This window comes from Lachnoanaerobaculum saburreum DSM 3986, assembly GCF_000185385.1.
GTDB classification, from domain to species: Bacteria; Bacillota; Clostridia; order Lachnospirales; family Lachnospiraceae; genus Lachnoanaerobaculum; species Lachnoanaerobaculum saburreum.
Window position 1 is genome coordinate 503,671 of the sequence record NZ_GL622296.1, and the last position, 54,085, is coordinate 557,755.

At 38.4% G+C, this 54,085-nt stretch carries 49 protein-coding genes, 1 pseudogene and 1 CRISPR repeat array; of the genes and pseudogenes, 47 read left to right on the forward strand and 3 right to left on the reverse strand.

The features are described 5' to 3' along the window. Nucleotides 1–110: 110 nt before the first annotated feature. The 23 genes from HMPREF0381_RS02455 (at nucleotide 111) to HMPREF0381_RS02575 (ending at nucleotide 28,295) form a co-directional block, all read left to right on the forward strand. Nucleotides 111–1,298: a substrate-binding domain-containing protein gene (locus tag HMPREF0381_RS02455; RefSeq protein WP_008750282.1), complete on the forward strand. Its 1,188-nt coding sequence runs from the start codon at nucleotides 111–113 to the stop codon at nucleotides 1,296–1,298. Nucleotides 1,299–1,438: 140 nt separating this feature from the next. Continuing rightward, complete coding sequence (locus HMPREF0381_RS02460; protein ID WP_008750283.1) at nucleotides 1,439–2,974, forward strand: sugar ABC transporter ATP-binding protein; 1,536 nt, start codon at nucleotides 1,439–1,441, stop codon at nucleotides 2,972–2,974. Beyond that, nucleotides 2,974–3,945 (forward strand): ABC transporter permease, encoded by a 972-nt coding sequence (locus HMPREF0381_RS02465; RefSeq protein WP_008750284.1) that lies wholly within the window; start codon nucleotides 2,974–2,976, stop codon nucleotides 3,943–3,945. The genes HMPREF0381_RS02460 and HMPREF0381_RS02465 overlap by 1 nt, the downstream gene beginning before the upstream one ends. Nucleotides 3,946–3,953: 8 nt before the next feature. Then, nucleotides 3,954–5,174 carry an S-methyl-5-thioribose kinase gene (mtnK, locus tag HMPREF0381_RS02470; RefSeq protein ID WP_008750285.1) on the forward strand — a complete coding sequence of 407 codons (1,221 nt, stop codon included), beginning with the start codon at nucleotides 3,954–3,956 and terminating at the stop codon, nucleotides 5,172–5,174. 16 nt (nucleotides 5,175–5,190) lie between these two features. Then, entirely contained in the window at nucleotides 5,191–6,282 is a 1,092-nt protein-coding gene (gene mtnA / locus HMPREF0381_RS02475; protein ID WP_040461078.1) for an S-methyl-5-thioribose-1-phosphate isomerase, read from the forward strand. A 93-nt stretch (nucleotides 6,283–6,375) separates the two neighbouring features. Then, nucleotides 6,376–7,365 carry a dihydroxyacetone kinase subunit DhaK gene (locus HMPREF0381_RS02480; protein ID WP_008750287.1) on the forward strand — a complete coding sequence of 330 codons (990 nt, stop codon included), beginning with the start codon at nucleotides 6,376–6,378 and terminating at the stop codon, nucleotides 7,363–7,365. 9 nt (nucleotides 7,366–7,374) lie between these two features. Then, the gene (locus HMPREF0381_RS02485) at nucleotides 7,375–8,016 is read left to right on the forward strand and encodes a dihydroxyacetone kinase subunit L (protein ID WP_008750288.1); all 642 of its coding nucleotides are present in this window, start codon (nucleotides 7,375–7,377) and stop codon (nucleotides 8,014–8,016) included. After that, a complete protein-coding gene (locus HMPREF0381_RS02490; RefSeq protein ID WP_008750289.1) occupies nucleotides 8,016–8,909 on the forward strand; it encodes a ribokinase in 894 nt (297 codons plus the stop codon). Before HMPREF0381_RS02485 ends, HMPREF0381_RS02490 begins: the two co-directional genes overlap by 1 nt. Nucleotides 8,910–8,980: 71 nt before the next feature. Then, entirely contained in the window at nucleotides 8,981–9,202 is a 222-nt protein-coding gene (relB, locus tag HMPREF0381_RS02495) for a type II toxin-antitoxin system RelB family antitoxin (RefSeq protein WP_008750290.1), read from the forward strand. Next, a complete protein-coding gene (locus tag HMPREF0381_RS02500) occupies nucleotides 9,199–9,462 on the forward strand; it encodes a type II toxin-antitoxin system RelE family toxin (RefSeq protein WP_008750291.1) in 264 nt (87 codons plus the stop codon). The genes relB and HMPREF0381_RS02500 overlap by 4 nt, the downstream gene beginning before the upstream one ends. Nucleotides 9,463–9,630: 168 nt before the next feature. Further along, nucleotides 9,631–12,387, forward strand: coding sequence for a CRISPR-associated helicase/endonuclease Cas3 (locus HMPREF0381_RS02505; protein WP_008750292.1), 2,757 nt, complete (start codon nucleotides 9,631–9,633; stop codon nucleotides 12,385–12,387). Further along, nucleotides 12,387–14,048 carry a type I-E CRISPR-associated protein Cse1/CasA gene (locus tag HMPREF0381_RS02510; protein ID WP_008750293.1) on the forward strand — a complete coding sequence of 554 codons (1,662 nt, stop codon included), beginning with the start codon at nucleotides 12,387–12,389 and terminating at the stop codon, nucleotides 14,046–14,048. Before HMPREF0381_RS02505 ends, HMPREF0381_RS02510 begins: the two co-directional genes overlap by 1 nt. Before the next feature lie 9 nt (nucleotides 14,049–14,057). Continuing rightward, complete coding sequence (gene casB, locus HMPREF0381_RS02515; RefSeq protein WP_008750294.1) at nucleotides 14,058–14,636, forward strand: type I-E CRISPR-associated protein Cse2/CasB; 579 nt, start codon at nucleotides 14,058–14,060, stop codon at nucleotides 14,634–14,636. Then, nucleotides 14,626–15,732, forward strand: a complete 1,107-nt coding sequence (cas7e, locus tag HMPREF0381_RS02520; RefSeq protein WP_008750295.1) for a type I-E CRISPR-associated protein Cas7/Cse4/CasC — start codon at nucleotides 14,626–14,628, stop codon at nucleotides 15,730–15,732. The genes casB and cas7e overlap by 11 nt, the downstream gene beginning before the upstream one ends. Nucleotides 15,733–15,742: 10 nt before the next feature. Further along, on the forward strand, nucleotides 15,743–16,468 hold the full coding sequence (gene cas5e / locus HMPREF0381_RS02525; protein ID WP_008750296.1) for a type I-E CRISPR-associated protein Cas5/CasD: 726 nt from the start codon (nucleotides 15,743–15,745) through the stop codon (nucleotides 16,466–16,468). A 1-nt stretch (nucleotide 16,469) separates the two neighbouring features. Then, on the forward strand, nucleotides 16,470–17,090 hold the full coding sequence (gene cas6e, locus HMPREF0381_RS02530; protein ID WP_008750297.1) for a type I-E CRISPR-associated protein Cas6/Cse3/CasE: 621 nt from the start codon (nucleotides 16,470–16,472) through the stop codon (nucleotides 17,088–17,090). Nucleotides 17,091–17,105: 15 nt separating this feature from the next. After that, a complete protein-coding gene (cas1e, locus tag HMPREF0381_RS02535; RefSeq protein ID WP_008750298.1) occupies nucleotides 17,106–18,026 on the forward strand; it encodes a type I-E CRISPR-associated endonuclease Cas1e in 921 nt (306 codons plus the stop codon). 1 nt (nucleotide 18,027) lies between these two features. Beyond that, entirely contained in the window at nucleotides 18,028–18,927 is a 900-nt protein-coding gene (gene cas2e, locus HMPREF0381_RS02540; RefSeq protein WP_008750299.1) for a type I-E CRISPR-associated endoribonuclease Cas2e, read from the forward strand. A gap of 23 nt (nucleotides 18,928–18,950) precedes the next feature. Beyond that, nucleotides 18,951–21,053: direct repeats of the CRISPR family, unit length 28 nt; unit sequence GTGTTCCCCGCGTATGCGGGGGTGATCC. Nucleotides 21,054–21,555: 502 nt separating this feature from the next. Further along, on the forward strand, nucleotides 21,556–22,893 hold the full coding sequence (locus HMPREF0381_RS02555) for an ABC transporter substrate-binding protein (RefSeq protein ID WP_008750302.1): 1,338 nt from the start codon (nucleotides 21,556–21,558) through the stop codon (nucleotides 22,891–22,893). Nucleotides 22,894–22,899: 6 nt separating this feature from the next. After that, nucleotides 22,900–23,793, forward strand: coding sequence for a carbohydrate ABC transporter permease (locus HMPREF0381_RS02560; protein ID WP_008750303.1), 894 nt, complete (start codon nucleotides 22,900–22,902; stop codon nucleotides 23,791–23,793). A 6-nt stretch (nucleotides 23,794–23,799) separates the two neighbouring features. Further along, complete coding sequence (locus tag HMPREF0381_RS02565; protein WP_008750304.1) at nucleotides 23,800–24,639, forward strand: carbohydrate ABC transporter permease; 840 nt, start codon at nucleotides 23,800–23,802, stop codon at nucleotides 24,637–24,639. 1 nt (nucleotide 24,640) lies between these two features. Beyond that, nucleotides 24,641–26,950 carry a discoidin domain-containing protein gene (locus HMPREF0381_RS02570; RefSeq protein WP_008750305.1) on the forward strand — a complete coding sequence of 770 codons (2,310 nt, stop codon included), beginning with the start codon at nucleotides 24,641–24,643 and terminating at the stop codon, nucleotides 26,948–26,950. 1 nt (nucleotide 26,951) lies between these two features. Next, a complete protein-coding gene (locus tag HMPREF0381_RS02575; protein ID WP_008750306.1) occupies nucleotides 26,952–28,295 on the forward strand; it encodes a glycosyltransferase family 4 protein in 1,344 nt (447 codons plus the stop codon). Nucleotides 28,296–28,382: 87 nt separating this feature from the next. Here HMPREF0381_RS02575 and HMPREF0381_RS02580 read toward each other — a convergent pair whose 3' ends face one another. Together HMPREF0381_RS02580 and HMPREF0381_RS02585 are read right to left on the reverse strand one after the other, a co-directional pair. Continuing rightward, nucleotides 28,383–30,308 (reverse strand): GH25 family lysozyme, encoded by a 1,926-nt coding sequence (locus HMPREF0381_RS02580; protein WP_008750307.1) that lies wholly within the window; start codon nucleotides 30,306–30,308, stop codon nucleotides 28,383–28,385. 9 nt (nucleotides 30,309–30,317) lie between these two features. Next, nucleotides 30,318–31,619: a cell wall-binding protein gene (locus HMPREF0381_RS02585; RefSeq protein WP_008750308.1), complete on the reverse strand. Its 1,302-nt coding sequence runs from the start codon at nucleotides 31,617–31,619 to the stop codon at nucleotides 30,318–30,320. A 361-nt stretch (nucleotides 31,620–31,980) separates the two neighbouring features. On the opposite strand from HMPREF0381_RS02585, the gene HMPREF0381_RS02590 reads away from it, so the two are divergent. The 24 genes from HMPREF0381_RS02590 to HMPREF0381_RS02705 all read left to right on the forward strand — a co-directional run bounded on the left by HMPREF0381_RS02590 (nucleotide 31,981) and on the right by HMPREF0381_RS02705 (nucleotide 53,703). Beyond that, complete coding sequence (locus HMPREF0381_RS02590) at nucleotides 31,981–32,274, forward strand: AtpZ/AtpI family protein (protein ID WP_040461081.1); 294 nt, start codon at nucleotides 31,981–31,983, stop codon at nucleotides 32,272–32,274. Continuing rightward, entirely contained in the window at nucleotides 32,267–32,680 is a 414-nt protein-coding gene (locus tag HMPREF0381_RS02595; protein WP_008750310.1) for a hypothetical protein, read from the forward strand. The genes HMPREF0381_RS02590 and HMPREF0381_RS02595 overlap by 8 nt, the downstream gene beginning before the upstream one ends. Continuing rightward, the gene (atpB, locus tag HMPREF0381_RS02600) at nucleotides 32,677–33,405 is read left to right on the forward strand and encodes a F0F1 ATP synthase subunit A (protein WP_008750311.1); all 729 of its coding nucleotides are present in this window, start codon (nucleotides 32,677–32,679) and stop codon (nucleotides 33,403–33,405) included. Before HMPREF0381_RS02595 ends, atpB begins: the two co-directional genes overlap by 4 nt. Nucleotides 33,406–33,479: 74 nt before the next feature. Next, entirely contained in the window at nucleotides 33,480–33,737 is a 258-nt protein-coding gene (gene atpE / locus HMPREF0381_RS02605; protein ID WP_007594440.1) for an ATP synthase F0 subunit C, read from the forward strand. A gap of 12 nt (nucleotides 33,738–33,749) precedes the next feature. Next, complete coding sequence (gene atpF, locus HMPREF0381_RS02610) at nucleotides 33,750–34,265, forward strand: F0F1 ATP synthase subunit B (protein ID WP_008750312.1); 516 nt, start codon at nucleotides 33,750–33,752, stop codon at nucleotides 34,263–34,265. Next, on the forward strand, nucleotides 34,253–34,786 hold the full coding sequence (atpH, locus tag HMPREF0381_RS02615) for an ATP synthase F1 subunit delta (protein WP_008750313.1): 534 nt from the start codon (nucleotides 34,253–34,255) through the stop codon (nucleotides 34,784–34,786). The genes atpF and atpH overlap by 13 nt, the downstream gene beginning before the upstream one ends. A 45-nt stretch (nucleotides 34,787–34,831) precedes the next feature. Continuing rightward, nucleotides 34,832–36,331, forward strand: a complete 1,500-nt coding sequence (atpA, locus tag HMPREF0381_RS02620; protein WP_008750314.1) for a F0F1 ATP synthase subunit alpha — start codon at nucleotides 34,832–34,834, stop codon at nucleotides 36,329–36,331. Between the two features lie 12 nt (nucleotides 36,332–36,343). Next, the gene (atpG, locus tag HMPREF0381_RS02625) at nucleotides 36,344–37,210 is read left to right on the forward strand and encodes an ATP synthase F1 subunit gamma (protein ID WP_008750315.1); all 867 of its coding nucleotides are present in this window, start codon (nucleotides 36,344–36,346) and stop codon (nucleotides 37,208–37,210) included. 23 nt (nucleotides 37,211–37,233) lie between these two features. Further along, the gene (gene atpD, locus HMPREF0381_RS02630) at nucleotides 37,234–38,625 is read left to right on the forward strand and encodes a F0F1 ATP synthase subunit beta (RefSeq protein ID WP_008750316.1); all 1,392 of its coding nucleotides are present in this window, start codon (nucleotides 37,234–37,236) and stop codon (nucleotides 38,623–38,625) included. 8 nt (nucleotides 38,626–38,633) lie between these two features. After that, nucleotides 38,634–39,035, forward strand: coding sequence for an ATP synthase F1 subunit epsilon (gene atpC / locus HMPREF0381_RS02635; RefSeq protein WP_008750317.1), 402 nt, complete (start codon nucleotides 38,634–38,636; stop codon nucleotides 39,033–39,035). 156 nt (nucleotides 39,036–39,191) lie between these two features. Beyond that, nucleotides 39,192–40,085 (forward strand): glucose-1-phosphate thymidylyltransferase RfbA, encoded by an 894-nt coding sequence (rfbA, locus tag HMPREF0381_RS02640; protein ID WP_008750318.1) that lies wholly within the window; start codon nucleotides 39,192–39,194, stop codon nucleotides 40,083–40,085. Between the two features lie 21 nt (nucleotides 40,086–40,106). Beyond that, the gene (rfbB, locus tag HMPREF0381_RS02645) at nucleotides 40,107–41,129 is read left to right on the forward strand and encodes a dTDP-glucose 4,6-dehydratase (protein ID WP_008750319.1); all 1,023 of its coding nucleotides are present in this window, start codon (nucleotides 40,107–40,109) and stop codon (nucleotides 41,127–41,129) included. Beyond that, nucleotides 41,129–41,989: a dTDP-4-dehydrorhamnose reductase gene (gene rfbD, locus HMPREF0381_RS02650; RefSeq protein ID WP_008750320.1), complete on the forward strand. Its 861-nt coding sequence runs from the start codon at nucleotides 41,129–41,131 to the stop codon at nucleotides 41,987–41,989. Before rfbB ends, rfbD begins: the two co-directional genes overlap by 1 nt. Then, on the forward strand, nucleotides 41,989–43,335 hold the full coding sequence (glmM, locus tag HMPREF0381_RS02655; protein ID WP_008750321.1) for a phosphoglucosamine mutase: 1,347 nt from the start codon (nucleotides 41,989–41,991) through the stop codon (nucleotides 43,333–43,335). Before rfbD ends, glmM begins: the two co-directional genes overlap by 1 nt. A 60-nt stretch (nucleotides 43,336–43,395) precedes the next feature. Beyond that, nucleotides 43,396–45,060: a 2-isopropylmalate synthase gene (leuA, locus tag HMPREF0381_RS02660; RefSeq protein ID WP_008750322.1), complete on the forward strand. Its 1,665-nt coding sequence runs from the start codon at nucleotides 43,396–43,398 to the stop codon at nucleotides 45,058–45,060. Nucleotides 45,061–45,136: 76 nt separating this feature from the next. Then, the gene (locus tag HMPREF0381_RS02665) at nucleotides 45,137–46,129 is read left to right on the forward strand and encodes a glycosyltransferase family 8 protein (RefSeq protein WP_008750323.1); all 993 of its coding nucleotides are present in this window, start codon (nucleotides 45,137–45,139) and stop codon (nucleotides 46,127–46,129) included. Continuing rightward, nucleotides 46,126–47,004, forward strand: coding sequence for a glycosyltransferase (locus tag HMPREF0381_RS02670; RefSeq protein ID WP_008750324.1), 879 nt, complete (start codon nucleotides 46,126–46,128; stop codon nucleotides 47,002–47,004). The genes HMPREF0381_RS02665 and HMPREF0381_RS02670 overlap by 4 nt, the downstream gene beginning before the upstream one ends. Nucleotides 47,005–47,012: 8 nt before the next feature. Then, nucleotides 47,013–47,993, forward strand: a complete 981-nt coding sequence (locus tag HMPREF0381_RS02675; protein WP_008750325.1) for a glycosyltransferase family 2 protein — start codon at nucleotides 47,013–47,015, stop codon at nucleotides 47,991–47,993. Further along, on the forward strand, nucleotides 47,993–49,426 hold the full coding sequence (locus HMPREF0381_RS02680; protein WP_008750326.1) for a lipopolysaccharide biosynthesis protein: 1,434 nt from the start codon (nucleotides 47,993–47,995) through the stop codon (nucleotides 49,424–49,426). Before HMPREF0381_RS02675 ends, HMPREF0381_RS02680 begins: the two co-directional genes overlap by 1 nt. Nucleotides 49,427–49,485: 59 nt before the next feature. Beyond that, on the forward strand, nucleotides 49,486–50,493 hold the full coding sequence (locus HMPREF0381_RS02685; protein WP_040461085.1) for an ATP-grasp domain-containing protein: 1,008 nt from the start codon (nucleotides 49,486–49,488) through the stop codon (nucleotides 50,491–50,493). Nucleotides 50,494–50,505: 12 nt separating this feature from the next. Then, nucleotides 50,506–51,738: a lipopolysaccharide biosynthesis protein gene (locus tag HMPREF0381_RS02690; protein WP_008750328.1), complete on the forward strand. Its 1,233-nt coding sequence runs from the start codon at nucleotides 50,506–50,508 to the stop codon at nucleotides 51,736–51,738. Beyond that, entirely contained in the window at nucleotides 51,735–52,670 is a 936-nt protein-coding gene (locus HMPREF0381_RS02695; protein WP_008750329.1) for a glycosyltransferase family 2 protein, read from the forward strand. Before HMPREF0381_RS02690 ends, HMPREF0381_RS02695 begins: the two co-directional genes overlap by 4 nt. A gap of 2 nt (nucleotides 52,671–52,672) precedes the next feature. Next, nucleotides 52,673–53,365, forward strand: a complete 693-nt coding sequence (locus tag HMPREF0381_RS02700; protein WP_008750330.1) for a glycosyltransferase family 2 protein — start codon at nucleotides 52,673–52,675, stop codon at nucleotides 53,363–53,365. Further along, a complete protein-coding gene (locus tag HMPREF0381_RS02705; RefSeq protein WP_008750331.1) occupies nucleotides 53,362–53,703 on the forward strand; it encodes a DUF2304 domain-containing protein in 342 nt (113 codons plus the stop codon). Before HMPREF0381_RS02700 ends, HMPREF0381_RS02705 begins: the two co-directional genes overlap by 4 nt. Before the next feature lie 39 nt (nucleotides 53,704–53,742). Here HMPREF0381_RS02705 and HMPREF0381_RS02710 read toward each other — a convergent pair. Then, nucleotides 53,743–54,085 (reverse strand): annotated as a pseudogene (locus HMPREF0381_RS02710) (GNAT family acetyltransferase); the annotation flags it as partial.

Genomic DNA, 54,085 nt, shown 5'->3' on the forward strand with positions numbered 1-54,085 from the left:
CAATAAGTAGAAAGATATATATTGTATTGACTTTTATACATATACATATTATTGTTTATATAAACGATAGTTCTTGATGTAATTAAATTTTAGTAAACAAAGGAGGATATATGAGAAAGATCAAGAAATTAGTCAGTACTTTATTAGTCGGTGCAATGGTAAGTGTTTCTTTAATGGGATGTGGAGGTTCCGGCAGTGAAAAAAGCACGACTCCTACCGTAGCGGAGTCTAAGAGTGATGGCGGCAAGGCTGCAAATGCAAGTAATCCTGTGGCCGGTAAGAAGGTGGCATATATTATGATTATGCCTTCAGCTACCATTTTCCAGATGTGGAAGGATTCATGTAAGAAGCTTTGTGACGCTTTGGATGTACAGTTTGACTTTTTCTTCTGTGACGGTGATTTCAATAAGTGGCAGGATACTATAAGAACATGTGCTTCCGCCGGATATGACGGACTTATAGTAAGCCATGGCAATCAGGACGGTTCATATGTGTTCTTAAAGGGAATACTGGATGAGTACAAGAATTTAAAGATAGTAACATTTGATACACAGTTCTATGCTGACGGTGAGTATAAGAAGCTTGACGGTGTTACACAGATGTTCCAGCAGGATAAGTCTTTGGTAACTGTTTTACTTGATGAGATGGTGGCAAAGTACGGTGAGGGCGTAAGGCTTATTAAGGTTTGGAGAGGACCCAACTACAACAGTCCGTTTGACAGAAGGGAAGAGGGATGGAAAGAGTATGAGAAAGCCGGAAAGATTGTAACTGTGGGTGAGGTACAGCCTTTACAGGATTCTGTAGACTCCGCAAATACTGTGACTGCGGCATATCTGCAAAGTATAAAGAGAGAAGATGTGGACGGAGTTATTGCATATTATGACATGTACGGTCAGGGTGTATATAATGCACTTATTGAAAATGACAATATGAACGGTAAAAACGGAGAGGCTCTTCCTATGGCATCTGTAGATATCGACCCCGTAGATATCACAAATATGCAGACAAGACCGGATGTCTGGACGGCTGCCGGAACAACAGACTGGACTTTAAACGGTGAAATCGCTATGAGACTTCTGTTCCTTGAGATGGCGGGAGAGTATGACAAGATTTATGACCCTGCAACGGGAGAGACGGGAGTTGATGTGGTAGAGGTTCCGGGTACGGCTATAAAGGCTTCAAACCTGAAGGCTGATTCAAATGTTGAGAATCTTGGAAATGTAGCAGGTGAGACCTACGGCAATTTGAATTATCTTTCAGAAGCGGATTGGATGCCTAAGGATTTAATACATAAATAGATAGCGGCTGTTTAAAGATTTATCAAAGGCTTACAGGTCTTGATACCGAAATATCATAGAAAAGGTGAGTTTATCAGATACATTTGATTTTGTGAAAGTCATTGAGGTTTTGATGGCTCACCTATTTAGATAGGATAGATATGGACAGAATAAAATTAAGCACAAAGAATGTGTCAATAGAGTTTCCGGGAGTGAAGGCGCTTGAAGATATAAACTTTGAGGTAAGCACCGGAGAGATAAGAGCTGTAGTAGGGGCAAACGGAGCTGGAAAATCCACTCTTATGAAGGTATTGTCAGGTGCCAATCCCGACTACACCGGGGCAGTATTTTTGGATGAAAAGGAAGTGGAACTTAGAACGCCTGTGGATGCAAAAAAATGCGGTGTTCAGATAGTTTATCAGGAGGTGGATACGGCGCTGTTTCCAAACCTTACAGTAGCGGAAAATATTATTCAAAGTGATCTGGTTATGGACAAGGGCAATGCTTTACTTAATTGGAATAATGTATATAAAGAGGGCAGAAAGGCACTTGACAGACTTCATATAAGCAGGGAAAGAATCAATGAAAGAGATCTTGTTTCAAAGCTTTCTTTGGCGGATAAGCAGATGGTACTTATAGCAAAGGCAATCAGAAGGAAGTGTAATTTCCTTATTTTGGATGAGCCTACAGCACCTCTAAGCAATCAGGAAACAAAGGAGCTTTTTGAAGTTGTAAATCATCTGCATAAAACGGAGAATATAGCAATACTTTTTATCTCTCACAGACTGAATGAGATACTTGAAATATGTGAAAGCTATACAGTGATGAGAAACGGAAAGTTGATAGGAACATACAAAATAGAAGAATCCACCACTACAAAGGAGATAGTGGAACTTATGCTTGGAAGAACCTTTGAGGAAGCTTACAAAAGAGAGGAAATTCCTGTGGGTGATACCGTATTTGAAACTAAGCATCTTAGTGAGATAGACGGAAAGGTAAATGATATAAATTTATATGTGAAAAAGGGTGAGATACTTGGAATAGCGGGTCTTGTCGGAGCCGGTAAGTCCGAACTTTGTAAAACGCTTTTCGGAGCATATAGGAGTACAGGAAAGATAGTATTAAACGGTAAGGAATTAAATCTTAAAAATCCTGCAAGTGCGGTAAAAAATAAACTGGCACTTGTACCTGAAGAAAGAAGAAAAGAAGGAGTGTTGGTGGAAGAGAGTGTGAGTTTTAATCTTTCCGCCGCATCTCTTGAGAAGTTTTGCAATTTCTCTTTTATAGATAAGAAAAAGGTAAAAGAGAATGCAAAGAACTATATAAAAAGTTTGAATGTTTCAACTCCAAGTATAAATCAGCTTGTAAAGAAGCTTTCAGGCGGAAATCAACAAAAGGTCGCTGTCGGGAAGTGGCTGGCGGCAGACTGTGAGGTATATATTTTTGATGAGCCTACAAAGGGTGTGGATGTCGGTGCAAAGCAGGATATATTTAATCTTATACATGAGATAGCCAAAAGGGGCAATGCTGTAATATATGCAACATGTGAGAATCAGGAGCTTTTGGCACTTACGGACAGGATTTATGTAATGTACAATGGCGGTATTGATGCGGAATTGGTCACAAAGGATACAAATGAAGATGAGATTATGTATTACAGTGTAGGCGGTAAGCAGACACAAGGGGAGGTAGTTTGATGGAACGCAAAAGAATAATTAAGTTCGGTATAGACTGGGCCGCTATTTTGGCTTTGATTCTATGTTTTATAGTTTTTACGGCAGTCAAGGGCGGTGCTTTCATGTCACAGAGCAATATGGTAAATATTCTTAGAGCCATGGCAATAACTACAGTCTTCGGTATTGCAGCCACCATCACTATGGCTCCGGACGGCTTTGATATGTCGGCAGGTACTTTGGGAAGCTGTTCGGCTTATGCATTTGTATCATCATATTTGTGGTTCGGTCAGTCACTTTTTATGTCAATAGTGATAACCATAGTGACTACTCTGATACTGTATCAGCTTACAATGTTTCTTATTTTGGTATGTAAGATACCTGATATGCTTGCAACATGTGCTTTGATGTTTGTGCATCAGGGACTTGGACAGTGGTATATTGGCGGAGGTGCGGTTTCTACAGGTATGAGAACACCATGGAATGCGGAGCCGCTTAGGATAGCTCTTTCAGATTCATTCTCGGCAATCGGAAGAGCGCCATGGATAATAATTATTATGCTTGGTTGTGTGCTGGCTGCATATATTTTCCTTGATTTTACGAAGTTCGGCAGATATCTGTATGCTATGGGAGGCAATAAGGAGGCTGCAAAGCTTTCAGGTATTGATATAAAGAAGTACAGATATGTGGCAGGTATGATAACTGCCGTATTTATAGCAATCGGCGGTATTTTGGTTTCATCAAGAGGAAGTTCGGCACAGGTTATGTGTTGTGACAATTATTTGATGCCTTCACTTGCGGCTGTCTTTGTAGGCAGAACCGTAGGCGGTGCGGAAAAGCCGAATGCACTTGGAACTATGATAGGTTCAATGCTTGTATCTACACTTGAAAACGGACTTACAATCTGTGCAGTACCTTTCTTTGTACTGCCGGCGGTAAAGGGTGCGGTATTGGCACTTGCACTTATAGCGGCATATGCATATAAGAGAGAATAGGAGGGGAAATGAGCAGATTTGATACATATTTCCAAATGGAAGAAAAGGATATAATTGAGTATACATTACTGAAAGCGACCGCTATAGACTGGGACAGGGCAAGTATGAAGGTGGTCATACCGAAAGAACATGGAAATCTCAATTATGTATACAGGGTAACGGACGGTAAGGGAAATTCAATATATATAAAGCAGGCAGGTACTGAAACCAGAATTTCAAAGGATATGAAGCCTTCAAGAGACAGAAACAGGCTTGAATCTGAAATTTTGATGTTGCAGGATTCTTATGCAAAGGGAATGGTGCCTTATATTTATTTTTATGATACGGTGATGTGTGCCTGCGGTATGGAGGACTGTTCAGACTTTTTAGTAATGCGTCAGGCAATGCTTGAGCATAGGATATATCCGCATTTTGCAAACAAGATAACGGATTTCCTTATTGATACTTTATTAAAGAGCAGTGACGTGGTTATAGATCACAAGGAGAAAAAGAAGATTGGCGGAAAGCTTGTATCACCTGATCTTTGTGATATAACCGAAAAACTTGTTTTTATGGAGCCTTACAATGATATACATCACAGAAACAATGTGTATCCTCCAAATGCGGATTTTGTAAAAAAGGAGCTTTATGAGGATAAGGCTTTGCACCTTGAGGTGGCAAAGTTAAAGTTTAATTTTATGACCAATGCACAGGCACTGATACATGGTGACTTGCATACAGGTTCTATATTCATCAAGGAAGATGCACTGAAAGTATTTGACCCGGAGTTCGGTATATTGGGACCTTGCGGATATGATATCGGAAATGTTATTGCAAACCTTATTTTTGCCTATGACAACGGACTGGCTTATAAGAAAGATGAGTTTAATGCATGGGTATTAAAGTCTATAGAGGATGTGACAGACTTATTCATTGAAAAGTATAATAAGTATTTTGATAAGTGGGTAACTGAACCTATGGCAAGGGTGGAAGGATTTAAGGAGTATTATCTTGACAGTATACTTAATGACACAGCCGGATTTACAGGAACAGAGCTACATAGAAGGACTGTGGGAATGGCAAATGTTGCGGATGTGACTACTATTACGGATGAGAGAAAAAGACTATTGGCCGAGAGAATAAATATTCTGGCAGGCAAGGAGTTTATACTGAATGCAAAATCCTTTAAATGCGGTAAGGATTATGTGGATACCGTCTTAAGGTGTAAGGATTTGGCTATGAAGGCATAAATGAATGGAGGTGCAAATGAATATTGAAGAATTTTTTGACAGGATAATTTCTGTAAAGACGGATGAAGACGGCAATCTCAATATTATTGACCAGACACTTTTGCCGGGTGAGATAAAGAGAATAAATCTGAATACAAAGGAAGATATTTGGGAGGCGATAAAGAAGCTTAGAGTTCGCGGTGCTCCTGCAATAGGAGTTTGTGCAGCCCTAGGTATTGCAAAGACGGCTTCACAGGTACAGGCTGATAACTATGCGGATTTTGAAAGAGAATTTTTGGAGCTTAAGGATTACTTTGCTTCTTCAAGACCTACTGCGGTAAATCTTTTCTGGGCATTAAACAGAATGGAGGATACTTTAAAAGCAAATAGAACAAAAAATATTGATGAAATAAAAGAAATTTTATTTAAAGAGGCTGATAATATCAGAAGTGAAGATATTGCTATAAGCCGTGGTATTGGAGAACTTGGATTTAAACTTTTAAAGAAATTAAAGAGAAACGGCAAAGAGATAGGCATTATGACACATTGTAATGCAGGTACTTTGGCTACCGCAAAGTACGGTACCGCTACCGCACCTATGTATATGGCATTGGAAAACGGGTTTTTAGGAAGTGATATGCATGTGTACTGTGATGAGACCAGACCGCTTTTGCAGGGTGCAAGACTTACCGCTTTTGAACTTAGCAATGCAGGTGTTACCACCACTCTACAGTGTGACAATATGGCATCCGTTTTGATGAAATCGGGTAAGATAGATATTATATTTGTGGGATGTGACAGAGTGGCAAGAAACGGTGATGCCGCCAATAAGATCGGTACTTCAGGTCTTGCAATCATAGCAAAGCACTATGGTATACCATTTTATGTATGTGCGCCTACATCTACCATTGATATGAATACGGCTACAGGTGATGATATTCCTATAGAGATAAGAGACTCTGATGAGGTGACAGATATGTGGTATAAGGAGAGAATGGCACCTGAAAATATAGATGTGTATAATCCCGCATTTGATGTGACAGATCACAGTCTTATTACAGGTATCATTACAGAAAAAGGTATCTGTAAATATCCTTTTGATAAGGCGTTTGACAAACTGGGATTGTAGTGTAAAGCTTGGAAGGTATTTTATAAACTGTGATATTTTAGTTAATAAAATTGTTCACTATAGTATTTGCATAATAATTAGATTGGAGAATATATGAAGAAGATAATCAATGTTCCTGAAAATTATACAGATGATATGTTAAAGGGTATTTATCTTGCAAACAAGCAGGTAAAGTATGTTGCAAACGACCTTAGATGCTATTGTATAGCGGATAAGAAACCGGGTAAGGTGGCAATAGTAACAGGTGGAGGTACCGGACATTTACCTCTTTTCCTTGGATATGTAGGTGAAAATCTGCTTGACGGCTGTGGTGTGGGAAGTGTTTTTCAGTCGCCCTCGGCAGAGCAGATTTATGAAATATCAAAGGAAGTGGAGGCAGGCAGCGGTGTATTATTCCTGTATGGGAATTATACAGGCGATATAATGAACTTTGATATGGCTGCCGAAATGCTTGATATGGATGATATCAAGACAAGAAGCATTGTCGGTGCGGATGATGTGCTGTCAAACAAGCTTCCCGAGACCAGAAGAGGTGTTGCAGGTATTTTCTTTATGTACAAATATGCAGGTGCGGCGGCAGCAAATATGTGCAACCTTAACGAAGTATATGAGGCTGCAAATACAGCAAAGCAAAACACAAGAACTGTAGGTTTTGCACTTACACCATGTGTTATTCCTGAACTTGGACATTCCAATTTTACTTTGGAAGAAAATGAGATGGCATTCGGTATGGGAATACATGGCGAGCCGGGAGTTTGGAACGGTGAGGTAAAGACTGCAAAGGAACTTGCAGATGAAGCTGTAGGGGAGATACTTGCCGATATAGATATTGCAAAAGATGATGAGGTGGCGGTTCTTATAAACGGTCTCGGTGCCAGCAGTATTGAAGAACTTTATATACTTTCGGGAGAGGTCGGTGAGATATTGTCAGCAAAGGGAATCAAAATCTACAGAACTTTTGTAGGTGAGTACGCTACAAGTATGGAGATGGCAGGTGCATCAATATCTATTTGTAAATTAAATTCCAATAAGGAGAAGGCTTGGCTTGATATGGAAGTAAAGACTCCATTTATAAGATTATAAGGAGTATATATGACAGAGATTAGAATTGAGGATTTGCCGGAACTTTTTTCATGTATAGCAAAGATTTTTGTTGAGAAAAAGGATGAGCTTTGTGCTATGGATGCAAATATGGGAGACGGCGACCTTGGACTGACTATGAGTAAAGGCTATAGTGCAATGCCTGATATTATAAGGGAGAATACTGTGGAAAATAATATCGGCAAGACTTTGTTTAAAGCCGGTATGAAGATGGCATCCATAGTGCCTTCCACTATGGGAACTTTGACGGCAAGCGGTATCATGGAAGCAGGCAAGTCGTTAAATGGGAAGGATAAAATACAAGCCGCAGATTTAGCAGTGTTTTTTGAAAGTTTTGCAGCAGGGATAAAGAAAAGAGGCAAGTGTGAAGCAGGTGACAGAACAATATATGATGCACTTTTTCCGGCGGGGAAAGAGGCAAAGAAGGTATCAGACGGTAGTATATTAGAGGTAGCTATGGCAGCACTACAGGGAGCCGAGGCGGGTGTTGAGGCTACAAAGGATATGTTGCCGAAGTTCGGAAAGGCGGCAGTGTTTGCATCTAAAGCCAAGGGGGTTGCCGACCAGGGTGCGGTGGCAGGATATTTGATGGTAAAGGGAGTATATTTATTTTTAGAAAGTAAGAGTGAATAATGAAAGTATTGAATTTCGGTTCGCTAAACCTTGACTATGTATATGATGTGGATCATTTTGTAAGGGAGGGTGAGACCTTATCTTCTACTGATATGAATGTATTTTGTGGCGGAAAGGGACTGAATCAGTCTGTGGCACTTGCCAAAGCAGGTGTAAAGGTATACCATGCCGGTGCGGTCGGCAGTGCGGACGGAGAGATGTTGACAGATGCACTCTCAAGTGTAGGTGTTGATATATCATATATAAGAAGATATGATATGCCTTCAGGTCATGCGATTATTCAAAAAAATAAATCGGGCAATAATTGTATACTCTTATATGGCGGAGCAAACCAAAATATAGATAAGGAATTTATCAAAGATGTATTAAAGGACTTTGATAAGGGCGATATACTTTTGCTTCAAAATGAGATAAGCAATCTTTCATTTATTGTAGATGAAGCATTTGCAAAGGGGATAAGAATTGTATTAAATCCCTCACCTATAAATGAGAGTATATTTGAATGTGATTTAAAAAAGATTTCATACCTTATTTTAAATGAGATAGAGGCGGCTGATATATTGTCTGTTGAATATAAGAGTAAGGATGATTTGATAGAGAAGTTAACAAAAAGTTTTCCTGATACCGGACTTGTGTTGACATTGGGAGAGGAAGGCTCGGTATATGTGGATAAGAACTGCAAGATATATCAGGGAATTTACCCCACCAAGGTAGTGGATACTACAGCGGCAGGTGATACCTTTACAGGGTATTTTATTGCCGGATTGGTGGAAGGTATGGATATAAAAAGTGCCTTAAGGCAGGCAAGTAAGGCGGCAAGCATCACTGTAAGCAAAAAGGGGGCTTCACCAAGTATACCTTTTGTAAAAGAGGTGTTCACAGTTGATGATTAGCGGCACTTGATTTAAGTTGACATGTATTTCTTTATGTAATACAATGTATTACACAAAGAAAGGAGATTTCTATGACGATATCTTTAAGGCTGAATGATGAAGATACTGTGTTGTTTAAAAAATATGCCGAGCTGAACGGTATTACAGTATCAGAACTGTTAAGACAATCTGTTATTCACCGAATAGAAGATGAGTATGATTTAAATGCATATAAGGAGGCAATGGCAGAGTTTAAGAAAAATCCGGTAACATATTCACTTGATGAAGTAGAGAAAGAGCTGGGTCTGAAATGAGTTTTAGAATTGTTTTTTCAGAAAAGGCATTAAAACAACTGAAAAAACTTGACAGGTCAACTGCATCTCTTATTACAGGATGGTTAAGAAAAAATATTGAGGGCTGCTCAAATCCAAGGCAACATGGTAAAGGTCTTACGGCTGACAGAAGTGGACAATGGAGATACAGAGTAGGAAGCTACAGAATAATTGTTGATATAAATGATGAAAAAGTGTTAGTGCTTGTTTTAGAAATAGGTCACAGAAAAAATATCTGCTAAGAGCGGTTCTATATTAAGTGTTGTGGCGGGTTGATTTTCAACCCGCTTTTTTTTGCTGTTTTAAATATAATATAAAAAAATATACGCAGGTATTTTTAACGGACAGCTTATATAGTAGAATAAAATATAAAGAAATTGATTAGAAAATATCTGATTTGAGGAGGATATATGTTGGAAGCTCTTTGGGCAAAAAAAGAAGAAAAAGATGGAGTATTTTTTTGGCTGCCGTTGCCGGTACATTTAGAAGATACGAAAAGGATAACGGGACTTTTATGGGAACACTGGTTAAGTGACGGGCAAAAGGCTGTTGTGGCAAAAGACTTTGATGCCGGCAAGCAGATTGCCATGTTTACGGCAGGTATACATGATATAGGCAAGGCAACACCTGCATTCCAACTTAAGAAGGGCTTTTCAAATTCAAAAGACTTAGATAATGAGTTGACAGATAAGCTGATAAAAGCAGGCCTTACAGATATTGATAAACTGATTTTAGCCGCACCTGAAAAAACACCGCATGGACTTGCAGGAGAGGTAATACTGAGTATACTGGATGAGAGATTTTGCACTGATAATGATATCGGCTCCATTGTAGGAGGTCACCATGGCAGACCTATAGATGATATCGGAAAAATATCTGAGGTGAAAAAATCATATAAGAAAAATATTTTTCAGAGTGAAGATGAGAACAGTGATATTTATAAAAAATGGTTGATGTTTCATAGGGAGATTTTAAATACAGCTTTAAAAAACAGCGGTTTTGAAAAATGCAGCGATATTCCCATACTCTCACAGCCGGCACAGGCAATCCTTTTGGGACTTTTGACCATGGCGGATTGGATTGCCAGCAATACTTACTTTTTTCCGCTTATAGGGCTTGATGAAAGTACGGATATAGATATGGATAAAAGATGTAAGACCGGATTTAACAAGTGGAAGAAATCAAACAGCAGTGATATATGGAATCCTGAATATTCGGGTGACAGTAATACTTTATTTAAAGACAGATTCGGATTTGAGCCCAGAGATGTACAATCAAAGTTTGCAAAGACTGTTACTGATGCAAAGAATCCCGGACTTGTAATACTTGAGGCACCTATGGGACTTGGCAAAACGGAAGCTGCACTTATCGGTGTGGAAGAGCTGGCTGTCAAGTCAAATAGAAGCGGACTTTTTTTCGGACTTCCTACACAGGCAACTTCTAACGGTATTTTCCCAAGGATAGCGGATTGGCTTAAGGGAATCAGTGAGGATTTAGGTGAAAAGCATGGACTGAGGCTTGTACATGGTAAGGCATATTTGAATGATTTTTATACAAATTTAACTAAGTCTTCCAATATAGATATTGACAGTGGAAAAGCAAAAGAAGAAAGCTTTGTAATAAACCAGTGGTTTTGCGGCAAAAAGACTGCGATAATGGATGATTTTGTGGTGGGTACTGTTGATCAGCTTTTGATGATGGCATTAAGGCAAAAGCATCTGGCACTTAGGCATCTTGGTCTTAGCAAAAAGATTGTAGTTATTGATGAGGTGCATGCCTATGATGCATATATGGATCAATACTTAAATATGGCACTTGAGTGGCTTGGAGCCTATAATGTGCCGGTAATACTGCTGTCGGCAACATTGCCTAAGAAAAGCAGAGCAGACTTTATAAATCACTATTTGATGGGAAAGGGAGTTAAAAAGATTGATAAAGAAAGCCTTATGGCGGATGATTATCCTCTGATTACCTATACCGATAATGATAAGGCATTAATTATAAAGGATTTTGCACCGATAGAAGATAAGAGTATTGAGATAAAATATACCGACAGTGAGAATTTATTAAAGTTGCTTGATTTTTTGACGGTCGGTGGTGGCAATGTAGGTATTATTGTAAATACAGTGAAAAAAGCACAGGATATTGCAAAGTCGGTTTTATCAAAATTCGGTGATATAAGTGTCAAATTGTTGCATTCATCATTTATTGCTACAGACAGAGTAAAAAATGAGAAGGAGCTGACGGATCTCCTGGGAAAAACAGGAGACAGACCGGAAAAGATGATTGTAGTAGGTACACAGGTAATAGAGCAGTCGCTTGATATTGACTTTGATGTAATGATAAGTGATATTGCACCTGTGGACTTATTAATCCAGAGAATGGGAAGGCTTCACAGACATAAAAGAGATAACAGACCTGATAAGCATAAAAAACCTGTACTGTATGTGCTTGGAAACAGTAAAGAGCTGGAGTTTGAAAGCGGCTCTAAGGCGGTATACGGAGGATACCTTTTAGCCAGAACAGGATATTTTCTTAAAGACAGTATAGATCTGCCGGGTGATATATCAAAGCTGGTACAAGAAGTCTATGATGAAAATATTGATTTAGATTTGTCTGATGATTTGAGAGTAAAGTATGATAATTATAAAAAGGACTATGAAGGCATTGTAAACAGCAAAAAGGACAGGGCAACAAGCTACAGACTTGAGAGTCCGAGGCTGAAAAAACGTATAGGCAAGGGAACGGATTTGATAGGCTGGCTAAAAAATGAAAGTCTAACCTCAAGTGAGGAAGAGGGCAATTCTCAGGTAAGAGATACACAGGATACTGTAGAAGTAATCGCTCTAAAGAGATGCACAGGCGGCTACACCACATTTGACAGTAATGAAGATATGTCACAATATATTGATAGTGAGGCTGTTGCAAAAAAGCTTGCAAGTTCTACAATAAAACTTCCAAATAAGTTGTCAAAGTCCTATAATATAGACAAGACTATAAAAGAATTAGAAGACTTCTATATTAAAAATTTAAAAAGTTGGGATAATTCGGTGTGGTTAAAGGGCAGTTTATGTGCAATGTTTGATGAGGACAACAGATGCAGGATAAACGGAGTGGATATGGTCTATGATAAAAAATATGGTTTGGATATTGAAGGGAGAAAGTGATGCCAAGGTATAATTTGCTTGACGAAAAATGGATTATGGTAGCAGATGACAAGGCTGTTACAAAGGTTTCTATAAAAGAGCTTTTTAATAATGCCGGTCGGTACAAAGAGTTTGCAGGGGATATGAAGACACAGGACTTTGCAATAATGAGAGTGATGCTTGCAATACTTCATACTGTGTTTTCAAGATTTAATGCAGAGGGAGAAGCTTATGAGTTCTTTGATGTGGACAGTGAGAGCTTTTTGCAGACAACTGAGATTGCAGAAGAGGATATAGAGGACTATGAAGAGGAACTGTACCAAACATGGATTGATATTTGGAAAGCTAAAAAATTCCCTGATATAGTGTCAGAATATCTGGAGAAATGGAGAGACAAATTTTTCCTATATGATGATAAGTTCCCGTTTTTTCAGGTGACGAAAGAGGTGATAGAAAAGGATGCAAAGGGCGGAGGTGAGTTTTACGGTAAGAACATAAACAGGCTTGTATCAGAGAGTAATAATAAGCAGGCATATTTTTCACCAAGAGATGACTCCTATAAAGAATATATGAGAGATGATGAGTCGGCAAGATGGCTTATAACTTTGCAAGGCTATATGGGCACAGCTGATAAGAAAAAAGTCGGCAATGCTAAGACCTACTCAAAAGGCTGGATATATGATTTGGGTGGAATATACCTTGTGGGAAGTAATCTTTTTGAAACTTTGATGCTCAACCTTACAATTGTAAATAATGAAAGCAATAATTTGCTGAAAATACAAAGACCATGTTGGGAAACTGATACCATAGAAAGAAATGTGGAAGCATATTTTTATAGCGGTATTGATAATATTTCTGCACTTTATACTGCATGGAGCAGAGAAATATTCATAGACCCGAACCATGCCGAGTCAGATAAGTTTGTATGTTCTATAGCTAAATTACCTGAAATTGAACATTCAGATAATTTTTTAGAGCCGATGACAGTCTGGAAGTATAATAAAGATGGTGAATATAAGGATAAATACAGACCGAAAAAACATGATGCGAATCAGTCTATGTGGAGAAATTTCGGACTGCTTACCGGAGTAGGTGAAACTGTCAGAAAACCCGGAGTTATAGAGTGGCTGAATAAATTGGATAATATATCAGATTCAATGAAATTAGAATTGGATAAGGAAAATATTACACTGTCTGCTGTAAGTATGATTGATGACGGCAATGCCACTTCATGGGCTCCGATAGATGAAATATCAGATACTCTTACTATGAAAGAGAGGGTACTGGCGGATATAGGAGACGGCGGATGGGTAGACAGGATAAATAAGACGGTTACAGATACAAAAAGTACAATTGACAATGTACTTAGGATATTTTTACTTGGTTTATTTGAAATAAGAAATATGGATAAATCAGGTATTCCAAAGTATATTGAGCAGTTTTATTTCAGAATAGATCTGTCTTTCAGACAGTGGATGGAAAGTGTCGATATAGGAGATGATAAGGATGAAAAAGAAATTGAGTGGCATAATATTCTGAAAACGGCTATGAAAAATTATGTTGATGAACTGGTATCAAACGCTACATTAAGAGATTATAAAGGAATAGAAGGAAGCGGTTCGGTAAAAAATATTGCAACTATATATAATTCTTTCCTATATAGATTAAATCAAAAAAAATAAGGAGGTTAGATGGACAGTATAAGAAGTGTTAGTGGGAGAATTCTAAATGAGCTGTATGTCAGGCAGGAAGACTCCACAGGAAAGGCTGTGCTTTCAAGGCTGAGGAATTCTATCGGAAGAGACTATATTGATATGGCAGATATAATGCCCTTTGTCTTTGATAAATTGCCTGAGAGCTTTCTTGGAAACAGCAAGAGGATGACTGATGAGGAGATTTGCATACTGACTTGTTTACAGTTGTATGCTATACATCAGCAGGGAGATGACAGTAATGTATATGAGAGAGGTGAGAACTACGGCAATATAGGGACAAGTCTGAAAGTCCTTAGAGCAGGTGATGATACCACGGCAGTGGACAGAAGATTTAATGCTATGATCACTTCAACAGAGTTTGATGAGCTTATAGTACATTTAAGACATTTAATCAGGCTTTTAAAGTCAAAGCAAAAAGGTACAAAAGTGGATTATGCCGGACTTTCGGAAGATTTATATTGGATAAGAAAAAATAAAAACAAAGACAATATAATTCTGAATTGGGCAAGAGAATACTATAAAGTTAATTATAAAGGAGAATCAAATGAAAAGTAGATTATTTTTAGATATGCATATTATACAGACATTGCCACCGTCAAATATCAACAGAGACGATACAGGCAGCCCGAAGACATCTATGTATGGCGGAGTAAGGAGGGCAAGAGTAAGCTCACAGTCATGGAAGGCCGCTATGAGGAATTATTTCAAGGAAAGTGGAGAAGTGGCTGATGTAGGTGTAAGAACAAAGGATATTGTCAGCTATGTTGCAAAGAAGATCAGAGATATAAATAATACAATTCTTGAAAAAGAAGCACTTGACAGAGCGGCACAGGCTATTGAACTTGTAGGTATAAAGCTGAAGGATAATAAAGACAAGAGCGGCAAAGAAGCCAAGGCACTGTTTTTCCTTGGAGACAGACAGGCAACAGATATTGCAAAAATGGCGGCGGAAGCTGATGAAGACGGCAAGGGTAAACTTATGCTTGATAAAAAAGACTTGCAGAGAGTTTTAAAGGATAATGTAGCTATAGATATTGCACTGTTTGGAAGAATGGTGGCTGATGATCCGAGTTTAAATGAAGATGCTTCATCTCAGGTGGCACATGCGATTTCCACACATGCTGTGCAGACAGAGTTTGACTACTTTACTGCGGCAGATGACCTTTCACCTGAAGATAATGCAGGTGCCGGAATGATTGGAAATGTCGAATACAATTCTTCGACATTATATAGATATGCAAATATTGCACTTCATGAATTTTTGCATCAGCTTAAAGACAAGGAAAGTATGATAAATGCTGTTAAACTTTTTGTAGAAGCTTTTGCAAAGTCATTACCTACAGGAAAGGTAAATACATTTGCAAATCAGACCTTACCCGGCATATTGGTGGTTAATCTAAGAGAAGACAGGCCGGTAAGTCTTGTAAGTGCGTTTGAAACACCTGTAAAATCAGAAGACGGATATATTGCAGGCTCTATAAAAAAACTTTCAGACGAAATGGATAATGTACAGAAGTTTGTAGAGAAGCCGGTAAAGACATTGTACCTTGCCATAAACAATGTGAATATATCAGACGGTGAAGGAACAGATTCACTTAATGAATTACTGACAAAGCTTGGAGAAGAAATAAATCGGTATCAGTTCAACTAAGGGGGCAAATGTGAAGACTATATTATTGAAGTTTGCAGGACCTATGCAGTCATGGGGAACCGACTCACATTTTGAAACCAGACATACAGATCTTTATCCTTCTAAAAGTGCCGTTATCGGACTGATAGGAGCGGCACTTGGAATAAGAAGAGATGATAAGTCCATAAGCGAGTTAGATGTCCTTAAGTTTGCAGTAAGGGTTGACAGAGAGGGTAGTCTTTTGAAAGATTATCATATAGCAAGAAAATATAAACCTACCGGAGAGCTTGAGAGAAACTATGTTACAGAGAGGTATTATCTTGAAGATGCTGTATTTGTAGTCGCTATATCACATGAGGATGATAACTTTATAGAGAAAATATATGAAGCTTTAAAGAGACCGTATTTTCAAATGTTTCTGGGCAGAAGATCGGTTCCTGTTTCAGCAGATTTTATACTGGGTATTTTTGATGCGGGTATTAAGGATACCTTGGAGAAATGTGAGTGGCAGGCGGCAGATTATTATAAGAAAAGATATAGAGATAAGTTCAAAAAGTCACTGGATGTATATGGAGATAAGGGTATTTTTGATAATGTATATAGGGAGATACTAAGGCAGGACAGGGTCATATCTTTTTCGAAAAGTAACAGGCAGTTTAGTTTCAGATATGAAGAACATACAAAAGTAGCGGTTGAAAATAATATGTTTGAAGTTAAAGATACTGACCACAATATTTTTGATTTGGTAGGTGAGTGATATGTATATTTCAAGAGTTGAAGTAGATATATATAACAGACAAAAGATAAGGGATTTGACACATTTGGGAGCTTACCACAACTGGGTTGAACAAAGTTTTAAAGAAGCGGGAGTGAGGAGCAGAAAGCTTTGGAGGATTGATAAAATCAATAATAAAAAATATTTATTGTTGGTAAGCGGTGAAAAACCTGATGTGAAATTATTGGAAAAGTATGGTGTAGCCGGAAGTGCAATTACTAAGGATTATACGGCATATATAAGCAAGATAAAAAAAGGTATGAAGCTGCGTTTCAGGCTTGTAACAAATCCGGTACATGCAGTGATGGAAGACGGTAAGCGGGGTAGCGAAAAGCCGCATATTACAGCAGAGTTTCAAAAGAAATTTTTTATGGACAGAACTTTAAAAAACGGATTTGAAGTAATCGAAGATGAGGTCAATATAGTAGAAAGAGGTTTTGAAGTTTTAAGAAAGTCAGGTGCAAAGCCGGTAAAAGTGGTAAAAGCCACATTTGAAGGTGTTTTAACTGTAGTTGACGAGGATAAATTCAAATCGTTATTGGAGAACGGCTTCGGTAAGAAAAAGGCTTACGGATTTGGACTTATGACAGTTATTCCTATGTAATACCGGGTGGCAAGTATGGAAAAAGCTGAAATAAATGAATTGCCAAGGATAAGTGATAGAGTTACCTTTATTTATATTGAGCATGCAAAGGTAAACAGACAGGACGGAGCAATAGTGGTATCTGACAGTAGAGGGACGGTAAAGATTCCTGTAGCTATGATTGGTGCATTATTGCTTGGTCCCGGTACAGATATTACACATAGAGCAATGGAACTTATAGGTGATATGGGTACCTCTGTAGTCTGGGTAGGCGAAAAGGGTGTAAGACAGTATGCACATGGCAGAGCTTTGACACATTCCACAAAGTTTTTAGAAAGTCAGGCAAGACTTGTGACAAATGTCCGCAGCAGAGTTGATGTAGCAAGAAAAATGTACAGTATGAGGTTTGCCGGTGAAGATGTATCGTCATATACAATGCAGCAACTTCGAGGACATGAGGGCACAAGAGTAAAAAGACTTTATAATGAGCTTTCAAAAAAGCATGGAGTAGAGTGGACCGGTAGAGATTATAAGGTGGAAGACTTTGCAAACAGTGATGTTGTAAATCAGGCACTGTCTGCCGGAAATGTATCTTTATATGGGCTTGTATATAGTGTGATGTCTGCACTGGGTATATCTCCCGGACTTGGCTTTGTGCATACAGGTCATGATTTGTCCTTTGTATATGATATTGCGGATTTGTATAAGGCTGATATTACCATCCCTTTAGCTTTTGAGATAGCAAGTGAATTCGGTAAGGAAGATGATATTGGAAGTATAACCAGAAAGAAAGCCAGAGATATCTTTGAAGAAAAGAAACTTGTAAAACAGATAGTAGAAGATTTACAGTATCTGCTTGAAGTGAGCGATGATGAAAAGCTTGAAGGAGAATTTCTTGGACTTTGGGACAATAAGTTGCAACTTGTAAGTTATGGTGTGAATTACACAGAGGTGTGATATGCCGTTTACTGTGATTACATTAAAAAGGGTTCCACAAGCATTAAGAGGAGATCTTACAAAGTGGATGCAGGAAATAACTACAGGTGTGTATATAGGTAATTTTAATACAAAGGTAAGAGAAAAGCTTTGGAAAAGGGTAAGGGATAATGTAAAAGATGGAGAAGCTACAATAAGTTTTGCATATAGAAATGAACTTGGATATCAATTTGACACTCATAATACAGGTTTTTCAAATATTGATATGGACGGTATTCCGCTTGTATTTATTCCTAATGTCGGTACAGATGAACATAAAGAGGTAAAGTACGGATTCAGTAATGCCGCAAAGTTTAGAAATGCAAGAAGGTATGCTTCGTCACCTAAGAAAAATTTGACTTCAAAGGACTTTGTTATTGTAGATATTGAGACTGACGGATTGGATAATGAAAAAAATGTTATTATTGAGGTAGGGGCAATAAAATCTGTAAGCGGAGTACTTAGTGAGTTTCAAAGTTTGGTAAATTATGAAGGCACTTTGCCGAAGCATATAGTTTCATTAACCGGCATTACAACTGATATGTTAAAAAAAGACGGCAGTGATATAGTTGTAGTTTTAAAAGACTTTGTGGATTTTCTGGGTGACTTGGATATTATCGGATATAATATAGGATTTGATATTGACTTTATCAATATTGCTTTATTAAAATCAGGGCTTGAAAATTTAAACAATAAAAGATATGATTTAATGAGGTTTGTAAAGAATGAGAAATTATTTCTGGAAAATTATAAATTACAAACCGTGATTAAGGAATATGGAGTAGGAGATAAAGTGCCACATAGAGCATTGGAAGATGCCAAAATGATATATAAACTTGCGATGAAAGTAAATAAATTCAGGGACTTATATAGTCTGGTATAGCCTTTCTACGGGATCTTTTTACTGTGTTCCCCGCGTATGCGGGGGTGATCCCTATACATTCAGAGAAAACGGCATGGCTGTAGCAGTGTTCCCCGCGTATGCGGGGGTGATCCCAGGATAAAAAAGAAATTCCCAAGCCAAGTGATGTGTTCCCCGCGTATGCGGGGGTGATCCCTTAACGCCTTGTACTGAAGTTGCAGTTTGTCCGTGTTCCCCGCGTATGCGGGGGTGATCCTACCGCTACATTGAACACCTCAATTTTTAAGCAGTGTTCCCCGCGTATGCGGGGGTGATCCCGAATTGCAGTTAGGCAAAGTATATATATTTGTGTGTTCCCCGCGTATGCGGGGGTGATCCTACTTCATCAAGCTTATTGAATGTATAAGGCAAGTGTTCCCCGCGTATGCGGGGGTGATCCCTTGCAGATGATGATGCGCCGCTTGCGACTCCGGTGTTCCCCGCGTATGCGGGGGTGATCCCCTGTAAGCTTTCTAGCTATAGAACTAAGACAGGTGTTCCCCGCGTATGCGGGGGTGATCCCAAAACTTGCAAGACCTTTCGCACCATCGATTAGTGTTCCCCGCGTATGCGGGGGTGATCCTGAGAAGCTACAGCCTTTAGCACTATTTGCAAGGTGTTCCCCGCGTATGCGGGGGTGATCCCCCTTGCCATCTCCATTCCCTCCGCAAGGCCTAGTGTTCCCCGCGTATGCGGGGGTGATCCTAGAATGTATGTATTATTTAAAAACGGCTGGTAGTGTTCCCCGCGTATGCGGGGGTGATCCCCCGAAACGCTGGGAATTTGAAATTGTGGATAAGTGTTCCCCGCGTATGCGGGGGTGATCCCTGCTAACAAATAATCCTTTATTGTTGCCTTACGTGTTCCCCGCGTATGCGGGGGTGATCCCGACTTTGTCAACGCCTTTTTGTCGTTTTTACGGTGTTCCCCGCGTATGCGGGGGTGATCCCATACATACATTTGTATACCATCTGAGGCTTGAGTGTTCCCCGCGTATGCGGGGGTGATCCTCGACCAGTTTAACCTTAAATCTCTTCAAGCACGTGTTCCCCGCGTATGCGGGGGTGATCCCAGGCGCCTGCAGTGCCAAAGTCTGCAAAGCCTGTGTTCCCCGCGTATGCGGGGGTGATCCCATCTATGCGTAAAGTATATGGTGCATTGCCCGGTGTTCCCCGCGTAAGCGGGGGTGATCCTATCCTCTTCGGCAAGCCACTTTGTAAGTACAGGTGTTCCCCGCGTAAGCGGGGGTGATCCCGCTTCTTAAAAGTATTGGAAGTATCCCACTGTGTGTTCCCCGCGTAAGCGGGGGTGATCCCTCGGCAAATTTGATTGACTGGAAGGCAAATTTGTGTTCCCCGCGTAAGCGGGGGTGATCCCTTAACAGGATTCTGGCCACTATGGATGAAAGTGTGTTCCCCGCGTAAGCGGGGGTGATCCCTTAACAGGATTCTGGCCACTATGGATGAAAGTGTGTTCCCCGCGTAAGCGGGGGTGATCCCAATCCTGACTTTATGATAGCAGCATTTAAAGCGTGTTCCCCGCGTAAGCGGGGGTGATCCCTTAACAGGATTCTGGCCACTATGGATGAAAGTGTGTTCCCCGCGTAAGCGGGGGTGATCCTCTATCATCCACTGATACTTATAAGTCATTTTAGTGTTCCCCGCGTAAGCGGGGGTGATCCTGGCAAGTGATGAAGCGAGTGTTTGGTATTTATGTGTTCCCCGCGTAAGCGGGGGTGATCCCTTTGCTACAGAAAACGGGGGTAACAGCACAGGGTGTTCCCCGCGTAAGCGGGGGTGATCCTAGAATGAACTCTGTGCAAATGCATTATTCTTAGTGTTCCCCGCGTAAGCGGGGGTGATCCTTGATACAGAGGATTTTGTAAAAGAGCTGATAAGTGTTCCCCGCGTAAGCGGGGGTGATCCTGGCAAATAAGGATATTATACCGGATACAGTTAGTGTTCCCCGCGTAAGCGGGGGTGATCCCAAACAGCAGAACAATAGATAGAAAAAGGAGGCGTGTTCCCCGCGTATGCGGGGGTACTTCTTGTTTTTTAATCCCGAAATTGAATACAATTTAGTGTTCCCCGCGTATGCGGGGGTACTTCATTATCCGAATGCAGGACAATATGCTCATATATCTTTTTTTGATAATATATTGAGCATAATATAATATTGATTTATTACATTACTATAATATATTTAATCAATATATTATAAAAGAGTCTATCAGGAACCGGACAGGCTTAAGGTAGGAAGTGTATGTATATAGTCAGAGAAACTATTGGAGAATATTTCTAAGAACCACATTATAGAGATTGTAACTGTTTTGCACTTGAAATATTGAAGTTCAAAAAATCTTAGAATATTAGTAAAATTTGAAAATATAAGTAATAATTATTATTTATAAAAACAATTGTAATAATTATATACCTTGTACAAATATAAAATTATATAAAATTTTAAGTGTATACATATTGAAAATATAATGAAAAATAATTATAATAGGATTAGATAGTTTTAAAACAATTGTGCGTGTTTTAGTTTTATGCATAAACAATAAGCAGTTTGTCATTATATGACATTACTAAGATATTTCAGGGGGTATTTATGAAGAGAGGTTTTTTAAAGACTGTTTTAATGGTTACGTTGTCAACTGTATTTTTAGCAAGTTGTTCAGGGGGAGCGTCAAAGAGTGATGATTCTAAGGCAAATGGTGAATCAAAACAATCTGAGTCAAGTAAAGAGGCTGATAATGGAGAAAATGTCACATTAAAACTTTATGCGAATTATTCTGATGATCAGGAAAAGGATACTCTTGACCGGGCAATTGAGGAAATGAAGAAGGAAATGCCGAATGTAACCGTAGAGATTGAACCTGCATCACAGGATGACGGGCAGAAGTTAAAGACTTATGCCGCATCAGGCAATCTACCTGATATTTTCAAGTCTGACGGAGTGGATATCGAGATATTAAATAAATCGGGTACTTTATTACAACTGGATGAATATGCCAAGGAGGCGGGGATTATAGATGACATAGCGGATGCATATAAGGATGCTTTGTATATGTCCGACGGTCATATATATGCTGTACCATGGCAGTCACCTTGGGTAAACTCTTTTTATGCCAATAAAAAGGTATTTGAGGAGAATGGTGTAAAGATTCCACAAAATTATGATGAGTTTTTGACTGCTGTTAAGACCTTCAATGAAAAGGGGGTTTTACCTTATGCACTGTTTGGCAAGGAGAAACAGTGGTGCTTACATCTGTATGATATCATGGTTACCAGAAAAGCACCTGACGGCATAAAAGGACTTGATGAAAATACAGCCAAGGCAGGTGATGTAGATTATCTTGAGGCTGCAAATAAGCTTATCGAGCTTGTAAATGCGGGTATGCTTTCAAAAGATGTGTTTAATACAACTTATGATCAGGCAAAAGCACTGTTTACATCTGATAAATGTGCTATGTTTATGACAGGTACATGGGCACTTAACGGACTTGAGCAGGAGATGGGGGACAATCTTGTACTGATGTATTATCCTTTGGCGGATGCAGGAAGCGAAGAAGAGGCAAAATGGAATATGAGCGGAGGCTACAGTCAGGGAGGCTTTTCGGTTCCGGAGTACAGCAAAAATAAAGAAATAGCGGCAAAGTATGCAGTACTTCTTTCAAGAAAGGTAAATGATGCTTTTGTAGCCCTTGAGGGCGGAACTTCCATATATAAAGATTCACCTAAGTCTGAGAAGAAACTTGGACCTGTGATGAGTCAGTATATTGAGGATACAAAAAACTTTAAATCTATGTCAAAGTTTGACTGGAATCTTTCAAATCAGGAACTTAAGACAGTCATGGAAGATAAGGCACAGGAACTTTTGACAGGAACCATAACAGCAGAAGATTTTGCAAAGGAAATTGATGCGGCAATAGAAGAGACCAATTAGAGTTAAATGAAAAATATATTTAAAAATAAAATCGCCATATTTGTTTTTATTTTCCCCACATTGTTAATATATACAGTGGTGGTATTCTATCCGATTGTACAGACCTTGGTCAAGAGTCTGTACAATTGGGATGGAATAAATCTTGGTAAATTTGTGGGATTAAAGCATTATATAAAGCTTTTTACAAGGGATTCGACATTTAGAGTTTCCATTATAAACGGCATTATCTATCCTACAATTACAGTACTTTATCAGATAGGGCTTGGAACAGTTATAGCATTGGTGCTTTCGTCAAAAAAGATAAAGGGTTCAAGGATATTCAGATCAATATATTTTATACCGAGTACCTTATCTACGGTAATAGTGTGTAAGTTGTGGCTGGCTATGCTTGCAAGTGATCAGAGCAATGTAGGTCTTATAAACAGGATTTTTGGCTTATTAGGTATAAATTACTCACAGAACTGGCTTTCAAGCGGATTATCCGCAATTATAGTTATGGCATTTCTTACAGCATGGCAGGGTATCGGAAATACTATATTGCTTATATATACGGCGATAAAGAGTATACCGCAGGCATATTATGAAGCGGCTATGCTTGACGGAGCTACAAGCTTTAAAGCGCATATACATATTACGATACCGCTTTTATCAGAGACATATAAGCTTCTTTTGATATTGATTATATCGGGAGGACTCAGAGCATTTGATCATATGTATATAATGACGGGCGGAGGTCCGGGAAATGCCACTTCCACATTGACATATATGATGTATAAGAGCGCCTATATGAACGGAAATTTCGGATATGCCTGTGCGATAGCGGTGACTCTGGTTTTGGAATGTTTACTGTGCACATTGATTATAAACAGATTTGTGGCAAGAGAGAGAATAAATTTTTAATCTTATATGAAAAAGATATTTAATATAATAAAAACTTCAATAATATATATATTATTGATTTTATATTCGATTTTTGCCGCCTATCCGCTTGCCTGGATGGCATTTAATTCACTAAAAAACAATGAGGAGATTTTTTCAACAAATCCTTTCGGCTTCCCGAAAGTATTAAGATTTGGAAATTATGTGAAAGCATGGCTGGAGTATGATGTAGTAAGATACTTTACCAACAGTATTATTGTAGCGGCTTTTGTTATCTTCTTTACGATATTTTTTGCGATGATGTTTGCTTATGCGATATCGAGAATGGATTTTAGAGGCAGCAAATTTATAAAAAATTATGTAAGTCTGGGTATGTTTATACCGGTACAGATAGTGCTTATACCCTTAGTAATACTTGTAAGGGATTTGCATGCAGGTGATACCTTGATTTCACTTATATTGCCCTATGTGGCATTTGAACTGCCCTTTATTATCACTATTTTTTACGGGTATTTAAGAAGTATTCCTTTTGAGATGGAGGAGTCGGCAGCTATTGACGGAGCAAGTGTTTATACTACATTTTTTAAAATAATAGTACCTCTTATGAAGCCTGTAATAGTTACCTGCGGTTTGTTTGTGTTGCTGTTTTCATGGAATGAATTTATTATTGCACTTGTTGTTATAGGAAAACAGTCGCTCAATACATTGCCTATCGGACTTGTAAAGTTTCAAGGACAATTTTCTACGGACTGGGGCGCAATGGCTGCATCTTTGATGATTTCAAGTCTGCCAACATTGATACTATATGTGATATTCAGTAAGGAGATAGAAAAGGCAGTCAGTTATGGTGCCGGAATAAAGGGATGATATGAAGGATGATTTAAGTAAGGCAGGAGTAATAGGCTGGGACGGCGATAATGAGAGTGTAATTTGTTATTTAGAGGGCGGCTTCTTTATAAGAGACGGCAGAAATATTCTTGCAGAGTTTGAAATAGGCAAAAAGGCAAAACATATTGAATGGTACAATGAAGAAGGTTTTTTACCATGCCTTGTTACCGGATTTGAATATGATGAATGTGATATCAAAATAAAGCATTTTGCAGATAAAATCTCTGTAAATAACAGAGATTATGTGGCGGTATACAGCAGGGTGGAAATAAAAAATAATTCTGATATTTTAAAGCATATAGATATAGGAGCACCAAAGGAGCTTATTGCTTTGAATAATGTATCAAAGTCTGTTTTGCCAAATGAAAGTGCAGCTCATGATTTTGTGATAATATCGGACAGATTTGGAAATCTGTATGGATTGCCAAGTGATGAAGAACTTATCAGCCTTGGGGGATTTGATATTCACTTCAATCATATGAGAGAATATTGGCTGAATGAGCTTTCAAATATTGCAGATATTGAATTGCCGGATACAGAACTTATAGAGAGCTATAGGGCAAATTTTATTTATACTCAGATTATAAAAAATAAATATGATTTATATGTCGGTGCCAATGGATATGAAGAGGTTTTTGATCATGATGCTATAGGGATTTTGGTGAATCTGTTTACACAGGGGTATTTTAAAGATGCAGGTGTTTTACTTTCAAATTTGAAATCTCAGATTCAATATGATGATGCAAAGTTTAAAATTTCATGGCCGTTTGCGCTGTATTATCTAAAAACAGGTGATAAAGATATTTTACTTGAAAATTTTGATAAATTAAAATATTTTGCCCATGAGATAGAAAAGGATATTGATGAAAAGGGAATTATAAAAAAGACTTGGGATATTGACAGGAACGGGTACTGGACTGTGGATAACTGGTCTGCACTTTTAGGGCTTTGTGCATATATGTATATATCAAAGGTACTAAAAGAAGAAGAGGAGTTTGATTTTGCAAACAGTCTTTATGAATTATTGCTTTTAAATGCCGACAGGACAATAAGTGAAACGGTAAAAAAATATAAGCTTAATTATATCCCCGCATCAATGACTGAGAGCAATGATAATAATATTTGCAGGAAACCTCGAAATACAAATTGGGCATCTATGTTTCTGTTTGGAAGATGGGCATGGGACGGCTATCTTTTTGATGCAAAACAGTATGGATATATGATTGATATGATTGATGCCACCTATGATTATGGATTAAAAAGAGGAAGGGAAGCGGGATTATTTCCACATTCCTTTGGCGGCGGAAGCTTTTCAGACAGTATAGGCTCTTATAATGCAGGTCTTGCGGCTACAGGTCTTAGGGGCAGAGAATACAGATGTGAGGGAATATATGCATATCAGGCGATGTTAAGCTATGGGCAAAGCGGACCGTATAGTTTTTGGGAAAGTGCGGGAGAACCTGTAAAAGAAAAATGGAGGGGATATCATCCTGTAAGCGGTGACGGAAGTTGCCCGCATATGTGGGGGCAAAATCTGGCATCAAAGGTGCTTTTAGAAAGTCTTATCGCACAAAAATATGATAAAAGCTTGCTGATAGGCGGAGGTATACCTGAGGAATGGCTTTATCCGGGTAAGAAAATAAGAGTGGATAATTTTCCGATACAGGATAATAAAAGATTCGGCTTTGAAATGGAGGCATTAAATAATAATATACTATGCTTTAAGTTTAGAGGTGAGCATGAAGGAATTATTATAGATATACCATGTTTTTTGGAAAATATTGATTATGTAAGCGAAGGTGTAAAAGATAACGGCAGCGGCAGAATCATTTTAGATAAAAATACAACCGGGTTAAAGGTAAGGCTTGTCAATATAAACTTTTCCAAAAATCTTTTGTATAGGAAGGGCGTAAGGTCGAATATGAGACCTTCAGATGACGGTAATTTTTTGAACTGTACAAATGGAAGTTTAGCTGATTTTACAATGTCCGATTCACCGGGGAATCATTATATTTTGGTGGATATAGGTAAGCCAGTGAAAGTTAATAGAATATGTGTATTTACAGATGATTATAAATATGCCAAAAAATTTCATATTGATTTTTCGGTAGACGGGAAGGAATATATTACTTATATCAAGGAAAATAAAAATAACGGAAAGCCGAAATCATATATATTTGAAACTGCAATAACCAGATATATAAGATATACGCCGGTGGAGAGCGTAGGAGAGGATGAAAAGGGCGGACATAGATTAAGATCTATAGAATGTTATTATGATGAGGTGTAGTATGAGAATTGCTTTTTTACATAATGCACTCGGGAAAACGGACGGTGTTTCCCTTGAAGTGGACAAATGGAGAGAGGTATTAAGAAGGCGGGGGCATGAAGTCTTTTATATTGCCGGTAATGAGAGAGATGATATTTTATGTATTCCGGAATTATCCTTTTATCATCCTCAGACAAAGAAGGAAATAGAAAATGCTACTGTAGCCTTAAGAGATTATAAGGATGGCAAAGAGCTTTTAGAGGATATAAATAAAAGTGCGGATATTATAAAAACTCAATTATTTAATATAATAAATGAGAATAAAATTGAGCTTATTATTCCGAATAATCTGATGAGCGTGGGATATCATATAGCCGCATTAAAGGCGATATACGAGTTTATAGAAAAAACAGGTATAAAAACAATATGTCATAATCATGATTTTTATTTTGAGGACAGCGGAGAGGTAGAGCCGACTTGTAAGGAAATTGAAGAGATTTTAGAAAGAATGGCACCTCCGGATTTGCCAAATGTAAAAAATATTGTTATAAATGAAATTGCAAAAGATGCTCTGCTGGCTAAAAAGAATATTTGTGCAAAAGTAGTTCCGAATGTATTTGATTTTGATATGAAGGCATGGACTGAAGATGAGTACAATCAAGGATTCTTAGAAGATTTCGGTATTGCCAAGAATGATATTGTATTTTTGCAGGCCACCAGAGTTATGGATAGAAAAGCAATAGAGCTGGCAATAGATCTTATTGGAGAGTTGAATAAAAACAAAGAAAAATTTATCGGTAAATGTTTGTACAATGGTAAAAAAACAGATAACAGAAGTAATATAATATTACTTTGTGCCGGAATAGTTGAAAACTTCGGAATTTCATCGAGTTATGTGGATAATTTAAAGAAAAAAGCTTTGGATTGTAATGTGGATATACGATTTATCGGAGATAGAGTATCACATTCAAGAGGTATGAGAGATGGAAGAAAGGTGTATTCAATTTGGGACAGCTATGTCTATGCCGATTTTGTGACATATCCAAGTATATGGGAAGGCTTTGGAAATCAGCTTATAGAGGCTGTTTTTGCAAAGTTGCCGATAGTAGCTTTTGAGTATCCGGTATATGTGTCAGATTTGAAGGGAAAGGGATTTGATATAGTAAGCCTTGGAGATACTTATAAAAAGAACAATGATTTGGTGTATATTGACAGAAGTATTTTGAAATGTGCTTGTAGTAGGGTAATGGAGCTGCTTACCGATAAAGAATTAACAGTGAAAGCGGTTGAATCAAACTACAATATAGCAAAGGAAAATTTTTCTTTCAAAGCTTTAGAAGGTATTTTGAAAGGACTTGGACTGTAAGTAGAAAGGGGGATATGGCTAATTTTCAGTCATATCCCCCTTACAGCATATTACAGTTACTATTAAAGGATCCACTTAATATATCTGTTATTTTGCCCTTGGACCTATGCTTGACTGTGTAGGAGCTGTTGATGATGTTTCCCGGTTGTCGACGGATTCTGCAACACTTTCCTTGACAGCAGGGGTCATAGCACCTGAGGCATCAATATTATATACATTACCATTGATATTTACTGTGGTATTTGCAAGCATCTTACCTGAATCATCAAGGTAATAAGAAACATTATTTACATTTATCATACCCTTTGACATAGCACCTGAGTTGTTTAAGTAGTACCATGTGTTATTATCGTTGATCCAGCCGGTTTTCATAGCACCGCTTGCAGATAAGAAGTATCTGTTATTGCCGGAGTCAATCCAGCCGGTTTGCATCTTTCCTGAACCGTCAAGATAGTACCAAGTACCGCCATCATTTAGCCAACCCGTTCTGATTGAGCCTGAACCGTCAATGTAGTACCAGTCATTGTCCTGTTTTAGCCAACCTGTCTTCATAGCACCGGAATCAGTCATAAAGTATTTGTTTCTGCCGTCATTAATCCAGCCGGTTTGCATCTTACCGGTGTTGTCCATATAGTACCAGGTACCGCGGTCATTGACCCAACCTGTCTGCATTCTACCGCTGTTATCCATGTAGTACCAAGTATTATTTTCATTTATCCAGCCCTTTGATACGGCACCGCTTGGAGCAAGGAAATATCTTGCATTACCTACATCCGTCCAACCTGTCAGCATCTTACCGGTATTGTCTAAGTAATATCTTTGATTACCCGAGTCTACCCAACCGGTTTGCATTTTACCTGAGTTGTCCATAAAATACCAGGTATCGCCGTCATTAACCCAGCCTGTAACCGCAGAACCTGACGGGCTTAAGAAATAAGTATCTCTGTCGTCTACCAGCCAGCCTGTCTGCATCTTACCGTCCTTATCACAGTAGTATCTTTTATTGCCGTCACTAACCCAACCTGTCTGCATCTTACCGTCATTATTGTCAAGATAGTACCAGGCACTGTTTTCTTTATACCAGCCTTTTTTGGCAGCACCGCTATTTTGTGGATCAAGGTAATAAGTTGCATTGTTTTCACTGTACCAACCGGTCTTAGCCACACCGTCAGAACCCATGTAGTAAGAGTTTTTGTTGTCATGAACCCAAGCGTTCTTTACCATGTTATAGTCTTTGTAATAATATTTTTTGCCCGCGATGGTTCTCCATGTGGTTGAAGGAATCTTATCATTGAAGGACTTATACTGGAAGTCAATATCAACATTGCCGTTTATTCCATTTACCTTGCCGGTACTGGTAGCCTGCCACATAACAGGATTCGGATAGGAATGCTTTACATTGTATCTGGCAACCCAAATATCATATTTTTTCAGAGCATTCATATCAAGCTTATTTGCAATCCAGTAATCATTGGCATATACAATAGGGTAGTAGCCGGCAGCTTCCACTTTGTCACAGAATTTCTTAATGATAGCGGTAAGTTGATCCTTTGGCAATTTACCCTGAGTATTGGCATCTTCCACATCAAATGCTACAGGATATGAAATCGGATAGTCCTTGATAATGTCAAGTACAAAGTCGGCTTCAGCTTCAGCCTGTTCAACACTCATTGCATATGAGTAGATATATACACCAAGCTTAATACCTCTTTTATTCGCTTCAGATAGATTTCTTCTTATAACAGGGTCAATCTGCCCCTTATATCTGGTTCCATGTAAGATGAATTGAACATCATCTGCCGCAACCTTGTCCCAGTCTACATCACCTTGATAATGTGACAAATCAATACCTCTTGCAACTACACCTGAAAGTGAGGAGCCGTCAAGCATTTGATAGACTCCGGGACTTTGCATTGTCCACTCATTTGCTGCAAGTGCAGACATAGGAGTGAGTAAAGACATGGCAAGTGAAATAACGGGTATAACAGCCTTTGAAAATTTATTTAAATACATTTTTTACCTCTATTTCGGTCCTGATGTTTCGCCGGGCTTTAATCCTACCTCGTCCTTGCCTGTAGAACCGTTACCCTTTTGTGTTTCATCAGAAGGAGATTTTGGCTTAGCCTCTCCGGAAGGAGCATCTGATTTATTATCTTTGCCTTGCTGAGACTTGGATTCATCTGTAGGTGCAGCCGGAACAGTAGGTTCTTTACTTGAACTACTGTCCTTTTTGCTTTCGCCGGATTTTGACTCATCAGTTTTATTGCCGGACTTTGACTCACCCGGTTTACTTTCACTCGGCTTACTTTCACTAGGTTTACTTTCACCCGCTTTGCTTTCACCGGGCTTGTTGTCGTTAGGAGCGGGAACTACACCGGCTTGGTCGGAGGAACCGCTCTTAGAAGGATTGTTTGAATTTTTTTTATCTCTTGATTCACTCTTCAGTATTCCGGGTATAGCATTAGTGACACTACTAGGAGTGCCACTAAGATTTGTACATACACCATGCTCATCAAATGTGTATTCTTTTCCCTCTATGGTAATAGACTTACCGGCCACTATCTTACCTTCTTCATCAAAGTAATAATATTTGTCATTAGACTTTAGCCAACCTTTAACCATATGTCCCTGTTCGTTGAAGAAGTAGGTTTTGCCGCTGATTTTTTTGAAACCGAAGCTCATCTTGCCATGGTTTTCACCGGCAGCTTCTTCCATATAGTACTTGTTGGTTCCGTCACTGACCCAACCTGTCTTCATAGAACCGTCAGAATTGAAGTAATAGAAGATATCATCAATTTTATTCCATGAGGTACACATTTTTGCCGCAGATGTGAAATAATATGTCTTGTCACCGACCTTGGTCCAACCAAATGCGGCTCTACCGTCTGGTTTGAAATAGTACCAGGCACCGTCCATCTGTCTCCAGCCGGTAGCCATAGCACCTGAACCTCTTAAGTAGTAGTAGTTTGAATCATGTTTAAGCCATGAACCTTGTACAAGAGTACCGTTGCCAAGTGTGTAATACCATTCATTTCCAACCTTAAACCAACCGGTGGCCATAATTCCGTTTGATTTGAAATAATACCACTTTGAATCAATATTTTTCCAACCTGTAGTCATAACACCATTAGACAAATCCATGTAATAATAGCCGTTAGAAGCCTGTAGCCATCCCTTATGAACCTGACCGTTATCATTAAGATAGGTCCAAGTGCCGTTAGCAGATTTCCAACCGTTAGATGCATACACAACAGAAGCAACAGAAAGTGAAAGCAGTCCGCTGATTGCACCTGTAACCAACATTTTTTTGATAGTTCGCTTCATATTTCCTCCTTATATTGTTAATTGGGTATAAGTCTAAAATAGCTTCAAAGTAAGCCCTACATGCAGACTTACATTTTGTATTTGACCTAGTCTCAACTCATTATAACATTTTCCTTAACAATAGAATAGTATATATTATAACAAATATTTACGATTTGCATAATATTGATTTACATTCTTTTGAAAAGAAAAGTAGATATTTTTGCATTCAATTTTTGAATTTAATATTGATAAAAAAAACACTATATAGACAAGGCAAGAATATATAGGTATAATGATAAAACCGGAAAAAAGTAAATTCAAATATTGAAATATATTGAAAGTTTTTATGGTTTTAGAGTATAGTAGGAGGTGGAATATTGTGGAAGCTTTAAGATATTTGTCGTTAATTTCACAGGTTGGTTTTACCATGGTTACACCGGTTTTACTCTGCACATTTATAGGAATTAAGTTGGAGGAAAAGTTTCATTTTCCGTTTACCTTGACATTTCTGTTACTTGGAGTAATAAGCGGATGTATGTCGGGGTATAGACTTATTATGAACTCTATAAAAAAGATGGAGAAGGATAAGGTGAAAAGAGAAATACAGATACAAAAAAACAGTTTTGTTTTACCGAAGAAAGAAAGTAGGATTTTTAATAAAAAGGATGAGTAAGGACACAAGGAGAACATGTCTGTATATGGGCATGGGGGTTTTACTTTATGAGCTTATTTTAAGTCTTGCAGCTATTTTTTTTGCAAGATTTATAAAGTATTCAATCACTTCTATAGAACTTGGTATACTGGTGGGGACTGTTTTAGTATTGGCCATGGTTATTGATATGGGAATATCGACTGAGGACAGTTTATATGGTGGAACTCCTTCTTATGCACAGAGAAAGATTATGATACATTCTTTACTGAGAAAGGTAGTGTTATTCATTGTTGTTGCAATATTTTGGAACAGTAGATACATAAATGCATTTATGATTGTCATATCTGTTTTCGGATTGAAGTCAGGTGCATATATGTATCCATTGTTTAAAAAAATATTTGAAAAAAGAAGAAAGGAGGAGACATGAGCTTAAATATTTTAGCTGAAAGTGCAGGTGGAGCCAAAAATTTGGATTTCATGATTCATGGCCTATATAAGTATAAGCTGTTCGGACAGGAACTCTATTTGACTACGACTACAGTTTCCTTAATTATTGTCGTTGTACTGATTACTCTATTTGCTGTTTTTGCAAACAGAGCAATAAAGGCATCAGACCCATACAAAGCTCCAAGCGGTTTTGTGAATTTTTTGGAATGCGGTATTGAAGCCTTGGAGTCTATGACGGATACTATTCTTGGCGGAAACAAGGACAGATTCTTAAATTATATAGGAACAATCTTTATCTTTATTTTTGTTTCGAACTTCAGCGGTTTGCTGGGACTTAGAAATCCTACAGCAGATTATGGTGTTACATTCTTGCTTGGATTATTTACATTCCTTATAGTAAACTTCCAGGGTATAAAGAACAGAAAATTAAAACACTTTACATCACTGTTTGAGCCTATCCCGCTGCTTTTCCCAATCAATGTTATTGGTGAGATAGCAAACCCGATATCCATTTCATTGCGTCTTTTTGCAAATGTGCTTTCAGGCGTTCTGATTATGGGGCTTTGGTATGGTATGATGCCGATCTTTTTAAAGATAGGTATACCGTCATTCTTACATCTATATACAGATGTGTTCTCAGGAGCATTACAGACCTATGTTTTCTGTATGCTTAGTATGGTTTATATCAATGACAAATTAGAATAGTTCATTAGATAAAATATTTTCAGGATTTAAGTAGGTTTAAGCCTACTTGATATCATATATTTTGGAGGTTATTTATGAATATGACAGGACAGGATTTTATATTTGGTTGCTCTGCTATAGGTGCAGGACTTGCTATGATAGCAGGTATCGGACCCGGTGTAGGACAGGGTATTGCAGCAGGACATGGTGCGGCGGCTGTAGGTAGAAACCCGGGAGCAAGAGCGGATATCACATCAACAATGCTTCTCGGACAGGCGGTTGCCGAGACAACAGGTCTTTACGGACTCGTTGTTGCTATGATTCTTATGTTTGTTAAGCCTTTCGGTGCTTAATTTGGAGGTTTTATGGAAAGACTGATAGGATTTGACCCTCAGCTTTTGGCTGATTCAGCCATTACAGGCTTAGCGGTCCTTTTCTTGTTCTTTATTCTTTCCTATTTGCTTTTTAACCCAGCTAAGGATATGCTCGCAAAAAGAAGAGAGCGTGTGGCGGGAGATTTGGAAAGCGCAAAAGAGGCAAAGGCAAAGGCTGAAGCTCTGAAGGCGGAATACGAGGAAAAATTAGCTACTTTTAAAAAGCAGGCTGATTCTATCTTGGAGGACGCCAGAAAAAGGGCAAAGGATAGAGAAAATGAAATCATAGAAGAAGCAAGAGCCGAAGCTATGAGAATTACTGACAGGGCTAACAATGAGATAGAGCTGGCAAAGAAAAAAGCCATGGAAGAAGTAAAATCAAATATAGTTGATGTGGCTTCGATTATTGCAAGCAAGGCGGTCAATTCTGCAATGAATATAGAAGTGCAGGATAGACTTGTTGAAGAGACTTTAAAAGAAATCGGAGATGGTACATGGCAAAATTAGTGTCCAAAGTATATGGAGATGCTTATGTGTCGGTAGTATCTGAGAAAAATAATTTAAATGTTGCACTTGATGAGATAAAGGCGATAAAAGATATTTTTGTAAAAAATGATGAAATTGTATTGCTCCTTGATTCTCCGAAGATGGATGATGAGGAGAAGGTATCATTTTTAAAGGGAATATTTGAGCATCACATCAGTGATGACTCTATGGGACTTTTACTTACCGTTATCGAGAAAAAAAGACAGGCGGAGCTTTTATCTATACTTGACTATGTGACAGATTGTATAAAAGAGCTGTTGCTTATAGGAAAGGCAACAATTACCACCGCATTACCGCTTGATGATGCAAAGAAAGAAAGAATAGTGGAGGAACTTATAAAGTCTTCTCACTATAAATCTCTTGAAGCAAAGTTTATAGTGGATGAGAGTATTTTGGGCGGTATTGTTATCAGAATCGGTGACAGAGTTGTAGATTCAAGTGTAAAAACCAGAATTGAAAAGATGCGAAAAATGCTATCATAAGCCGTATTACCGGCAAAAAGTTTAAAGAAAAGAGGTACGAGTCTAGTGAATCTAAGACCTGAAGAGATCAGCTCGGTTATAAAAGAGCAGATAAATAAGTATTCAACTAAACTCGAGGTATCGGATGTAGGTACTGTTATCCAGGTAGCGGACGGTATTGCAAGAATACATGGTCTTGCAAAGGCTATGCAGGGAGAACTTCTGGAATTTCCGGGAGATGTTTACGGCATGGTGCTTAACTTGGAGGAGGACAATGTCGGTGCTGTATTACTTGGTGATAAGAAAAATATCAGTGAAGGTGATACAGTAAAGACCACAGGCAGAGTTGTAGAGGTTCCTGTAGGTGATGCACTTACAGGAAGAGTAGTAAACGCCCTCGGTCAGCCGATAGACGGAAAAGGACCTATAACTACAGATACCTTTAGAAGAATAGAGAGAGTTGCACATGGTGTTATCGAAAGAAAATCGGTAGATACACCGCTTCAAACAGGAATAAAGGCTATTGATGCTATGATTCCTATAGGAAGAGGACAAAGAGAGCTTATAATCGGTGACAGACAGACAGGAAAGACTTCTATCGCAGTAGATACCATAATCAATCAAAAGGGACAGAATGTTCATTGTATCTATGTTGCTATAGGACAGAAAGCTTCCACTGTTGCATCAATTGTAAAGACTTTTGAGGATTACGGTGCTATGGACTATACTACAGTAGTAGTTTCTACCGCAAGTGACCTTGCACCGCTTCAATATATCGCACCTTACTCAGGTTGTGCTATAGGTGAAGAATGGATGGAAAGAGGAGAGGATGTACTGGTAGTATATGATGATCTTACAAAGCATGCTGCCGCATATCGTACACTTTCACTTCTTCTTAAGAGACCGCCGGGCCGTGAGGCATATCCGGGTGATGTATTCTACCTTCACTCAAGACTTCTTGAGAGAGCTTCAAGACTCTCAGATGACTTGGGAGGCGGTTCGCTTACCGCATTGCCGATAATAGAGACACAGGCAGGTGATGTTTCGGCATATATTCCTACCAATGTTATATCTATTACAGACGGTCAGATATATCTTGAAACGGAGATGTTCAATGCGGGATTCAGACCTGCCATAAATGCCGGACTTTCAGTATCAAGAGTAGGAGGTTCCGCACAGATAAAGGCTATGAAGAAGATTGCAGGACCTATAAGAGTGGAACTTGCACAGTATAGAGAGCTTGCATCCTTTGCACAGTTCGGTTCCGAGCTTGATGAGGCTACCAAGAATCAGCTGGCACAGGGTGAGAGAATAAGAGAAATACTTAAGCAACCTAATTACAAGCCTATGGCGGTTGAATATCAGATAATTATTATCTTTGCCGCTACAAAGAAACTCTTACTTGATGTGCCTACAGATAAGGTATTTGAGTTCCAGGATAAGCTGTTCAGATTTGTTGAGAGTAAGCATCCTGAGATAGCAGCTGAAATAAGAGACAAAAAAGAGATTTCTGAGGATCTTGCAAAGAGACTTACAGATGTTATCAATGAATGTAAGAAAGCATAGTGCAGGTGTATTATGGCTTCAATGAAGGAAATAAAGCGCAGGCGTGCGGCTATACAAAGCACTGCTCAGATTACCAAAGCCATGAAACTTGTAGCAACGGTTAAGCTTCAAAAAGCAAGGGCAAAAGCGGATGCTTCAAAGCCTTATTTTACCGTGATGTATCAGACTATCGCATCTATGCTTGAGAAAAGTGAGAATATAGCTCATAAATATCTAAAGAAGAATGATGCCGGTAAGACAGGAGTATTGGTTGTTACAGGTAACAGAGGTCTTGCAGGAGGCTATAACAATGTTGTAAGCAGGCAGGTAATAAGCGAATTCAAAAGCAATGAAACACTTATATATGCAGTGGGTAAAAAAGGTAGAGATGCACTCTTACATAAAGGCTTTGAAGTAGAGGGAGACTTTTCAGAGATTGTGGAAGAGCCGCTGTATAAGGATGCCGCAGATATTACAAAGGTATTGCTTGACGACTATGAAAGCGGAAAGCTCTCAGAGATTTATGTGATATATACCAATTTTAAAAATACGGTGGTACATGACCCTGTACTTTTGAAATTGCTTCCGCTCAGCAAGGAAGATTTATTGCAGCCTGAGACTGTTGAGAATGACGGACCGAAAGCCCTTATGAATTATTCTCCCAATGAAGATGAAGTATTGGATGCGATAATTCCAAAATACATTTCTTCTGTTATTTATGGCGGCTTGATGCAGTCTGTCGCTTCAGAAAACGGAGCGAGAATGACTGCTATGGATTCTGCAACATCAAATGCGGAAGAACTTATAGACAAGCTTGGCTTACAGTACAACAGAGCTCGTCAGGGTGCTATTACTCAAGAGCTTACAGAGATTGTGGCAGGAGCCAATGCCATAGAATAGGAGAAGAGGAAGGAGAAAAGTTGATGGCAGAGCCAAATATTGGCAAAATAACCCAGATTATAGGTGCCGTTTTGGATATTCAGTTTTCAAGAGGACATTTGCCGCAGATCAATGAGGCAATACAGATAGATACCGCTGACGGCGTACTTACTGTTGAGGTTGCACAGCATCTGGGAGACGATATAGTAAGAACCATTGCCATGGGAAGTACTGACGGGCTTGTTCGTGGAATGGAAGCAAAAGCTACAGGTGCACCTATTTCAGTACCTGTCGGTGAAAATACTCTGGGTAGAATTTTTAATGTACTTGGAGAAGTAATTGATAAGAAAGAACCTCCAAAGGTAGAGGAGTATCTTCCTATACATAGAAAAGCTCCAAGCTTTGAAGAGCAGTCTACACAGACTGAGATTTTGGAGACGGGAATCAAAGTAGTTGATCTTCTCTGCCCATATCAAAAGGGCGGAAAGATAGGTCTGTTCGGAGGTGCGGGTGTTGGTAAGACTGTACTTATCCAGGAACTTATCAGAAATATAGCAACAGAGCATGGCGGATATTCAGTATTTACAGGCGTAGGTGAGAGAACCAGAGAGGGTAACGACTTATACCATGAGATGACTGAGTCAGGTGTTATCAATAAGACCACCATGGTATTCGGTCAGATGAACGAGCCGCCGGGTGCAAGAATGAGAGTAGGACTTACAGGACTTACTATGGCGGAGTATTTTAGAGATAAGGGTGGAAAGGATGTGCTTCTTTTCATTGACAATATCTTCAGATTTACACAGGCAGGTTCGGAGGTTTCAGCACTTCTTGGACGTATGCCTTCCGCAGTAGGTTATCAGCCTACACTTCAAACAGAGATGGGTGCTTTGCAGGAGAGAATCACTTCTACAAAGAACGGTTCTATCACATCTGTTCAGGCGGTATATGTGCCTGCGGATGACCTTACAGACCCGGCTCCTGCAAATACATTTGCTCACCTTGACGCTACCACAGTTCTTGACCGTTCTATAGTTGAGATGGGTATTTATCCTGCGGTAGATCCTCTGGGTTCAACTTCAAGAATACTTTCACCTCATGTAGTGGGTGAAGAGCATTATGAGGTGGCTCAAAGAGTACAAGAGGTATTGCAAAAGTATAAAGAGTTGCAGGATATTATTGCCATGCTAGGTATGGATGAGCTTTCAGAGGATGATAAGCTTACTGTAGCAAGAGCAAGAAAGATCCAAAGATTTTTGTCACAGCCTTTCTTTGTGGCAACACAGTTTACAGGTCTTGACGGAAAGTATGTACCTTTGTCAGAGACTATCAGAGGATTTAAAGAGATTCTTGACGGTAAGCATGATGATATACCTGAGCAGTATTTCCTCAATGCGGGAACTATTGATGAGGTCGTAGAGCGTGCCTCTAAATAGGAGGTGGTATGGACAAGTTTTCATTAAAGATAATGTGCCCCGATCATGTTTTTTTTGAGGGGGATGCTACTATGGTCGAGTTTACCACTACACAGGGAGATGTCGGTATATATGCCAAGCATATCCCTATGGTAAATGTAATAGCACCGGGTAAGCTGACTATACATTGTGAAGACGGCAGTGTTAAAAACTGTGCACTTCACTCAGGCTTCTCTGAGATATTGCAGGATAAAGTTACCATACTTGCAGACTCATGTGAGCATAGTGATGAGATAGATATAGCCAGAGCCAAAGAGGCAAAGGAGAGAGCCGAAAAGAGGCTTTCACAAAGGGACGGTGTAGATATTGCAAGAGCCGAACTGGCACTTAGAAGAGCATTGGTTCGACTGAATGTAGCAGGAAATAAATAAATAATAAGGATTGTATGCGGATGTTAAGGATAATGCATACAGTCCTTTTTTTATTTCTTCACAGTTTTATTAAATTATGGTATTATAAAAGTTATTGACAGTTACACATATAAAGGCTTTGAGGGTAGAAAGCCCCGGCGAAAGTGAGGACACAAGATGAAGGGTATTATACTGGCAGGCGGTAGCGGTACAAGATTATATCCGCTGACAAAGGTTACATCAAAACAGCTGCTTCCTATCTATGACAAACCGATGATTTATTATCCTATTTCAGTACTGATGGAGGCAGGTATCAGAGAGATACTTATTATCTCTACACCTGATGATACGGGAAGATTCAAGGAGTTGCTTGGTGACGGTTCACAATTCGGGCTTAACTTGGAATATGCAATTCAGCCAAGTCCGGACGGACTGGCACAGGCATTTATCATAGGAGAAAAGTTTATTGGAGACGAACCGGTGGCAATGATACTTGGTGACAATATTTTCCATGGACATGGACTTAAGAATCATTTAAAATCGGCAGCTTCAAAAACAAAGGGAGCCACGGTTTTCGGTTACTATGTAGATGATCCTGAGAGATTCGGTATAGTAGAGTTTGATAAAACCGGTAAGGCGGTTTCTATAGAAGAAAAACCGGAAAAGCCCAAGAGCAACTACTGTGTTACAGGACTTTATTTCTATGACAATGATGTAGTAAAATTTGCCAAAGAATTAAAGCCCTCTGCAAGAGGTGAGCTTGAAATTACAGATCTGAACAGAATCTACCTAAAAAAAGGTGAGCTTGATGTAAAGGTACTCGGACAGGGCTTTACATGGCTTGATACCGGAACACATGAGAGTTTGGTAGAGGCCACCAATTTTGTCTACACAATGGAGACACATCAGCACAGAAAGATAGCCTGCTTGGAGGAGATTGCATATCTGAACGGATGGATAAGTAAAGAAGAGCTTCTAAAAGCATATGAGATATTTAAGAAAAACCAGTACGGTAAATATCTAAAGGATGTATATGACGGCAAGTATATCGACCATATACATCAAGCGTAAAATAAGATAAATGAGGTTAGTATGAAAATTATTGTTACAGGCGGTGCCGGATTTATCGGCGGAAATTTTGTTCACTATATGGTAAATAAGTATCCACAGGATATGATAATAAACTTGGATCTGCTTACATATGCGGGAAACTTGGAGACATTAAAACCGGTAGAGAATGCACCGAACTATAAGTTTGTAAAGGGTGATATTGCAGACAGAGCTTTTATATTTAAGCTGTTTGAAGAAGAAAAACCGGATGTGGTTATAAACTTTGCGGCGGAAAGCCATGTTGACAGATCAATCACAGATCCTGAGAGCTTTGTAAGAACAAATGTAATGGGAACCACAACATTACTTGATGCTTGCAGAACCTATGGAATAAAGAGATATCATCAGGTATCCACAGATGAGGTATACGGAGATCTTCCTCTTGACAGACCTGATTTATTCTTTACCGAGGAAACACCTCTGCATACCTCAAGCCCATATTCATCATCAAAGGCAGGTGCGGATCTTTTTGTACTTGCATACCACAGAACCTATGGACTTCCTGTGACCGTGTCAAGATGTTCCAACAACTACGGACCGTATCATTTCCCTGAGAAGCTTATTCCGCTTATTATAAGCAGAGCATTAAATAATGAGGAACTTCCGGTATACGGCAAGGGGGAGAATGTAAGAGACTGGCTCTATGTTACAGACCACTGTAAGGCTATCGATCTTATAGTAAGAAAGGGTAAAGTCGGTGAAATCTACAATATCGGCGGACACAATGAAAGAACCAATCTTGAAGTGGTAAAGACAATACTTAAGGCACTTAATAAACCGGAGAGCCTTATAAAATTTGTAACGGACAGACCGGGACATGACAGAAGATATGCTATAGATCCGACCAAGATAGAGACAGAACTTGGATGGAAGCCTGAATACACCTTTGATACGGGAATTGTAAAGACAATTGACTGGTATCTGAACAATAAAGAGTGGTGGGAACATATCATAAGCGGTGAATACACAAAGTATTTTGAAAATATGTATGGAGAAAGACTTTAATGAGAGTATTGGTAACAGGTGCAAAGGGGCAGCTTGGCAGCGACCTGCTTTGTGAACTTTCAAAAAGAAATATAGAATCTGTAGGTATAGATATAGAGGATCTTGATATTACAGATGCCGCCGCCACAAAGAAACTAATTGAGGACATTAACAATAAAACTAAATTAGATGCTATAATTCACTGTGCGGCATATACGGCAGTGGATGCGGCAGAGGACAATGAAGCCCTTGTCACAAAGATAAATGCGGAAGGTACAAAAAATATAGCCGAGGTTGCAAAAACACTTGATATCGCTATGATGTATATTTCTACAGATTATGTATTTGACGGAGAGGGGAAGCGTCCTTGGGAGCCTGATGATAAGAGAGCGCCGCTAAATGTCTACGGTATGGCAAAGTATAAGGGCGAGCTGTATGTTGAGGAGTTGGTTAAGAAGTACTTTATAGTAAGAATTTCATGGGTATTCGGACTTCATGGAAATAACTTTATAAAAACAATGCTAAGGCTTGGAAAAGAAAGAGGAGCTGTAAGTGTGGTCAATGATCAGATCGGTTCTCCTACATATACACCTGACCTTTCAAGACTTTTGGCAGATATGATTGTAACTGACAAATACGGCAGATATCATGCAACCAATGAGGGACTTTGCTCATGGTATGATTTTGCGGTTGAGATATTTAAGCAGGCAAAGCTTGATGTAGCGGTGACACCGGTATCTTCAGATGCATTCCCGGTAAAGGCAAAGAGGCCGCATAACTCAAGGATGGACAAGTCCAAACTCACAGAAAACGGCTTTAAACTTTTGCCGACTTGGCAGGACGCACTTGGAAGATATTTGCTTGAACTGGGGGAAAAATAATGGGAAAATATTTCGGAACAGACGGTTTTAGAGGAGAGGCAAATATAGACCTCACTGTTGAACACGCATATAAGGTCGGCAGATTTTTGGGAAGCTATTATTCTAAAGACGGCAAAAAATGTAGAGTTGTTATAGGTAAGGACACCAGAAGATCAAGCTATATGTTTGAATATTCCTTGGTTGCAGGGCTTACAGCTTCAGGAGCGGATGTATATTTGCTTCATGTCACTACAACTCCAAGTGTATCCTATGTGGTAAGAAGTGATGATTTTGACTGCGGTATAATGATTTCAGCCAGCCATAATCCGTACTATGACAACGGTATCAAGGTAATAAACGGCAACGGTGAAAAGCTTGAGGAAGAGGTAATAGAAAAGATTGAAGGCTATATTGACGGACCTGATGATGCAATTGCCTTTGCCACTAAGGAAAATATAGGAAGGACTGTAGACTATGCGGCAGGCAGAAACAGATATATAGGCTATCTTATCTCAATAGCCACAAGATCCTTTAAAGGAAAGAAGGTGGCACTTGACCTTGCAAACGGTTCCGCTTCAAGTATTGCAAAAAATGTATTTGATGCTTTGGGTGCGGATACATTTGTTATACACAACAATCCGGACGGACTTAATATAAATACAGACTGCGGTTCCACACATATAGAGAGTTTGCAAAAATGTGTGCTTGAAAACGGTTGTGATATAGGCTTTGCCTATGACGGAGATGCCGACAGATGCCTATGTGTGGATGAAAACGGCAATGTAGTTGACGGTGACCTGATTCTTTATATTTGCGGCAAGTATATGAAGGAGAGAGGCGAACTTTTCAACAATACCGTAGTTACAACCGTTATGTCAAACTTCGGTCTTTATAAGGCATTTGAAAGAGAAGGAATAAACTACGAAAAGACGGCGGTAGGCGACAAGTATGTATATGAAAATATGCAAAATAACGGGCATTGCCTTGGCGGTGAGCAGTCGGGTCATATCATATTTGCAAAGCATGCCACTACAGGTGACGGTATACTTACTTCACTTAAGGTAATGGAGGTGGTTTTGGAGACAAAGCAACCACTTTCAAAACTTGCAAGTGAGGTGGAGATTTTTCCGCAGGTGCTGAAAAATGTCAGAGTAACGGATAAAAAAATTGCAGGTGAAAATAAGGCGGTTTTGGAAGCTGTAGATAAGGTTTCAAAGGCACTTGGAGGTGACGGCAGGATACTTCTTCGTCCAAGCGGTACGGAGCCTCTTATCAGAGTGATGGTGGAAGCAAAGAGTATGGATGACTGTGAAAAGTATACTGATGAGGTCATCAAAGTGATGGAAAAAGAGGGACTTTTAATATAGGGGACAAACACAGGGAATGAGACAAAGCTTAAACTTAGAATAGAAAAAAGGAGAGATTGAATGTATCATATTGAAAGATATAAGAGAAATCCCATAGTGGATTTTAAAGAGAGAACATGGCCGGATAAGCAAATAGAGAAGGCACCGATATGGTGTTCATCAGACTTAAGAGACGGCAATCAGGCATTGGTAGAGCCGATGGTGGTGGAAGAAAAGATAGAGATGTTTAATCTGCTTGTAAAGTTGGGCTTTAAGGAAATAGAGATCGGTTTCCCTGCCGCATCTCAGATAGAATTTGATTTTTTACGTCAGTTGGTAGACAGAAAGCTTATTCCTGATGATGTAGTGGTACAGATACTTTGTCAATGCAGAGAGCATCTTATAAAGAGGAGCTTTGAAGCTATAAGAGGAATTAAAAAATGCATAATGCATATCTATAATTCCACAGATACATTACAAAGAGATGTGGTATACGGCCTTGACAGAGAAGGAATAAAAAATATTGCACTTGAAGGTGTGGCTCTTGTAAAGAAATATATGAAAGACCATGACGGTGAGATTATATTGGAGTATTCACCTGAGAGCTTTATGGGAACGGAACTTGATTTTGCACTTGATGTATGTGATGCAGTTGTAGAGGCTTGGGGTGCTAACAAAGAAAATAAAATAATAATCAATCTGCCCAATACCGTGGAGATGACAACACCGAATGTATTTGCAGACAGAATAGAGTGGATTAGTACACATCTAAAAAACAGAGAGGCAATTATACTTTCCACACATCCGCACAATGACAGAGGTACCGGTACAGCCGTTGCGGAGCTTGCACTTTTGGCAGGGGCGCAGAGAATGGAGGGTACACTGTTTGGAAACGGTGAGAGAACAGGAAATGTGGATATACTTAATATTGCCTACAATATGTACTCACAGGGTATTGAGCCGAACCTTAATATCAGCAATATCAAAGAAATTATAGATGTATATGAGAGAACTACAAAGATGTGCATTGACCCAAGACACCCTTATGCAGGCAAGCTTGTATTTACCGCATTTTCAGGTTCACATCAGGATGCTATCAACAAGGGCGTTCAGGCAATGAAACAGAGAAACAATCCGTACTGGGAAGTTCCGTATCTGCCTATTGACCCTGCTGATATCGGTCGTGAGTATGAGCCTGTAGTCAGAATCAATTCTCAGTCAGGCAAAGGCGGTGTTGCATTTGTTATGGACACCTTCTACGGATTCAAGTTGCCAAAAGGTATGCACAAGGAGTTTGCGGATATTATCCAAAGAATTTCAGAAATGCAGGGTGAGGTTTCGCCTGAGGAAATCTATAAAGAGTTTGAGAAGAACTACATTGAGAAGAAAGAGCCTCTGCATTTTGTAAAATGTGTCATAACGGATGCCGATGAAGACGGTGATTTCTCTACATTTGTTAAGGTTACATATAGACAAAACGGAGAAGAGAAGGTATTTGAAAGCAGCGGAAACGGTCCTATAGATGCTGTCAAGAGAGGACTTGAGAAAGTTGTCGGCAAGGAGATGAAGGTTCTTGATTATAATGAGCATGCACTTACTTCTGGTTCAAATGCAAAGGCCGCTTCATATATCCACATGCTTGATGTTGAAACCGGTAATACCACCTACGGCGTGGGTATTTCAGGAAATATCACAAGATCATCTATCAGAGGTCTGTTCTCTGCGGTAAACAGATTGTTCTACTAAAAATATATTTCAGATAGCATGCAAGCGTGCTGTCTGAGTTTATATATTCATTATAGTGAAATAAATTGAGGTAAATATGAATATAGTTTATATAGCAAATGAAAAGTTTGCCCTGCATCTTGGCGTAAGCCTATATTCGTTATATGAGAGAAACAGACATGAGAAAGATATTAGAGTCTTCATCATTTCCACAGGAATTGGTGAGGACTCTTTGGGCAAATTGAAAAGTATTGCAAAGAAGTTTGACAGAGTACTAAGTGTAATTGAACTTGATAATGCATCAAAGTACTTTGATGTCGGATTACAGGATGCTTCTTTTGATATAAGCAAGATGGGCAGACTGCTTGTAGGTGAGCTTTTGCCGGATGATGTTAAAAGAGTGCTGTATCTTGACTGTGATATGGTGATATTACATTCTATAAGAGAACTTTATTATACAAAGCTTGGTAAGAATGTAGCAGCCGCCATAGAAGAGCCTACAGTACTTGAAAGAGTAAGATATGAAATAAGACTTGACTGTGAGGCTTCATATATAAATGCAGGACTTTTACTGATAGACCTTAAAAAATGGAGAGAAGAAAATCTTGGAGAAAAGATAATCAGTTACAGCAAAAGCATTTGGGATAAGAGTCTTTTCGGTGAGCAGGATGCTATAAACGGTGTACTCAGGTGGAGAATAAAAAAGTTGCCGCCTAAGTTTAACTTCTTTTCAAACTATAAATATTTTTCATATAGGGCATTTGTTAAAGTGTACGGTGCCGTACTTTCATATAATAAAAAGGACTTAAAAGAGGCAAAGAAAAGACCTGTAGTGCTGCATTTTGCAGGTGATGAGAGGCCATGGTGTATCGGCAGTTTTAATCCATATAGGAGGGCATATTTTTATTTTAAGGAAAAGACACCGTTTAGAGATGTTCCGCTTGAAAAGGGTAAGAGGCTGTATATGCTTATATATCATATGATGGATTTGATAACAGTGATTTGTCCAAGGATTAGAAAGCTGATATCCGAGTATTATATAAACAAAGCTTATAAGAGACTGTTGGAGAGGAATAAGGAGAGAAAATGAAATTAGCCTTAGTAGTGTTAAATTATAATGATGCCGATAATACATTAAAACTCTTAGGCAATGTGGCGGATTATACTGTCTTTGATAAGGTAATAGTGGTAGACAATGCTTCAAATGATGATTCAAAAGTCAGGCTGAAAAGTTTTTGCGAGTGTAATGAAAAGATTTATTTTGTAGTTAATCATGAGAATAAGGGTTATGGTGCAGGCAATAATGTAGGTATAAAGGTTGCAAAAAATCTTGGAATGAATCTTGCGCTTATAGCAAATCCGGATACAGACTTTGAGGAGAATGTAATAAGAGTCTTAAAGTCCGCTATGGTTAAGAATAAAAATATCGGCATACTTGCTCCGCTTGTAGAGACTCAAGATGCTTACGGCAGCAGGGAAAATGTATTAAAGGGTGCCACATGTTGGCCGGTGAGAGATTTTTATCATTCACTGGCGGAGAACGGTCCTATAAGCAGAAGGATATTTTCAAAAGCCCTGCACTATGATGAAAACTTCTACAATGCAAAGATAAGAAAAGTAGGTGCCGTACTTGGTGCATTACTTATGGTCAGAGTGGATGCTTTTATAAAAGTGGGCGGTTATGATGAAAAGATGTTTTTATACGGAGAAGAAGATTTAATTTCAAAAAAAATGGCGGATATCGGGCTGAAAACGGCCGTCATCACAGGTTATAAATACAAACATATACATTCCGCAAGTATCAAAAAGAGTTTAAAGAGCCTGTACTCACGCCAGAAGATAAGAGAAGAATCTACAATGTATTTTTATAAAAAGTATTTGAAGATAAATCCTCTTCAGCAGATTTTTGCAAAGATATTTTTTGCAGCGGTCAGACTTGAAGTACTTATTTTCGGATTACTGTAGGAAAGCATATGACAGAAATTTTACTGGCTACCTTTAACGGTGAGAGGTTTTTGCCTGAGCAGATAGAAAGTATAATAAACCAAAGCTATACGGACTATAAAATACTTGCAAGTGACGATAATTCAAGCGACTGTACATTTGAAATATTAAGAAGCTATGAAAGTGTGTTAAAAGAAAAAATAAAGGTCATTCAAAGTGATACTCACAGTGCAAAAGAAAACTTCTATAATCTGCTTGACAGGGCTGATGCCGAGTATATTGCACTCTGTGATCAGGATGATTTTTGGGAAACTGATAAGCTTAAAAAAAGTGTAAAAGCCATAAAAATACTTGAAAAAAATTATGGGAAAGATACACCGATCTTGGTGCACTCCGATTTACAGATAGCGGATGAGAACCTGAACACAGGGGGCAGGAGAATGTCCGATATCACAGGTATAAGACGGATATTAAAGCATGCCGTCAAAGAGTCGGAAAATCTCTATACAATAAACACTAAACAAAGCTTTTCAAGATATTTGGTGGAAAATAATATCACGGGGAATACGGTGATTATAAATAAAGCATTGCTTAATATATACAAAAGGCCTAAGGTTTCCTTTATGCATGATTGGTGGCTTGGAATACTTGCTTTTACATTCGGCAAGGTGGGTTTTCTGGATGAATGTCTTATAAAGTATCGCCAGCATGAAAATAATGAACTTGGGGCAAAAAATCCGCTTGAACCCGGCAATATAAAAAATAGAAACAAAGAGAAAATCAGAGAAAACTACGATTACATGTTTTCACAGGTAGAGGAGTTTTTAAGATTGTATAAAAATGAACTTGGCAACAGCAAATTAAGTGATACCATATTTGCATATACTACCTTAAAGGCATTTGCAGATATGAAATCTAAAAACAGAATATCAAAGATAAGAGATATCTTGAAATATTCATTTTTTAAAAGTTCAAAAATACTTACAATAGGAGAGATGTTGAATATCTGATGAATAATAAAAATAGAAGTGAGATTTCCACATCTCTTTTTTGGAAAATACTTGAAAACGGCGGTTCACAGGGTGTTCAGTTTATAGTGTCCGTACTTCTTGCAAGGCTTTTAAGTCCTTCAGAGTACGGAACAGTTGCAATAGTTTTGATATTTACAACAATAGCCAATGTTCTGGTACAAAACGGCTTTGCTTCAGCACTGATACAAAAGTTTAAAGCAGATGATTTGGACTTTTCATCTGTGCTGATTTTTAATGTATTACTGTCTTTAGCAATATATATGTTGTTATTTATAGGCTCACCTTTTATAGCGGATATATATAAAAACCCTGAACTTATTACTATACTTAGAGTTATGGGAATCATAATATTGCCGGGAAGTATTATCTCGATAGAAAACTCATATGTCGCAAGAAATATGAAGTTTAAAACTCTTTTTATTGCGACATTTCTTTCATCTGTAATTTCAGGAAGTGTGAGTGTAATTATGGCATTTGAAGGTGCCAAAGTATGGGCTTTGGTGTTCCAACAGATAGTTTATTATTTTACACTGCTTATAATACTTGGAATAGGTATAAAGTATTTTCCGGGGCTTAAGTTTGACTTTGAGAGATTAAAGACTATGTTTGCCTATGGCTCAAAGCTTTTGGCGGCATCACTGATAGATACAATATTTACAAATATACATGGACTTGTTATAGGTAAGGCATACAGCGAAGATATGCTCGGCTCATTCAACAGAGGTGAGCAGTTCCCGAAGCTTGTAGTAAGTAATCTTTCATCCGCAATACAGTCTGTACTGCTTCCCGCCATGTCAAAAAAACAGGAAAGCAAGGAAGATGTAAGATTACTTTTAAAGTCCTCGGTAAGGCTCTCAACTTTTGTGGTGGCTCCTATGATGTGCGGACTGGCGGCAGTCAGTAACAATCTGATACTTTTACTTCTTGGAGAAAAGTGGAGGATTGCAATACCGTTCTTACAGATGATGTGTTTTTCATATGTATTTTGGCCGATTCATGTATCAAACCTTGAGGCACTGAATGCTATGGGCAGGAGTGATATATTCCTAAAGCTTGAGATTATAAAGAAACTTCTTGGAATTATCATATTGCTGATAGGAATAAGATATAATGTATTTATTTTTGTAGGGCTTAAGGCATTTTCAGATTTGATATGTGCATATATCAATGCGGCACCTAACGGAAGACTTTTAGGCTATACATTAAGAGAGCAGAGTATGGATGCTTTGAACAACTTTATACCTGCGATATTTATGGGAGTATGTATATATATAGCAGGCGGATATATAGGAACAGGTGTTATCAGTCTGCTTGTTCAGATAGTGCTTGGAGTAATTATCTATATAGCTTTGGCTTTTGTTATGAAAAATGAGAACTTTAAGATGATAGTAAGTAAGGTAATGAATAAGTAGCTTATTCAGATTTTATTGTACAAGTCTGAATGAGTATTATAAACGGTAGGGAGAGAATAATGAATATACTTTTGACCAGTGTGGGCAGGAGAGCATATATAATCGAATATCTGAAAGAGGTATATAAAAAGCTCGGTTTAGCCGGAAGCATTATAGCTACAAACTCGGATAAGTATACTACAGCAATGAGTATTGCAGATAAGGCTTTTACCTCTCCGCTTATATATGATGAAGATTATATTCCCTTTCTTTTGGATATATGCAAGAGAGAAAGAATAGATATACTTATTTCACTTTTTGATATTGACCTGATGATACTTGCAAAAAATAAGCTTAAATTTGAAGCCTTAGGTGTAAAGGTAATTGTTTCAGATGAAAATATTATAAATATTTGTAATGACAAATATGAAATGTTAAAATATCTAAAAAGCATGGATATGCCTGTACCTGACAGTTATATAGACCTTGATGTGGCAATGGAGAATGTAAGCTTTGAAAATAAAACCTATATCTTAAAGCCTAGATGGGGCATGGGTTCTTTAAGTATATTTGAGGCGGAAAACAAAAAAGAACTTGAAGTTTTCTATGAAAAGGCAAAGAAAGATATACAAAAATCCTATCTAAGGTTTGAGTCAAAGGCGGATATAAAAAAAGCGATACTTATACAGGAAAAGATAAGCGGAGTGGAGTATGGTCTTGATATATTTAATGACCTTAACGGAGAGTATATCAAAACCACTGTAAAGAGAAAGCTTGCAATGCGTTCAGGTGAGACGGATATCGCAAAGGTAACGGATGATGAAAGGTTACAAACCATAGGTAAAAGGATAGGTCAAAACCTGTGCCATATCGGAAATCTTGATATGGATGTGATTTTATCAGGTGAGACGGGATATATAATAGATATGAACGCCAGATTTGGCGGAGGCTACCCTTTCACACATAGTGCAGGTGTCAATGAACTTGAGGCGATTATCAGACTTTGCAGCGGCAAAAAGCTTAATGATTTAAGTGTTAAAAAATACGGTCTTTTTGCAAAAGAAATAACCATGCTTAGGATAGAATAGATTTGGGATATTATGGATAAAAAAGAGAGAAGTGCATATTTTTGGAATATGCTTGGAAGTCTTATATATGCTGTTACAAGTATGTTGCTTGGAGTGGCGGTCACAAAGCTTTCAGGAGCCTATGCAGGCGGAATATTTTTCTTCGGATTTTCCACATTAGGCCAGCAACTTTATATAATTTCATACTTCGGCATGAGGCCTATACAGGTTACCGATATAGCAAATGAATATACATTCTGTGACTACTTAAGATTCCGTGTGATAACTTCACTTTTGGCTGTCTTGGCAGGGTTTGTGTATATAGTATTTATGGCAAAGGACAGATATGTATTTGAAGTATATATGATTTTGTCACTGTATAAGATACTTGACGGATTCTGCGATATATTTGAGTCTGAGATGCAAAGACAGGACAGGCTTGATATGACAGGAAAGGCTACACTTTTCAGAACATTATTCTGTGTAGGCATATTTTTGGGAATTTTGGGAATTACAGGTGATTTAAAACTCAGCTCTTTGGCACTGCTGCCGGGCGTAGCGGTTGCGGCGGTTGTCTTTGATATTATACCTCTTCGTAGGTTAAAGGTGGATTTTGCTATAAAAAAATTATCATATATCTCTTTATTAAATAAGAGTAAGTGGCTGTTTTTGGGAGCATTCATTGATTTATATATCTTTGCGGCAGCCAAGTATGCAGTGAACTACAGGCTTGGTGAGGAGTTTAACGGTTACTTCAGCATAATATTTATACCGACTTCCATTATAAATCTTATGGCAGGCTTTGTGATAAGGCCGATACTTACAAAGCTTTCACTGTTATTTAAAACAGGTAATACAAAGAGCTTTGTATCCACCATATCAAAGATTGCAGTCTTTATAATTGCGACTACAATCTTTGGGATGCTTGCGGCATATATATTCGGAATACCTGTATTAAAGCTTGTGCTTGGTGATGTGGGAAGTGCCATAGAACCGTATAAAACCGCATTGGTACTTGTAATACTCGGTGGCGGACTTTATGCCGTAGTGAATTTGGGATACTATTGTCTGGTTATCTTTGAGATGACCGGAGTGATATTTTTTATATATGTGATCGGTGCGGTTTTTGCATATTTTTTCAGCGACTTTATGGTAAAAATCTTTGCTATGGACGGAGCTGCAATTGCATATATGATTACTATGTTATTATTGACTGTATTTTTCCTTGCAGCAGTGATTTTCGGACTCAGAAAGGTTAAAAAATGAATTTAGTAGATGTGATAATACCTACATATAAGCCGGATAACAGATTTTTGACATCAATAAAGAGGCTTTTGGCTCAAAGTGTGAAGCCCGGCAAGATTATCATTATAAATACGGATAAGAGTATTTGGGATAAGTCGGGAATTGAAGAAAATATCAGAGAGCTGTTTTATGGCAGTGAAGTAAATCTTTATATTGAACATATTTTAAAGAGTGATTTTGACCATGGTGCTACAAGAAATCTCGGAGTATCAAAATCAGATGCAAAGTATTTTATATGTATGACACAGGATGCGGTCTGCTTTGATAAAGAGACTGTAAAATATCTGCTTCGAGGAATGGATAATTCTATAAAGCTTGCATATGCAAGACAGGTACCTGACAAAAGGGCAAATAAGATTGAGAAGTTTACAAGAGAGTTCAATTATCCCATAGAGTCAATGATAAAGTCTTTTAATGAGAGGCAGACTCTTGGAATAAAGACTTACTTTGCTTCAAATGTATGTGCAGCCTATGAAAGAGAGACCTTTGATGCACTGGGCGGCTTTGATACCGGAGAGATTTTGAATGAGGATATGCTTTTTGCCTATAAACTTATTGAGCATGGATATTTTATAAAATATGAAGCATGGGCAAAGGTTATACATTCTCACAACTACAGCGGCATCACGCAGTTTAAAAGAAATTTTGATATCGGAGTGTCACAGGCAAGCAATCCCAAGATCTTTAAGAATATAAAGAGTGAGAGTGAGGGCAAAAAACTGGTTTTAAAGACTTTGAAATATCTTTTAGCCACTCATTCATATATCAGTATAATAAGACTTATATATATAAGCGGTTGTAAGTATATAGGATTTTTTATGGGCAGGAATTTTAAAAAATTGCCAAAGGGCATGGTAAGAGCTTTCAGTATGAATAAAGGGTTTTGGAGATAGATATGTCTGATACATTGGTGATAATACCGGCATTTAATGAAGAAAAGAATATTGCAAATGTTATAGAGCGACTTACAAATACATTAAATGATGTGGACTATATTATTGTAAATGACGGCTCTGTTGATGATACATCAAGGATTTGCAAAGAAAATAATTTTAATATTATAGATCTTCCGGTAAACCTTGGGCTTGCAGGGGCTTTTCAGACAGGAATGAAGTATGCCTACAAGCATGGCTACAAGTATGCGGTCCAGTTTGACGGTGACGGACAGCACAGACCTGAGTACATTCCTACAATGAGAAAAAAATGTGAGGAATGTGATATAGTCATAGTTTCAAGGTTTATCACTAAGAAAAAGCCCTTTACACTGAGGATGATAGGTTCAAGACTTATAAGCCTTGCAATAAACTTAAGCACCGGTGTGACAATACATGATCCGACCTCAGGTATGAGAATGTACAATGAAAAGCTGATTGCGGAGTTTGCACTCAGACTGAACTATGCACCTGAGCCTGATACCGTATCCTATCTGATAAAGCAGGGAATGAAAGTCTGTGAAATACAGGGCGAGATGGATGAGAGAGCGGCAGGTATAAGCTACCTCACTCCTATAAATGCCATCAAGTATATGTTTAGGATGCTGACTTCCATTATCATTATTCAAAGTTTTAGAGAGAAGAAAAAAATATGACGGCTGTACTAAGAATAGGGCTTATCCTGATATCCATAATGTCATTCTTTATCATTGTAAGAAAGATAAGAAAATCAAAAATAAGAATAGAAGACGGACTGTTTTGGGTGGTCTTTGCCATCATACTGATAGTCTTTGCAGTATTCCCCGGAGTTATTTATTTTATATCCGACCTTGTGGGTGCCAAGTCCCCCGCCAATATAGTCTATCTTATAATAATAGGCATGCTCCTTATCAAACTCTTCTTTATGAGCATACAGATATCACTTCTTGAAAACAAGGTGGTGAATCTGGCTCAGGAGATGGCATTGAAGGAGAAAGAGGATGGGGAAGAATAAATAAGAAAAGAATCAAGGTCACAAAAATATGGCCTTGATTCAAATAAATTTTAAAAGTTGATGTAATACATATGGTTCATTATATTGTAAATTTGCTATTCTCGTATTAAATCGTTTGAAATGATTTCTTTCATAAAAATCCAACAGAAATTTGCTATCTGCACATTCAAGAAACTCCATGACACCGCCAATAGAATATTTCAGACTACTTATAGTTTCCAAAGCAAAACCTAAAAGCACATTACCTGAAATTTGTTTTTTTCTTGGTATTGAGTAGTTTTTTCTAATTTGTGCGATTAGATATGCTGTAGTTGTATACGATCTGTTTTCTTTGTCAAGTATACTTACACGAGAGAGTTTTTTTGCCATAGTTTTACTGATG

What these genes read in the sequence shown, in the direction of transcription:
- atpG (WP_008750315.1), top strand. Translation starts at nt 36,344, where the DNA reads ATGGCTTCAATGAAGGAAATAAAGCGCAGGCGTGCGGCTATACAAAGC.
- atpE (WP_007594440.1), top strand. Translation starts at nt 33,480, where the DNA reads ATGAATATGACAGGACAGGATTTTATATTTGGTTGCTCTGCTATAGGT.
- atpF (WP_008750312.1), top strand. Translation starts at nt 33,750, where the DNA reads ATGGAAAGACTGATAGGATTTGACCCTCAGCTTTTGGCTGATTCAGCC.
- mtnK (WP_008750285.1), top strand. Translation starts at nt 3,954, where the DNA reads ATGAGCAGATTTGATACATATTTCCAAATGGAAGAAAAGGATATAATT.
- HMPREF0381_RS02510 (WP_008750293.1), top strand. Translation starts at nt 12,387, where the DNA reads ATGCCAAGGTATAATTTGCTTGACGAAAAATGGATTATGGTAGCAGAT.
- HMPREF0381_RS02580 (WP_008750307.1), bottom strand. Translation starts at nt 30,308, where the DNA reads ATGTATTTAAATAAATTTTCAAAGGCTGTTATACCCGTTATTTCACTT.
- cas7e (WP_008750295.1), top strand. Translation starts at nt 14,626, where the DNA reads ATGAAAAGTAGATTATTTTTAGATATGCATATTATACAGACATTGCCA.
- HMPREF0381_RS02485 (WP_008750288.1), top strand. Translation starts at nt 7,375, where the DNA reads ATGACAGAGATTAGAATTGAGGATTTGCCGGAACTTTTTTCATGTATA.
- glmM (WP_008750321.1), top strand. Translation starts at nt 41,989, where the DNA reads ATGGGAAAATATTTCGGAACAGACGGTTTTAGAGGAGAGGCAAATATA.
- cas1e (WP_008750298.1), top strand. Translation starts at nt 17,106, where the DNA reads ATGGAAAAAGCTGAAATAAATGAATTGCCAAGGATAAGTGATAGAGTT.
- HMPREF0381_RS02585 (WP_008750308.1), bottom strand. Translation starts at nt 31,619, where the DNA reads ATGAAGCGAACTATCAAAAAAATGTTGGTTACAGGTGCAATCAGCGGA.
- HMPREF0381_RS02575 (WP_008750306.1), top strand. Translation starts at nt 26,952, where the DNA reads ATGAGAATTGCTTTTTTACATAATGCACTCGGGAAAACGGACGGTGTT.
- HMPREF0381_RS02690 (WP_008750328.1), top strand. Translation starts at nt 50,506, where the DNA reads ATGGATAAAAAAGAGAGAAGTGCATATTTTTGGAATATGCTTGGAAGT.
- rfbD (WP_008750320.1), top strand. Translation starts at nt 41,129, where the DNA reads ATGAGAGTATTGGTAACAGGTGCAAAGGGGCAGCTTGGCAGCGACCTG.
- HMPREF0381_RS02570 (WP_008750305.1), top strand. Translation starts at nt 24,641, where the DNA reads ATGAAGGATGATTTAAGTAAGGCAGGAGTAATAGGCTGGGACGGCGAT.
- HMPREF0381_RS02480 (WP_008750287.1), top strand. Translation starts at nt 6,376, where the DNA reads ATGAAGAAGATAATCAATGTTCCTGAAAATTATACAGATGATATGTTA.
- HMPREF0381_RS02685 (WP_040461085.1), top strand. Translation starts at nt 49,486, where the DNA reads ATGAATATACTTTTGACCAGTGTGGGCAGGAGAGCATATATAATCGAA.
- HMPREF0381_RS02565 (WP_008750304.1), top strand. Translation starts at nt 23,800, where the DNA reads ATGAAAAAGATATTTAATATAATAAAAACTTCAATAATATATATATTA.
- HMPREF0381_RS02680 (WP_008750326.1), top strand. Translation starts at nt 47,993, where the DNA reads ATGAATAATAAAAATAGAAGTGAGATTTCCACATCTCTTTTTTGGAAA.
- cas6e (WP_008750297.1), top strand. Translation starts at nt 16,470, where the DNA reads ATGTATATTTCAAGAGTTGAAGTAGATATATATAACAGACAAAAGATA.
- HMPREF0381_RS02460 (WP_008750283.1), top strand. Translation starts at nt 1,439, where the DNA reads ATGGACAGAATAAAATTAAGCACAAAGAATGTGTCAATAGAGTTTCCG.
- atpD (WP_008750316.1), top strand. Translation starts at nt 37,234, where the DNA reads ATGGCAGAGCCAAATATTGGCAAAATAACCCAGATTATAGGTGCCGTT.
- HMPREF0381_RS02705 (WP_008750331.1), top strand. Translation starts at nt 53,362, where the DNA reads ATGACGGCTGTACTAAGAATAGGGCTTATCCTGATATCCATAATGTCA.
- casB (WP_008750294.1), top strand. Translation starts at nt 14,058, where the DNA reads ATGGACAGTATAAGAAGTGTTAGTGGGAGAATTCTAAATGAGCTGTAT.
- HMPREF0381_RS02490 (WP_008750289.1), top strand. Translation starts at nt 8,016, where the DNA reads ATGAAAGTATTGAATTTCGGTTCGCTAAACCTTGACTATGTATATGAT.
- HMPREF0381_RS02665 (WP_008750323.1), top strand. Translation starts at nt 45,137, where the DNA reads ATGAATATAGTTTATATAGCAAATGAAAAGTTTGCCCTGCATCTTGGC.
- HMPREF0381_RS02700 (WP_008750330.1), top strand. Translation starts at nt 52,673, where the DNA reads ATGTCTGATACATTGGTGATAATACCGGCATTTAATGAAGAAAAGAAT.
- HMPREF0381_RS02555 (WP_008750302.1), top strand. Translation starts at nt 21,556, where the DNA reads ATGAAGAGAGGTTTTTTAAAGACTGTTTTAATGGTTACGTTGTCAACT.
- HMPREF0381_RS02695 (WP_008750329.1), top strand. Translation starts at nt 51,735, where the DNA reads ATGAATTTAGTAGATGTGATAATACCTACATATAAGCCGGATAACAGA.
- cas2e (WP_008750299.1), top strand. Translation starts at nt 18,028, where the DNA reads ATGCCGTTTACTGTGATTACATTAAAAAGGGTTCCACAAGCATTAAGA.
- rfbB (WP_008750319.1), top strand. Translation starts at nt 40,107, where the DNA reads ATGAAAATTATTGTTACAGGCGGTGCCGGATTTATCGGCGGAAATTTT.
- HMPREF0381_RS02465 (WP_008750284.1), top strand. Translation starts at nt 2,974, where the DNA reads ATGGAACGCAAAAGAATAATTAAGTTCGGTATAGACTGGGCCGCTATT.
- mtnA (WP_040461078.1), top strand. Translation starts at nt 5,191, where the DNA reads ATGAATATTGAAGAATTTTTTGACAGGATAATTTCTGTAAAGACGGAT.
- atpC (WP_008750317.1), top strand. Translation starts at nt 38,634, where the DNA reads ATGGACAAGTTTTCATTAAAGATAATGTGCCCCGATCATGTTTTTTTT.
- atpH (WP_008750313.1), top strand. Translation starts at nt 34,253, where the DNA reads ATGGCAAAATTAGTGTCCAAAGTATATGGAGATGCTTATGTGTCGGTA.
- HMPREF0381_RS02670 (WP_008750324.1), top strand. Translation starts at nt 46,126, where the DNA reads ATGAAATTAGCCTTAGTAGTGTTAAATTATAATGATGCCGATAATACA.
- atpB (WP_008750311.1), top strand. Translation starts at nt 32,677, where the DNA reads ATGAGCTTAAATATTTTAGCTGAAAGTGCAGGTGGAGCCAAAAATTTG.
- HMPREF0381_RS02455 (WP_008750282.1), top strand. Translation starts at nt 111, where the DNA reads ATGAGAAAGATCAAGAAATTAGTCAGTACTTTATTAGTCGGTGCAATG.
- HMPREF0381_RS02500 (WP_008750291.1), top strand. Translation starts at nt 9,199, where the DNA reads ATGAGTTTTAGAATTGTTTTTTCAGAAAAGGCATTAAAACAACTGAAA.
- HMPREF0381_RS02675 (WP_008750325.1), top strand. Translation starts at nt 47,013, where the DNA reads ATGACAGAAATTTTACTGGCTACCTTTAACGGTGAGAGGTTTTTGCCT.
- leuA (WP_008750322.1), top strand. Translation starts at nt 43,396, where the DNA reads ATGTATCATATTGAAAGATATAAGAGAAATCCCATAGTGGATTTTAAA.
- relB (WP_008750290.1), top strand. Translation starts at nt 8,981, where the DNA reads ATGACGATATCTTTAAGGCTGAATGATGAAGATACTGTGTTGTTTAAA.
- HMPREF0381_RS02505 (WP_008750292.1), top strand. Translation starts at nt 9,631, where the DNA reads ATGTTGGAAGCTCTTTGGGCAAAAAAAGAAGAAAAAGATGGAGTATTT.
- HMPREF0381_RS02595 (WP_008750310.1), top strand. Translation starts at nt 32,267, where the DNA reads ATGAGTAAGGACACAAGGAGAACATGTCTGTATATGGGCATGGGGGTT.
- HMPREF0381_RS02560 (WP_008750303.1), top strand. Translation starts at nt 22,900, where the DNA reads ATGAAAAATATATTTAAAAATAAAATCGCCATATTTGTTTTTATTTTC.
- rfbA (WP_008750318.1), top strand. Translation starts at nt 39,192, where the DNA reads ATGAAGGGTATTATACTGGCAGGCGGTAGCGGTACAAGATTATATCCG.